28 protein-coding genes and 1 pseudogene are annotated in these 40,794 nt (G+C 71.8%); 17 read left to right on the forward strand and 12 right to left on the reverse strand.

The genetic code is table 11. The features are described 5' to 3' along the window. Positions 1 to 119: 119 nt before the first annotated feature. Entirely contained in the window at positions 120 to 995 is an 876-nt protein-coding gene (locus ADL15_RS47180; RefSeq protein ID WP_067706823.1) for a putative RNA methyltransferase, read from the reverse strand. A 67-nt stretch (positions 996 to 1,062) separates the two neighbouring features. Here ADL15_RS47180 and ADL15_RS47185 point away from each other — a divergent pair, with 67 nt between their 5' ends. From ADL15_RS47185 to ADL15_RS47205, 5 genes are all read left to right on the forward strand, one after another. Further along, the gene (locus ADL15_RS47185) at positions 1,063 to 2,184 is read left to right on the forward strand and encodes an adenosine deaminase (RefSeq protein ID WP_067706825.1); all 1,122 of its coding nucleotides are present in this window, start codon (positions 1,063 to 1,065) and stop codon (positions 2,182 to 2,184) included. Between the two features lie 470 nt (positions 2,185 to 2,654). Continuing rightward, positions 2,655 to 6,254, forward strand: coding sequence for a sensor histidine kinase (locus ADL15_RS47190; RefSeq protein ID WP_067706881.1), 3,600 nt, complete (start codon positions 2,655 to 2,657; stop codon positions 6,252 to 6,254). Continuing rightward, complete coding sequence (locus ADL15_RS47195) at positions 6,251 to 6,655, forward strand: roadblock/LC7 domain-containing protein (protein WP_067706828.1); 405 nt, start codon at positions 6,251 to 6,253, stop codon at positions 6,653 to 6,655. The genes ADL15_RS47190 and ADL15_RS47195 overlap by 4 nt, the downstream gene beginning before the upstream one ends. Before the next feature lie 89 nt (positions 6,656 to 6,744). Further along, positions 6,745 to 7,122 carry a DUF742 domain-containing protein gene (locus ADL15_RS47200; RefSeq protein WP_067706884.1) on the forward strand — a complete coding sequence of 126 codons (378 nt, stop codon included), beginning with the start codon at positions 6,745 to 6,747 and terminating at the stop codon, positions 7,120 to 7,122. A 1-nt stretch (position 7,123) separates the two neighbouring features. Continuing rightward, complete coding sequence (locus tag ADL15_RS47205; RefSeq protein ID WP_067706830.1) at positions 7,124 to 7,711, forward strand: GTP-binding protein; 588 nt, start codon at positions 7,124 to 7,126, stop codon at positions 7,709 to 7,711. Positions 7,712 to 7,787: 76 nt separating this feature from the next. Here the strand turns inward: ADL15_RS47205 and ADL15_RS53735 are convergent, their stop codons facing one another. The 6 genes from ADL15_RS53735 to deoC form a co-directional block, all read right to left on the reverse strand. Then, entirely contained in the window at positions 7,788 to 7,952 is a 165-nt protein-coding gene (locus tag ADL15_RS53735) for a hypothetical protein (RefSeq protein ID WP_157442048.1), read from the reverse strand. Positions 7,953 to 8,224: 272 nt separating this feature from the next. Then, positions 8,225 to 10,543, reverse strand: a complete 2,319-nt coding sequence (locus ADL15_RS47210; RefSeq protein WP_198171317.1) for a transposase — start codon at positions 10,541 to 10,543, stop codon at positions 8,225 to 8,227. Between the two features lie 64 nt (positions 10,544 to 10,607). Next, positions 10,608 to 11,498, reverse strand: a complete 891-nt coding sequence (locus tag ADL15_RS47215) for a DNA primase (protein ID WP_232345037.1) — start codon at positions 11,496 to 11,498, stop codon at positions 10,608 to 10,610. A gap of 163 nt (positions 11,499 to 11,661) precedes the next feature. Then, on the reverse strand, positions 11,662 to 12,507 hold the full coding sequence (locus ADL15_RS47220) for an aldehyde dehydrogenase family protein (protein ID WP_067706836.1): 846 nt from the start codon (positions 12,505 to 12,507) through the stop codon (positions 11,662 to 11,664). Continuing rightward, positions 12,500 to 13,924, reverse strand: a complete 1,425-nt coding sequence (locus ADL15_RS47225) for an aldehyde dehydrogenase family protein (RefSeq protein ID WP_067706839.1) — start codon at positions 13,922 to 13,924, stop codon at positions 12,500 to 12,502. The genes ADL15_RS47220 and ADL15_RS47225 overlap by 8 nt, the downstream gene beginning before the upstream one ends. Before the next feature lie 7 nt (positions 13,925 to 13,931). Next, positions 13,932 to 14,861: a deoxyribose-phosphate aldolase gene (gene deoC / locus ADL15_RS47230; protein WP_067706842.1), complete on the reverse strand. Its 930-nt coding sequence runs from the start codon at positions 14,859 to 14,861 to the stop codon at positions 13,932 to 13,934. A 60-nt stretch (positions 14,862 to 14,921) separates the two neighbouring features. On the opposite strand from deoC, the gene upp reads away from it, so the two are divergent. Next, complete coding sequence (gene upp, locus ADL15_RS47235) at positions 14,922 to 15,554, forward strand: uracil phosphoribosyltransferase (protein ID WP_067706845.1); 633 nt, start codon at positions 14,922 to 14,924, stop codon at positions 15,552 to 15,554. 58 nt (positions 15,555 to 15,612) lie between these two features. Here upp and ADL15_RS47240 read toward each other — a convergent pair whose 3' ends face one another. After that, positions 15,613 to 16,098 (reverse strand): NUDIX hydrolase, encoded by a 486-nt coding sequence (locus ADL15_RS47240; RefSeq protein WP_067706847.1) that lies wholly within the window; start codon positions 16,096 to 16,098, stop codon positions 15,613 to 15,615. A 141-nt stretch (positions 16,099 to 16,239) separates the two neighbouring features. Here ADL15_RS47240 and ADL15_RS47245 point away from each other — a divergent pair, with 141 nt between their 5' ends. The 3 genes and pseudogenes from ADL15_RS47245 to ADL15_RS47255 all read left to right on the forward strand — a co-directional run bounded on the left by ADL15_RS47245 (position 16,240) and on the right by ADL15_RS47255 (position 19,969). Next, a complete protein-coding gene (locus ADL15_RS47245; RefSeq protein ID WP_067706850.1) occupies positions 16,240 to 17,325 on the forward strand; it encodes a DegT/DnrJ/EryC1/StrS family aminotransferase in 1,086 nt (361 codons plus the stop codon). Continuing rightward, positions 17,322 to 18,302, forward strand: a pseudogene (locus tag ADL15_RS47250) (Gfo/Idh/MocA family protein); the annotation flags it as partial. The gene ADL15_RS47245 and the pseudogene ADL15_RS47250, both read left to right, overlap by 4 nt. Before the next feature lie 71 nt (positions 18,303 to 18,373). Continuing rightward, on the forward strand, positions 18,374 to 19,969 hold the full coding sequence (locus ADL15_RS47255) for a glycosyltransferase family 2 protein (RefSeq protein WP_067706852.1): 1,596 nt from the start codon (positions 18,374 to 18,376) through the stop codon (positions 19,967 to 19,969). Here the strand turns inward: ADL15_RS47255 and ADL15_RS47260 are convergent. Together ADL15_RS47260 and ADL15_RS47265 are read right to left on the reverse strand one after the other, a co-directional pair. Then, positions 19,956 to 22,106 (reverse strand): glycosyltransferase family protein, encoded by a 2,151-nt coding sequence (locus ADL15_RS47260; RefSeq protein WP_067706854.1) that lies wholly within the window; start codon positions 22,104 to 22,106, stop codon positions 19,956 to 19,958. The two genes, ADL15_RS47255 and ADL15_RS47260, sit on opposite strands and share 14 nt — an antisense overlap. After that, positions 22,103 to 23,482, reverse strand: coding sequence for a glycosyltransferase family protein (locus tag ADL15_RS47265; RefSeq protein WP_198171318.1), 1,380 nt, complete (start codon positions 23,480 to 23,482; stop codon positions 22,103 to 22,105). Before ADL15_RS47265 ends, ADL15_RS47260 begins: the two co-directional genes overlap by 4 nt. A gap of 197 nt (positions 23,483 to 23,679) precedes the next feature. On the opposite strand from ADL15_RS47265, the gene ADL15_RS47270 reads away from it, so the two are divergent. The 7 genes from ADL15_RS47270 to ADL15_RS47300 all read left to right on the forward strand — a co-directional run bounded on the left by ADL15_RS47270 (position 23,680) and on the right by ADL15_RS47300 (position 34,919). Continuing rightward, positions 23,680 to 25,167 (forward strand): glycosyltransferase family 4 protein, encoded by a 1,488-nt coding sequence (locus tag ADL15_RS47270; RefSeq protein WP_083972597.1) that lies wholly within the window; start codon positions 23,680 to 23,682, stop codon positions 25,165 to 25,167. Further along, complete coding sequence (locus tag ADL15_RS47275; RefSeq protein ID WP_067706859.1) at positions 25,164 to 26,447, forward strand: nucleotide sugar dehydrogenase; 1,284 nt, start codon at positions 25,164 to 25,166, stop codon at positions 26,445 to 26,447. Before ADL15_RS47270 ends, ADL15_RS47275 begins: the two co-directional genes overlap by 4 nt. Positions 26,448 to 26,734: 287 nt before the next feature. Then, positions 26,735 to 28,471, forward strand: coding sequence for a stealth conserved region 3 domain-containing protein (locus tag ADL15_RS47280; protein ID WP_232345035.1), 1,737 nt, complete (start codon positions 26,735 to 26,737; stop codon positions 28,469 to 28,471). A 70-nt stretch (positions 28,472 to 28,541) separates the two neighbouring features. Then, positions 28,542 to 30,779, forward strand: coding sequence for a bifunctional glycosyltransferase/CDP-glycerol:glycerophosphate glycerophosphotransferase (locus ADL15_RS47285; RefSeq protein WP_067706864.1), 2,238 nt, complete (start codon positions 28,542 to 28,544; stop codon positions 30,777 to 30,779). After that, entirely contained in the window at positions 30,776 to 31,879 is a 1,104-nt protein-coding gene (gene wecB / locus ADL15_RS47290; RefSeq protein WP_067706866.1) for a non-hydrolyzing UDP-N-acetylglucosamine 2-epimerase, read from the forward strand. Before ADL15_RS47285 ends, wecB begins: the two co-directional genes overlap by 4 nt. Then, the gene (locus ADL15_RS56745; protein ID WP_067706869.1) at positions 31,876 to 33,966 is read left to right on the forward strand and encodes a bifunctional glycosyltransferase/CDP-glycerol:glycerophosphate glycerophosphotransferase; all 2,091 of its coding nucleotides are present in this window, start codon (positions 31,876 to 31,878) and stop codon (positions 33,964 to 33,966) included. The genes wecB and ADL15_RS56745 overlap by 4 nt, the downstream gene beginning before the upstream one ends. Before the next feature lie 269 nt (positions 33,967 to 34,235). Further along, positions 34,236 to 34,919, forward strand: coding sequence for a GOLPH3/VPS74 family protein (locus ADL15_RS47300; RefSeq protein ID WP_067706871.1), 684 nt, complete (start codon positions 34,236 to 34,238; stop codon positions 34,917 to 34,919). Positions 34,920 to 34,961: 42 nt separating this feature from the next. Here the strand turns inward: ADL15_RS47300 and ADL15_RS47305 are convergent, their stop codons facing one another. Together ADL15_RS47305 and ADL15_RS47310 are read right to left on the reverse strand one after the other, a co-directional pair. Beyond that, entirely contained in the window at positions 34,962 to 36,614 is a 1,653-nt protein-coding gene (locus ADL15_RS47305) for a phospho-sugar mutase (protein WP_067706874.1), read from the reverse strand. A 23-nt stretch (positions 36,615 to 36,637) separates the two neighbouring features. Further along, on the reverse strand, positions 36,638 to 38,557 hold the full coding sequence (locus ADL15_RS47310) for a serine/threonine-protein kinase (protein WP_067706877.1): 1,920 nt from the start codon (positions 38,555 to 38,557) through the stop codon (positions 36,638 to 36,640). A gap of 474 nt (positions 38,558 to 39,031) precedes the next feature. On the opposite strand from ADL15_RS47310, the gene ADL15_RS47315 reads away from it, so the two are divergent. Beyond that, on the forward strand, positions 39,032 to 40,291 hold the full coding sequence (locus tag ADL15_RS47315) for an amidohydrolase (RefSeq protein WP_067706879.1): 1,260 nt from the start codon (positions 39,032 to 39,034) through the stop codon (positions 40,289 to 40,291). The last annotated feature ends 503 nt before the right edge of the window (positions 40,292 to 40,794 follow it).

The following is a 40,794-nucleotide window of genomic DNA, read 5'->3' on the forward strand; positions in this document are numbered from 1 at the left end:
ACAGCCTGACAACCCACCAAACACCGACCGGGGCCCCGCCCCGGCCAGCGATACCACCTGCACACAAACCCGCACACCAGGTCGTATTTTCCGGTCAGGACCAGCCGGGACCCCTCGCGTCAGCGCGGGCGGTAGGTGGTGAGGTCGACGGCGGCGGTGACGGTGACGGCGTCGGCAGGCAGGTCGGCCGGGGCGACGTGGCGGGCGCTCGGGGTCATGCCGATCAGGGTGCGGGCCTCGGTGGCGGTCAGCGTCAGCATCCGGCGGTGGGTGGTGGAGCCGGCCGGGGTGAAGTGCTCGTCGAGGGACTCGCTGACCCGGCCGGCCTTGTCCGGGTCGACCTGGAGCAGGCCGTAGGCGGTGATCAGCTCGGTGAGGTGGTCGGCGGCCGGGGTGACCACCAGCAGCCGGCCGTCCGGGCGCAGGACGCGGCGGAACTCCTGGCCGTTGCGAGGGGCGAAGACGTTGATGATCACGGATGCCGCGGCGTCCGCGACCGGGAGCGGGCGCCACAGGTCGGTCAGCACGGCGGCGGCACGCGGATGGGACCGGGCCGCGCGGCGCAGGGCCGGCTTCGACACGTCCAGGCCGAGGCCGACGGCGGCGGGGGCGGCGTCCAGCACCCGCGCGAGGTAGTCGCCGGTCCCGGTTCCGGCATCGAGGACCATTTCTCGTACGACAGAAGGCGCGGCCTCGACCGGCACCTCCGCGAGCGGAGCGGCTGCGGTGAGTGGCGGGTTTGCGGTGAGCGACGCGGCTTCCGCAAGCGCGGTGGCGATGAACGTGTAGTGCCCGGCAGCCAGGAACGCGGACCGATCGGCGATCATCTCGGCACTGTCGCCGGTGTGCGGGAGCCGTCCGGCGCTCAGATCGGCGTAACCCTGCTTGGCCATGTCGAAGCTGTGACCGGCGGGGCAGCGCAGCGCCCGCTCGTGCCGGGTGAGTGGCTGTCGACACACCGGGCACCTCAGGTACGGCAATGCGCCATCGATCATAAGGAGTTTTTTTCTTCCTTTTTCGGGTGGCGGGCGGGGAGTTCGGATGGCCCTTTAGGCTCTGCTGATGGCTGGCATCATGCATTCGGACATCGTCAAAGCTCCCAAGGTTCTGCTCCACGACCACCTGGACGGGGGTCTACGGCCGGCCACGATCGTCGAGCTGGCCGCCGGGGTCGGCCACGAGCTGCCCGAGCAGGACCCGGCCCGGCTGGGCGACTGGTTCGTCGCGGCCGCCGACTCCGGCTCGCTGGAACGGTACCTGGAGACGTTCGCGCACACGGTCGCGGTGATGCAGACCGAGGAGGGCCTGCACCGGGTCGCCCGGGAGTGCGCGCTCGACCTGGCCGCCGACGGCGTGGTGTACGCCGAGATCCGGTATGCCCCGGAGCAGCACCTGGAGCGTGGTCTGACCCTGGACCAGGTGGTCGAGACCGTGCACGCCGGTTTCCGCGACGGGTGCGCCGAGGCGGCCGCGAACGGCAGCCCGATCCGGATCGGCACCCTGCTGACCGCGATGCGGCACGCCGCCCGGTCCCAGGAGATCGCCGAGCTGTCCGTGCGGTACCGGGACTCCGGGGTGGTCGGCTTCGACATCGCCGGCGCCGAGGCGGGCTTCCCGCCCACCCGGCACCTGGACGCCTTCGAGTACCTGCAGCGGGAGAACTTCCACTTCACCATCCACGCGGGCGAGGCGTTCGGCCTGCCGTCGATCTGGGAGGCCATCCAGTGGTGCGGCGCCGACCGGCTCGGCCACGGCGTGCGCCTGATCGACGACATCACCGCGCCGGCGCCCGGCCCGAGCTCGGTCACCGCGACCGGTGGCACCGAGGCGGCGCCGCCGGTGCTGGGCCGGCTGGCCGCCTACGTCCGGGACAAGCGGATCCCGCTGGAGCTGTGCCCGTCGTCGAACGTGCAGACCGGCGCGGCCGCCTCGATCGCCGAGCACCCGATCAAGCTGCTGCACGACCTGCGCTTCCGGGTCACCGTCAACACCGACAACCGGCTGATGAGCGGCACCTCGATGAGCCGGGAGATGACCCTGCTGACCGAGTCGTTCGGCTGGGGCTGGGCGGAGCTGCAGTGGCTGACCATCAACGCGATGAAGTCGGCTTTCATCCCGTATGACGAGCGATTGGTGCTCATCAACGAGGTCATCAAGCCGGCGTATGCCAAGTTGCTGGGCTGAGCCCGACCGGAAAGTAGCGCCAAATCCGGCTTTTCGCCCTTTTCCTGGAAAGGGGCGAACGTACGTCAGACGAAATTACCTGTCCGGATCTGGCGCTCCACCGTTCGGCTAGACTGCCGCCTACAAACTCGGCATAATCCGGCATCTCGCCTTGCCGATCGCGCGAGACCGAGCCATCGTCAGTCCTGTCGCGATCGACTACGATCTGATCCGTCGGCCTGCGCCCACCCCCCAACGCCGCGCCGACGGTCGAGTGACCTTGAGATACATGCTCCTCTACAGGTAGTGATTTCTGACCGGCGATGTTCAACGGCGACGTTGCAACATCGCGTCACACAACCGGTCCGTGTCCGCCTGGTCTTTCTCTTTGACACTCGTCGTGATGGAATCTCGGGGGCCCGACCCGGCGAGTCGGCCGTGCGCGGAGTCCGGCGAGCCGAATGCCGGGCCCGAATCAGGAGGACGGTGACGTGAGCAAGCGCCCAAGTGAGGCGGACGGCGTCATGTCGCGTCTGCGGCGACCCACGGGTCGACTGCGAGACCTACCCATCTGGTCCAAGCTTGGTCTCATCATGCTGGTCCCAACCGTTGCGACGATCATCGTCGGCGTCAACGGCCTGGTCGACCACATCGATGAGGCTGACAATGCGGAGAACGCACGGACCCTGGCTGCACTCTCTCAGGCCGCCGGCGGTCTCGTCGACGAGCTCCAGTCCGAGCGGTCGTACGCGATGCAGATCGCGGTCGCCAAGGACAAGGACCTCAACAAGAAGTTCCACAACGGCGCAGAGGTCCCCGCGGTCGTCAAGGCCGCGGTCGACAAGTACAACGCCGAGCACTCCAAGGTCGAGGCCGCGAACCAGCCGTACGCGCAGCAGCGTGCCGCCCTGGACGAGGTTCCCGGGCGGGTCGACATCCTGCTCTCCCGGCTGGACTACAACCTGGCCGACCTCGCGGCGTACCGCAGCAAGGTCACCAAGGGTCTGGAGAGCACCAAGAGCGTCGAGACCAACTACAACAAGTTGATCGACGACCTGCTCTCGGTGCGTGACGTCGCGGCGCAGCAGGCCAGCGACACCGGTCTGAGCGACCACCTGCGGGCGGTCGCCGAAGTGGCGCGGGCCAAGGAGAACATCTCCACGGAACGCTTCATCGGCCACCAGGTCATCGGCGCGCAGGAGTTCAACAACACCCTGCGGCAGGCGATGCTCTCCGCGAGCCTGGGCTTCACACAGGCGACCACGACGCTCGAGGCGGTCGCGACCGACGGTGAGTTCGAGTTCTTCAAGAACACCACCGAGGCCAACGACGCTCAGCGTGAGGCCACCAACCTGACCGGTCCGCTGCTCGCCAACGTGGGCACCCAGATCGAGAACAAGAACCTCACCACGGCGGCGTGGGAGAAGGCGATGTCCGACTACAACAACACCTTCCGTCAGGTCGAGGTGCAGTTGGACAAGGACATCGTCGCTCAGGCCACCGACCTGCGGAACACGACGAACCGCCGGGTGTTCGTGGAGACCAGCATCCTGCTCGGGATGCTGCTGCTCGCGATCCTGTTCGCCTGGTTGGTCGCCCGCTCGATGGCCCGCTCGCTGCGTGAGCTGCGTCAGGGTGCGCTCGCCGTCGCCCAGTTCGGCCTGCCGCACGCGGTGAGCCGGCTGCGTGACCCGTCGCTCTCCGCGTCGCTCACCCCGGCACAGGTCGCCGACCAGATCGCCGAACCCCTTCCGGTACGCAGCCGGGACGAGTTCGGGCAGGTGACCGAGGCGTTCAACGCGGTCCACCTGGAAGCGGTGCGTACCGCGGCCGAGCAGGCCGCGCTGCGGGCCTCGGTCGCGACGATGTTCGTCAACCTGGCCCGTCGTTCCCAGATCCTGGTCGACCGGCTCATCGGTCACCTGGACCGCCTGGAGCGCGGCGAGGAGGACCCGGACCGTCTGGCCGAGCTGTTCCAGCTCGACCACCTGGCCACCCGAATGCGGCGTAACGACGAGAACCTCCTGGTCCTCGCGGGCGCCGACTCCACCCGTGTGCAGCGCGAGCCGGCTGCTCTGATCGACGTGCTGCGCGCCGCGCAGTCCGAGGTCGAGCACTACACCCGGATCGAGTTCGGCGTCATCGACCGGGACATCGAGGTGTCGGCGCACGCCGTCAACGACATGGTCCACCTGGTCGCCGAGCTCTTCGACAACGCGACCGCCTTCTCCCCGCCGAACTCGAGCGTTCTGGTCGAGGCTCGCCGGGCCGGTGAGAACGCGATTCTCACGGTGGAGGACCACGGCATCGGCATCAGCCGCGAGCAGCTTCGCGACCTGAACGAGCGCCTGGCCAACCCGCCGACGGTGGACGTCGCCGTCTCCCGGATGATGGGCCTGGTCGTGGTCGCCCGGCTGGCGAACCGGCACGGTGTCCGGGTCGAGCTCCGCCCGGCCGACCGCGAACGCGGCACGCTCGCCGAGGTGGGTCTACCCAACTCCGTCCTGGCCATCGGTGGTGCCGGTCGTGTGCCGACCGGTTACGACGCCCGGCCGGGTGGATACGACGCACCGCCGGCCGCGATGCCGTCCTTCGGTGAGCCGCTCGCTCTGGAGAGCGGCCGCGGCGGATACCCGGGCAACCGGCCGTACGACCCGGCGCTCAACGGCACCAACGGTTCCGTTCCGGCCTGGTCCGACCTGACCGGCGCGGCTCCGTCGAACGGTTTCGGCGGCGGCCAGTCCAACGGTTTCGGTGGCGGCAGTCAGTCCAACGGCTTCGGTGGTGGCGGTCAGTCCAATGGCTTCGGCGGCGGGACGAACGGGTTCAGCAACGGTTCCACGACCAACGGCTTCCACGGCCCGCGGAGCAACGAGCCGCTGCCGCCGCTCCCGTCCGGCCCGATCAGCTCCGGCCCGCAGGGCTTCGCTGGTCTGGACGAGCTGGCTCAGCGCCGCAACGGCAACGACTACCAGCGCCCCGACGGGGACATGAACAGCTACGGCGCGACGATTCCGCGTCAGCTCCCGGCCAACCCCGAGAGCCAGAGCCGCAGCTCGTTCATGCCGCCGGTGTCCGCTCCGCCGGCGCCGCCGGTCTCCGCTCCGCCGGTTCCGTCCGCTCCGCCGTACTCGGCGCCGCCGGTGTCGTCCGCTCCGCCGTACTCGGCGCCGCCGGCCGCTCCGACCAGCCCGAACTCGTACGCGTCGGCGCCGCCGGCCTGGCCGCCGGTCGCCGGCGACCGGGAGAACGCCACCCCGCACGTGCCGGAGAACCTCGCCGCGGCGCTCGACATGACCGCCGAGATCCCGAGGTACCGTCCGGACAACGCGGAGTCGAACCCCGAGGTGGCCCGTCCGGTCAACCCGTCCATGGCGGCGTTGCCCGCGTCGGCCCCGCCGGCGTACGACACCTACGACCCGTCGGTCGCCCCGGTGAGTGGTCCGGCCGAGGTGCACGCCACCGCGACCGCACAGATCGCGGCGGCGCAGGCTCCGGCCCGCGAGAGTGCGATGCCGTTCGCCGACGAGACCATGGAGCTGCCGATCTTCCGGGAGCTCGAGTCGGCCTGGTTCACCACGATCCCGGCCTCGAAGCCGTCCGTCGCCGGCAGCGGTGACGAAGCGGTGGTCTCGCAGCGGATCCCGACCGGCGAGCCGGTCCGGACCGCTGGGGTGCCGCAGCAGGCGGTCTCTCCGGAGGCTCGGGAGCTGGACGCGGCCACGGTCGGCGCGAACAGCTCGGCGGCCAACGCCGGTTCCTACGGCGGCGGCGCCGCTGCGGGCAACAGCCCGTGGCAGACCGCGGCCGACGAGGGCTGGCAGGCGGCCGCCAAGGCGTCCGAAGTCTCCATCGACACGACCACCACGGCGGGCCTTCCCAAGCGCACGCCGATGGCGCAACTCGTCCCCGGCGGTGTTGACCGGGGTGGTAACTCCGTCCAGCGCCGTACGCCCGAGGGGGTCCGCGGCCTGCTGTCCGCGTACCACCGGGGTGTCGCGCGCGGTCGCACCAAGGAACAATCGACCAACCCGGAGGAGACTCCGGGAGGGCAGCAGCCCTCGCAGGCTGGCAAGGAGCATGAGGCATGACATCTACGCAGGATCTCGGTTGGCTCCTCGCCAACTTTGCTGACCGCGTTCCCGGGGTCGCACACGCGATCGCGGTCTCCGCCGACGGCCTGCTCCTGGCGTCGTCGCGGGATCTTCCCCGGGACCGCGCCGACCAGCTGGCGGCGATCGCCTCCGGCCTGGTCAGCCTGACCCAGGGTGCCGCACGGTGCTTCGAGGGTGGTGCCGTCCTGCAGACGGTGGTGGAGATGGACAATGGGTTCCTGTTCCTGATGTCGATCTCCGACGGTTCCTCGTTCGCGGTGCTCGCGGCGCGTAGCTGCGACGTCGGTCAGGTGGGCTACGAGATGGCCCTGCTGGTCGACCGCGTCGGTGAGGCACTGACCCCGGCACCGCGATCCGCGGCCGGGGTGCTGGGCTGAAGGCGCAGTGAGCCGGCCCATCCGGCTACTGTCCAAAAACTTGAAAACCAATACACTTCGAGAGGCCGAGGGAGGGGTTGACGGTGACGATGCCCGAACGCGATGAGCCGACCGGTTCGCTGGTCAGGCCGTACGCCGTGACCCGTGGTCGAACCCGGCCGAAGCTTGAGATAGCGCTGGAAGCGCTGGTCGAGACAACCGTGCGCGGCCGTTCAGGAATTCGCGGCAGCCAGGGTGGAAGCGAGCATCAGTACATCGCGGCGATGTGCGACGGGGGACGAGTGCAGTCACTCGCCGAGATCGCCGCCCGCATGCAACTGCCGCTAGGTGTGGCACGAGTGATCGTCGCAGACATGGCCACTGACGGCCTGGTTGCGGTGTACGAGCCCACCTCGCTTGAAGACGAGACCGACGCGGTAGGCACGGAACTGCTGGAAAGGGTGCTGAGTGGACTTCGCAGGCTCTGACATGTCGCAACGTCCCGCTGCGGGACGCGTGACATCGGCGAAGATTGTCATCGCCGGTGGTTTCGGCGTCGGTAAGACGACGCTGGTGGGGTCGGTCTCGGAGATCACCCCGCTTACCACCGAGGCGATCATGACTTCTGCCGGTGTGGGTGTCGATGACAACCGGCAGGTACCGGGGAAGATGACCACCACGGTGGCCATGGACTTCGGCCGGATCAGCATCGACCGGGACCTGATCCTCTATCTGTTCGGAACGCCTGGCCAGACGCGGTTCTGGTTCATGTGGGACGAGCTGGTCCGGGGCGCGATCGGTGCGGTTGTCATGGTGGATACGCGTCGGCTCGCCGACTGCTTCGCCGCTATCGACTTCTTCGAGCACCGTCGCCTGCCGTACCTGGTGGCGATCAACTGCTTCGATGGCATGCAGTATCACAACCCGCAGGACGTTCGGGACGCTCTGGCGATCTCGAGCGACGTGCCGGTGGTGAGCTGTGACGCCCGCAACCGCGAGTCGACGAAGAACGTCCTCATCTCGCTTGTCGAGTATGTGCTGACGATGCGTCGCACGCGTGCGGTAGCGCCCGCCTGACGAACGGTGAAAGCCCCGCTCCGCGAGTCGGAGCGGGGCTTTCGCGCGCTCTGCGGCAGGCAATCCGCGCAGCGGATCAACAACCCTGCGTGACGGGGCGTCCGAGTAGGGCGGGCAGGGCGGCCAGGTCGTCGACCCGGTGCTCGGGCAGGCACTCTGCGGCCGGCACGCCGATCCGGGCGGTGACCGTCGAACACAAGCGCTGGTCCGGCTTGCGGTGTCCCTCGCTCCAGGAGAACACCGGGGCGTCGATCCGGGACGCGTACGGCGTGGTGGCCCCGGCCTCGCAGAGCTCGCTCGAGCAGTCGCTGAGAAGCCCCAGGACGTATCCGTGGCCCCGGAGCTGATCAAGTTACCCGAAGAGCCTCCGGGCGGGGCCTACGGAGCCGTTCAGCGCCCGCGCGGTGGGTGGTGACCGCTGCCGTGAGCATGCCGCAAGCATCAAGCACCTGCGGTGCGAAAGCGTGAGGGGCCGCGACCCATCGGGTCGCGGCCCCTCACCACAGCTGGAACTCAGCGGCCGTTCGTGTTCCCGGCCCCGTTGCGGTATTCGTCGGCCGGCTGACCGTCGCGGGTGAAGTCCCACCCGCCGGCCGCCTCGCGACCCGGGCGACCGCCCATCGCGAACCCGCCGATCTCCTGACCGCGCCGCCAGCCCCGGAAATACCCGGTGGTGTGCGCCGCGATCGAGGCCGCGTCCCGGACGATCCGCAGCGGCCGCTCCTCGCGCAGCGGTGAGCCCGGCACCAGGTTGGCCTGCGGCACCCGCTTCGGCAGGCCGGCCGAGGTCTCCGCGGCGACGGCCGGGGTGGCCGCCTTCTCCGCGGCACGCCAGCCGCTGTCGTTCGGGTTGGCCCAGTCCCGGATGCCCTCGCCGGTCTCGGTGGTCGGGCCGGTGAACCAGGCGGACCTGGCCGCCGCGAAGATCAGCAGGTCACCGTCGCTGCCGTCGGCCGCGACCGGGGGTGCGGCGCTGCGGTCCAGCGCGGTCACCCGCGGCGGCAGGCTGTCGGCGCCGCGACCGCCACCGTCGACCACGCGCAGCGACGGCGGCTCACCGAGCTGGTCGAGGCCGGGCAGCTTCGCCCGTCCGCCGTTGAGCTGCGGTTCCACCAGGCGCAGTGCCGGCGGCTCCTTCGGCATGTCCTGCCACGGCGGCCTGATCCGGCCGTCCGGGCCGGGCAGCCCGGCCGAGGCGGCGGGCCGCTCCGGCAGGGTGGCCTCGTCGCCGCCGGAGTTCAGCAGCGGCCAGTTGGCCCGCGATCCCGGTTCCGGCGTCTCCTGGGCGGGACGCTGGGCCGGCATCGGCATCGGCAGGCTGAAATCGGTCGGTCCGGTGGGCGTGCCGTTCGTCGCCGCGGGCGGCGGCGGGGTGGCACGGGCCGGTCGGGCCGGGATGACCGTGCGTTGCCGCTCGGCCCTTGCCCGGTTGAGCTCGGCGTTGGCGAGCGTGGGCCGGAACGGCTCGCCCGCGTCCGCCGGGCTGCCCAACCCGCCGGCCGGCGAGATCGGGATCCGGCCACCGGGGGAGATCGGATTCCGGGCGGCCGGGGAGATCGGGCTGCGGGCAGCGGGCGAGATCGGGCTCCGGGCGGCCGGCGACGCCGGTGCGGACGGAATCCGGCTGCCCGGCAACGGCCGGGTGCCCGGGGTGATCGGGGTCATCCCCGGCGGGGGCGGCGGCACGGACACCGGCCGGTTGCCCGGCGAGGTGGTCCGCATCGGCAGCCCGTTGGCCGCGGCCGGCGCCACCGGCGGCGGCATGATCGGGTCCGGGGCGGCCGGGGGAGCGTTCATCGGTCGCGGGGTGGCCGGTCCGTTGCCCGCCACCGAGGGTTCGGGGCGGTTCCGGCGGCCGAACCGCGACGCCAGGTCGGTGCTGGGCGTGCTCGGCAGGGCAGCCGGTTCGACGGCCCGGCGGGAGGAGCGGCGCCCGACGTTCGACTCGGTGGCCGGGCTGGAGGCCCGGGCGGTGAGCGTGCCGACCAGGGCGGCGCACGCCGCGTCGCAGGTGCGGATCGCGGCGATGGCCTGGCGGACCGTCTCGGCGGCGGCCGGCGCCAGTGACTTGTTGATCCCGCCCCGGCGCGGGGACTCGCTGATCGCCACCTGCAGTGCGGTGACGGCGGAGATCACCTGGTCCTCGGTGCCGGCTCCGGTGCGAGCGAGGGTGTGTGCGACGTCCTGCGCGGCCTGCGCCGGGTCGCCGCCGCGGCCGGTCAGCCGGCCCGGCTCGGGAACCGCCTCGAGCACGGCCATGGCGAGCGGGTGCGCCGGATCCGGGTACGCCCGCAGGGCGGCCGGGTACAGCTCGCGGAGCACCTCGCGGAGCGCGACCGAGGCCGCGTTCCGCCCGACCAGCATGGCCACGTGCGCGGCCAGGATCGGCTTGTAGCTGACCAGCTCACGCGGCGCGGGCAGGGTGACCGCGGCGATCGCGCCGGCCTGGAGGGCACGGGCCAGCCCGACCGCGCGGCGTGCCGCGGCCGGGGCGGCCATCTCCTCCGGGGAGTCGTCGTCCGAGAAGCGCTCGGCGAAATCGTCCGCGTCGTCGTCATCGATCACGACGAGCGGCCGGCCGGCGGCGGTGAGCAGCGAGGTGACGACGTGGTCGTCACTGTCCGCGGCGACCGCCGCGTCGCTGAATCCGGTCGTGCGTTCCACGAGCAGCGTTCCCAGCAGGGCGTACCCGCTCGGGTCGTCGCTGATCTCGTGGACGCCGAGCAACCGGCCTGCGTCATCCACCACGGCGATGGTCAGGGGCGCGGCCGAAGCCGTACGCACCCCGTCATCAGCCGACGCCAGACCGCAGTACACGCGCACGAGCGCCACGGCGTCGTCCTCCTCCCCGGGACTGCTTCTCTGTGGCCAAGGACTGATTTTCCCTGGTAATCGGTCAGTCACGCCAGTCCACAGCGGCGGAGATCTTGCTGATCACCGAGCGCCAGCCGAGACTTGCCTGCTGTGCACCGATCTTCTTCAGCCGCCGACGGCCGAAGAAACCACCCATACCACCGTTTTCCGCGGCACGGAGGGAATCGTCGAGGTCATCGAGCGGGGAACCGGGCGACAGTGCCAGGATCACCGGCTTCAGCCGGAGTGCGTACCCGAGGTCCCGGGCCACCTCTCCGGCGGCGATGAGCAGCGGCAGATCCCACGTGTCGTGACCGCCGCGCAGGTTCTCCACCACGAGGTCGAGCTCGTAGCGTTCCTCCGGCAGCGGGTCGATGTCGCTCGACTCTACCCGCTCCGCCAGGTCACCCCAGGTGTCCAATTGTGCGAGATCGTGCGGAGCACCCGAACGAATGAAGGACACCAGCGCTTCGGCGTTCTTGAAGGCGAGCAACCGGCCCTTGTGGCTGAGGAACATGGGCACTACTTCGTCGTCCGGCTGGGCGTTCGCGTCCTCCGGCTCGTCCTCGAAGTCGGCCGGATCGGGTTCGCCGTCGGCCGGCTTCTCGCCGTCGGCCTTGCCGGTGGACTTGTCGACGGCCTTGTCATCGGCCTTGTCATCGGCCTTGTCGTCCTCGGCGAGCAGCGCCTGGAACTCCTCGTCGACGATGACTTCTTCCTCGTCGTCGTCCTGGACGACGGCGGCCCGCTTGCGCGCCTCGAACGGGTCGTCCTCGTCGACCTCGATCTCGGTCGGGGTCAGCTCGGCGACTGTCCGGTATGCCCGGAGGGTCAGCCCCACGCCGCCCGGGAGTGCGATCTCCACCGGCTCGACACGGACCTGCTCCCAGAGCTCACGCCCGTTGAGTCCTTCCGTCGAGGACTGCTCGGCCACCGGCGCGGACGCCTCGGGCTCGTCGGACTGGCTGGTCACGGTTGACCTCCGGGTTGATCTGAGGTGGGACGGACGGGTGACTACGGGCACATACCCTAGTCCGCAACGCTGTGTGACAGCGGCCCCGTCCCCTCCACTTCCTCCGCGCGTCGGTGATAAACCCTCAATAACCCTTCGGGTGCCAGACGGTCTTCGTCTCCAGCAGCGCCGTCATCGGCTTCAGCCCCGGGTCGGCGGACAGGTCGATCCCACCGGCCGGCGGGCGGATCACCCGCTTCAGCGTGCCGGCCGCGGCGCGTTCCAGCTCGGCCGCCAGCTCGGCGTGCTCCACCCCGGTCAGGTCCAGGGCGTTCACGTCGGCGTGCGCGGCCAGCCAGGGCGCGGTCTCGGCGTACCGGCCGGTGAGGATGTTCACCACGCCGCCCGGCACGTCCGAGGTGGCCAGCACCTCGGCCAGGGTGATCGCGATCTGCGGGTCGGCGGCCAGCACCACCGTGGTGTTGCCGGTGACCACCGCCGGGGCGATCACGCTGACCAGGCCGAGCAGGCCGGCCGGGGCGACCACCGCGACCACGCCGGTCGGCTCGGGCGCGGAGATGTTGAAGAACGGCCCGGCGACCGGGTTGGCCCCGCCGGCCACCTGGGCGATCTTGTCGGACCAGCCCGCGTACCAGACCCAGCGGTCGACCGCGGCGTCCAGCTCGCCGGCCGGGACGCCGAGCGCGGTGAACTCGGCGCGCCGGGCCTCCACCATCTCGGCCACCCGGTACAGCACCTGGCCACGGTTGTACGCGGTGGCGCCGGCCCAGCCGGACTGCGCCGCCCGGGCCGCGACCACCGCGTCCCGGGCGTCCTTGCGCGAGGCGAGGGCCACGTTGTCGCCGTCCACCAGGTAGGTCCGTCCTGATTCGCTGCGCGGGAACTTGCCGCCGATGTAGAGCTTGTAGGTCTTCCGTACGGTAAGCCGCGCGTTCTCCGCGACGGCGACCGCCTTCGATGACTTAGGCAAGGTACGCCTCCAGGCCGTGCCGGCCGCCCTCGCGGCCGTAGCCGGACTCCTTGTAACCGCCGAACGGCGACGCCGGGTCGAATTTGTTGAACGTGTTGGCCCAGACCACCCCGGCCCGGAGCTTGTCGGCCACGGCCAGGATCCGCGAGCCCTTCTCCGACCAGATCCCGGCGGACAGCCCGTACGGGGTGTTGTTCGCCTTCTCCACGGCCTCGGCCGGGGTGCGGAAGGTGAGCACCGAGAGCACCGGCCCGAAGATCTCCTCGCGGGCGATCCGGTGGGCCTGGGTGACGCCGGTGAAGATGGTCGGCGCGAACCAGAAACCCCGCTCCGGCAACTGGCAGGCCGGCGACCAGCGCTCGGCGCCCTCGGCCGCGCCGATCTCGGAGAGCTCGGTGATCCGGGCCAGCTGCGCGGCCGAGTTGATCGCCCCGATGTCGGTGTTCTTGTCCAGCGGGTCGCCGACCCGCAGCGTGCCCATCCGGCGCTTGAGCGAGGCGAGCAGCTCCTCGGCGATGTTCTCCTGGACCAGCAGGCGCGACCCGGCGCAGCAGACGTGCCCCTGGTTGAAGAAGATCCCGTTGACGATGCCCTCGACCGCCTGGTCGAGCGGCGCGTCGTCGAAGACGATGTTCGCGGCCTTGCCGCCCAGCTCCAGGGTGAGCCGCTTGCCGGTGCCGGCCACCGTCCGGGCGATCTCCCGGCCCACCTCGGTGGAGCCGGTGAACGCGACCTTGTCGACGTCCGGGTGGGCGACCAGGTAGGCGCCGGTGTCGCCGGCCCCGGTGACGATGTTGACCACGCCCGGCGGCAGCTCGGCCTGCCGGCAGACGTCCGCGAAGAACAGCGCGGACAGCGGGGTGGTCTCGGCCGGCTTGAGCACCACGGTGTTGCCGGTGGCCAGCGCGGGCGCGACCTTCCAGGCCAGCATCAGCAGCGGGAAGTTCCACGGGATGACCTGGGCGGCCACGCCGATCGGCTTCGGGTCCGGGCCGAACCCGGCGTACGGCAGCTTGTCGGCCCAGCCCGCGTAGTAGAAGAAGTGCGCGGCGACCAGTGGCAGGTCGACGTCCCGCGACTCCTTGATCGGCTTGCCGTTGTCCAGCGACTCCAGCACGGCCAGCTCGCGGGAGCGCTCCTGGATGATCCGGGCGATCCGGAACAGGTACTTGGCGCGCTCCGCGCCGGGCAGCGCGGACCAGGCGCCGTAGGCGTGCCGGGCGGCGGCGACCGCGCGGTCCACGTCCTCCGGGCCGGCCGTGGCGACCTCGGCGAGGACCTCCTCGGTGGCCGGGTTGACGGTCTTGAAGGTGGCGCCGTCCTTGGCGGCCTCGAAGGCGCCGTCGATGAAGAGCCCGTAGGAGGAGTCCAGCTCGACGACCGAGCGGGACTCGGGTGCGGGTGCGTACTCGAACATGGGTCCCTCAGTCCAGGGTGAAGTAGTCGGGACCGGAGTAGTGGCCGGTGGTGAGCTTGGTGCGCTGCATCAGCAGGTCGTTGAGCAGCGAGGAGGCACCGAACCGGAACCAGGCCGGGTCCAGCCAGTCGTCGCCGGCCGTCTCGTTGATCAGCACCAGGTACTTGATGGCGTCCTTGGTGTTCTTGATCCCGCCGGCCGGTTTCACGCCGATCTGCCGCCCGTGCCGCTCCCGGAAGTCGCGTACCGCCTCCAGCATCACCAGCGTGATTGGCAGCGTCGCGTTCACCGCGACCTTGCCGGTGGACGTCTTGATGAAGTCGGCGCCGGCCAGCATCGCCAGCCAGGAGGCGCGGCGGACGTTGTCGTACGTCGCGAGCTCGCCGGTCTCCAGGATCACCTTGAGATGGGCACTCCCGCACGCCTGTTTGACCGCGACGATCTCCTCGAAGACCCGGGTGTAGTCGCCGGCCAGGAACGCGCCGCGGCTGATCACCATGTCGATCTCGTCGGCCCCGGCCTCCACCGCCGCCCGGGTGTCGGCCAGCCGCACCTCGAGCGGCGCCTGGCCGGACGGGAACGCGGTGGCGACGCTGGCCAGGTGCACGCCGGAGCCGGCCAGCGCGGCGTGGGCCACGCCGGCCATCGCCGGATAGACGCAGATCGCGGCGACCGAGGGACAGCTCGGATCGCCGGGATCGGGATGCCGGCCCTTGGCGCACAGTGCGCGCACCTTGCCGGGTGTGTCGGCGCCTTCCAGGGTGGTCAGATCGACCATCCGGATCGCCAGATCGATGGCCTTGGCCTTGCTTCCGGCCTTTACCGATCGGGTGCCGAGCGCGGCAGCTCTCGCCTCGACACCCACCTTGTCGACCCCGGGGAGGCCGTGCAAGAACGAGCGGAGGTCGGACAGCCCGATGGGCGCTGTCACAGTCATGAAAACGATTCTATGCGACCCCAGGACAGTTGATCTTGAATGAACGGTAGGTTGAGCCCCGTGGACGTCCTAGTCGTAGATCACCCGCTGGCGCAGACCCGGCTCACCGCGATGCGCCGGACCGAGACCGAGTCCGGTGTCTTCCGCGCCTCCCTGCACGAGCTCACCACGATGGTGGTCTATGAGGCGGCCCGGCTCTTCGCGGTCGAGAAGTTCCCGATCCAGACCCCCGTCGCGCAGACCGAGGGCACCCGGCTGGCCAACCCGCCGCTGATCGTGCCGGTGCTGCGGGCCGGGCTGGGCATGGCCGACGCCGCGCTCGGCCTGCTGCCCGAGTCGTCGATGGGCTTCGTCGGGCTGGCCCGCGACGAGGTGACCCACGAGCCCCGGGCGTACATGGAGTCGCTCCCGGCCGACCTGGCCGGTCAGCCGGTGCTGGTCCTCGACCCGATGCTGGCCACCGGCGGCTCGCTGATCCACTGCTGCGAGCTGCTCGCCGACCGCGGCTGCACCGACATCATCATCTGCTGCGTGCTGGCCGCCCCGGAGGGCGTGCAGCGGCTGAAGGACTCCGGCCTGCCGGTGCGCCTGATCACCGCGTCGATCGACGAGGGGCTCAACGAGAAGGCGTACATCGTCCCGGGTCTCGGCGACGCCGGCGACCGCCAGTTCGGCGGCATGCGCCGCTTCTGACCACGGTCCTCCGCGAGGCGCGCCCGGCGCAGGCCGGGCGCACCCCACAGAATCAACGTCAGCTGGTGTACGACCAGGACTGCGCCTTGCCGTCCCGGAACGGCATCACCCCGTGGAACACCGTGGGGGAGTCGGCGAAGACCAGCGGCAGGAAGTGCCGGTCCGACTCCCACATCGGCAGTGTCCCGCCGAGCAGATCGGCCCGCTCCACCCAGTGCAGCGACCCCTCGTCGTTGCCGGTCTTCGGTGTCCCCGTCCAGGTGGGGATCCGGAAGATGAATCCGAACCAGTTCTCCCCGCCGCGGCCGAATCCCGGCCAGGAGATGGTTCCGGCGAAATCGAGCGGCCCGCACTCCAGTCCGGACTCCTCGGCGATCTCCCGGCGCATCCCGGACGACACGTCCTCGTCCGGTTCGAGTTTTCCGCCGAGCCCGTTGTAGTAGCCGAAGTGAATGTCATCCGGCCGGGTGTCCCGGCGGATCATCAATACCCGCGCGGAATCGGGTGACATGACATATCCGAGCGTGGCGAGTACGGCCCGCATGCGCGTCTCCTGTCGACGTCGAAATGGACGCCGCGCAGGGTAATCGGAAAGTCCCGTTTCGTGGGGTAATGTGAGCCGCGCCACCCGAAGGTAACGGTAGGTGGTCGCCCCATCACTGACGCTTTCTGTAGAGGAATGGCTATGGCAGCCACCATCCCCCCGGCCCATCCGGTGATCGGCGCGGACGAGATCGCCGCCGCGGTCCGGGTGCTCAGCAGCGGCCTGGTCGTGCAGGGCCCGGAAGTCGCCGCGTTCGAGGACGAGTTCTCCGCCCTGGTGGCCGGCCGGCACTGTGTCGCGGTCAACTCGGGCACCTCCGCGCTGCAGCTGACCCTGCTGGCGCTCGGCCTGAAGCCCGGCGACGAGGTGATCGTGCCGTCGTTCTCGTTCGCCGCGACCGCCAACGCGGTCCGGCTGGCCGGTGGCACGCCGGTCTTCGCCGACATCGAGCCCGGCTCGTTCTGCCTCGACCCGGACGCGGTGGCCGCGGCGATCACGCCGCGCACGGTCGCGGTCATGCCGGTGCACCTGTACGGCCACCCGGCCGCGATGGACCGGCTCATGCCGCTGGCCACCCGGCACGGCCTGGCCGTGGTGGAGGACGCCGCCCAGGCGCACGCCGCCGCGCTGCACGGCACCCCGGTCGGCGCGTTCGGCGTGGCCGGCTGCTTCAGCTTCTACCCGACGAAGAACATGCACGCCCTCGAAGGCGGGATGATCACCACGGCCGACCCGGAGTTCGCCCGGCAGCTGCGCCTGCTGCGCAACCAGGGGATGGAGCAGCGCTACCAGAACGAGATCGTCGGCGCGAACATGCGGCTCACCGACGTGGCCGCGGCGATCGGGCGGGTGCAGCTGGCCAAGCTCGGCGGGTGGACCGGGCAGCGCCGGGCGAACGCGGCCCACTTCGACGCGCACCTGACCGGGGTGCGGCTGCCGCCGGTCGCCGACGGCGCGCGGCACGTCTACCACCAGTACACCGTGCGGGTGGAGGGGAACCGGGAGGCGTTCCAGGCGGCGCTGACCGACCAGGGGGTGGGCAACGCGGTGTACTACCCGACGCCGATCCACCGGCTGCGCCCGTTCGCGCAGGACCGCGGCGTCCACCTGCCGGAGACCGACCGGGCCGCCGCCGAGGTGGTGTCGCTGCCGGTCTACCCGACGCTGACCGCCGCCGAGCTGGACCGGATCGTCGAGGCGGTACAGGCGGCCGTGGTGCCGGCATGAGCGCGCTGCGCGCCGGCCTGATCGGGTACGGCGCGATGGGCCGCAACCACGCCCGGGTGCTGCACGCGCTGGACGGCGTCGAGCTGGCCGGCGTGCTCGACCCGGCGCCCGGCCTGGTCGGCCCGTACGGCGTACCGGTCGTCACCGGCCTGGACGAGCTGCTCGCCCTCGGCGTCGACTACGCGGTGCTGGCCTCGCCGACCGGCCTGCACGAGGAGATCGGCCTGCGGCTCGCCGAGGCCGGTGTGCACACGATGATCGAGAAGCCGCTGGCCCCGTCGGTCGCCGCGGCGCAGAACCTGGTCGACGCGTTCGCCCGGCGCGGCCTGATCGGCGCGGTCGGGCACATCGAGCGGTACAACCCGGCCCTGCAGAGCCTGCGGGCCCGGCTGGAGGCCGGCGAGCTGGGCGAGATCTACCAGGTGGTGACCCGGCGGCAGGGCCCGTTCCCGGGCCGGATCGCCGACGTCGGCGTGGTGATGGACCTGGCCACCCACGACATCGACCTGACCGCCTGGGTGACCGGCCGGCAGTACCTGCGGGTGGCGGCGCACACCACGGCCCGCAGCGGCCGCCCGCACGAGGACATGGTCTCCGCGGTGGCCGGGCTGGAGGGCGGGCTGATGGCGAACCACGTGGTGAACTGGCTCAGCCCGTTCAAGGAGCGGTCCACCGTGATCACCGGCGAGCGGGGCAGTTTCGTCGCCGACACGCTGCACGCCGATCTGACGTTCTACGCCAACGGCGCGATCGGCACCGAATGGGAGGCGCTCCGCAATTTCCGGGGCGTCGCCGAGGGCGACATGATCCGGTACGCCATTCCGAAACGCGAGCCGTTGCTGGTCGAGCACGAACGATTCCGGGACGCGGTGAACGGCGGCGTGAATGACACGGTCACGCTGATCCAGGCATTGCGCACCGTCGAGGTGGCCGACGCGGTGCTGCGATCGGCCCGCGAAGGCGGCACCGTGGACGTACCCGAGGCATTTGTCACCGCGCCCCGGAATCTTCCGGAAGCGCACAGCGGTCGTGCGCAGTCGCCTCGGGAATGGTTCTCGGACCGTTCGTCCCGGACGTTCGTCCCCTAGCCGTGGACGAGCGGGTCCCGGACGTGACGGTCATCGTCGCGGTCTACAACACGATGCCGTATCTCACCGACTGCCTGGCGTCGGTCTTCGCGCAGACCATCGGGGCGGACCGGCTGCAGGTGATCGCGATCGACGACGGCTCCACCGACGGCGGCGGCGCCGAGCTGGACGCCTGGGCGGCCCGGTTCCCGGCCACCCTGACCGTGCTGCGCCAGCCGAACTCGGGCGGCCCGGCCGGACCGAGCAACCGCGGGCTGGAGCACGCCACCGGGCGGTACGTGTTCTTCCTCGGCGCCGACGACCGGTTCGGCCCGGAGGCGCTGGCACGCCTGGTCGCCGCGGCCGACGAGACGCAGGCCGACGTGGTGCTCGGCCGGATGGTCGGCGGCGGCGGCCGGCGGGTCGACCAGTCGGTGTTCGCCGGCGGCGACCGCGACGACCTCACCCTGGCCGGCTCGCCGCTGGCCTGGGCGCTCTCCAACACCAAGCTGTTCCGCCGCGCGCTGCTCGAGGAGCACCGGATCCGGTTCCCGGAGGAGATGACCTCCTGCTCGGACCAGCCGTTCACGATCCGGGCGGTGCTCGCCGCCCGGCGGGTCGCGGTCCGCACCGGGTACGACTTCTACCACGCGATCCGCCGCACCGACTCCAGCAACATCACCTTCCGGACGCCGGTGACCCGGCTGCTGCACGACACCGAGCGGCTGATGGCGCTGGCCGCCGGCCTGGTCACCGACCCGCAGGCCCGGCACAACGTGCTGGTCCGGCACTTCTCCTGGGAGGTCGGCAAGCTGCTCGGCGAGCGGTTCCTGGCCGCCGCGCCGGACGAGCGGCTGGCCGTCCAGCAGGGTGTCGGGCGGCTGGCCGGGGCGTACCTCACCGAGGCGGTCCGGCGGGCGCTGCCGGTCCGGCACCGGGCGGCGATCGGGGTGGCCGAGCGCGGCACCCCGGACGACCTGCTCGCGCTGGCCCGGCACTACGCCGAGCACCGGCTGAGCCCGGCGGTGGCCGACCGGGACCGTTACTACGTGGCCTTCCCCGGCTTCCGGGCCGCGGGCCGTGACTTCCCGGACGCGTGGTTCGACGTCACCGCCGAGGCCGTCAAAATCGATCAGCAGGACGGCCCGGCGTCGGTCCGGTGGGGCCGGGACGCGGCCGGGCGGGCCGCGCTGCTGCTGAGCTGGCCCACCCGGATCCCGTCGCAGCAGGGCGAGACCGCGCCGGTGGTCCGGGTCCGGCGCGGGCCGAGCGTGCCGGTCGCGCTGGACCGGGCGGCGGCGGCCGCCGCGATCCCGGTCGACGACCTGGTGCGCGGCGAGTCGCACCGCCGGTTCCGGGACATCACGTTCGCCCGCCGCGCCGGCGGCCACTCGGCGCGCTACCCGGTGACCGCGGCGGACGTGTCCGGTGCCGGCCGGCGGCTGCACCGGATCGGCGCGAGCCTCTACCTGGTCAACGCGGCCCGCGGCGCGGACGGCCAGGTCGGCGTCGAGGTCCGGCCGATCACGGTGCGCCGGATCGCCGCGCGGCTGCGCCGGACGCTCAGCGGCCGCTGACCGGGTCCGGGTCGCCCAGGATCAGCTCGTCGTACTGCCCGGCGGTCACCGACCAGTCCCAGGCGGCGAGCGCGTGCGCGGCGGCGGCCGCCCCGGCCGCCCGCCAGATCGGCTCGGTCGCGGTCTCCGCCAGGATCCGCCGGACCGCCGCGTCCGGGTCGTCCACCACCCAGCCGGCCGGGAAGATGCTGCCCGCGCCGGCCCGCTGACCGGCGAAGAACGGCCAGTTCCGGACGACCGGCACGGCACCGCTGGCGGCGCCCTCGACCAGGCCGAGGTGGAAGCTCTCCCGGACCGAGCTGCTCAGGATGACGCCGACGCCGGCCAGCGCGCCCGGCACGTCGTCGGTCTGCCCGGCCCGGTGCAGCGCCCCGCGGCCCTCCAGGTCGGCGACGTCGGCGGCGTACCGCTGGTGGTAGGCGGCCGCGACCGGGTTCGGCCCGGCGTCCAGCTCCTTGCCGATCAGCACCAGGTGGTACCGCTCGTCGTGCCGGCGCAGCTCGCGCAGCACCCGGAAGGCCCAGCGCGGGTCCTTGGCGATCGCGCTCACCCCGACCAGGCCGAGCGCGAACCGGGCGTCCGGCGGTTTCGGCAGCCGGTAGCGGTCCAGCCGGACCGCGTTGGTGACCACCGGGGTGCGCGGCGCGCCGGGCTGCCGCAGCCGGGGGACCACCGCGGTGGCGAACTCGCGCAGCGGCTCGGAGACGAACACCAGGTCGTCGATCCGGGACAGGTCCAGCAGGTGCGGGAAGACGGTGAACGCCTCGTAGCTGTGCAGCCGGACGATCACCCGGGCGGTGCCGGGGTCGAGGGTGGCCAGCATCGCGGCGTGGCCCAGGCACCAGTCCACCACGACCGTGTCGGCCCAGGCCAGGTCCGCGGCGAACACGTCGCGCAGCGCGTCGCCGTAGTCCGAGGCGCCGCCGAGCTGGTGCCGGATCAGCCGGCCGGTCTGCTTGGTGAGCAGCGCGGCGCCGTCGTCCGCGGTGAGCTCCAGGTGCCGGACCTCGACGTCCGGGCGGGCCCGGTAGCGGGCCATGATCTCGGTGAGGAAGTAGACGTTGGTGTGTGTCAGGAAGAGCAGCCGCCGGGGCCGTCCGGGCGGCGGGGCCGCCGCCGGGACGCGGCGCCCGCGCGGCGCCGCCAGGGCCCGTCCGGTCGCGCTGGTGTGCAGGCCGGCGAGATATCCGTACGGATCCCGCGCGCTCGGCGACCCCAGCGAGTCGAAGTGCACCGCCCGGTTGAACAGCAGCGGGATCACCTTGGCGAAGCGCCGGGTGGTCTCGGCCAGGTCGTCCCGGGCCAGCGCCGCGTCGGCCAGGGCGAGCTGTGCCGCGGCCGCCTCGCGCAGGAACACCGGGATCCGCCCGGCGGCGAACTCGGCGTGTGCCGCGGCCTCCAGGTGGTCGGCGCCGGCCCCGGTGTCCCGGGTGTGCCGCGCGGCGACCGCCCGGACCGCGCCCGCCTCGGCCGGCAGGCTCAGCTCCAGCAGCCGCCCGGCGACCCGTTCGGCCCAGCGGATCCGGCGCTCGTCACCCAGCAGCGGGGCGCCGAGCAGCAGCCGCCAGGCGCGGCGTCCGCGGGGATCGCGCAGCACCCGCCGGCCGGAGCCCTTGCGGGCCACCCGCTCCAGCAGCCGCCCGGCCCGCTCGCCGAGCGCCTCGGCGGCCACCGCCGGCGACGGGCCGGCCCGCAGCACCCGCCGCAGCCGGTGCCGGCCCGGTGCGGCGGCCCGCTCGGCGACCGCCCGCAGCGCCGGGGTCAGCCCGTTCACCGCGTGCGCGGCCCGGTTGCGCCGGGCGAACTGCCACACCGTGTGCACCGCGTGCGGGTCCAGCGCGACCAGCACGTCGGCCGTGCGGGCCAGCGCGCCCAGGGCCGGGTCGTGCCGGGCGCGCAGCCAGAGCTTGCGGCCCTTCACCGCGCCGGCGTGCTCCCGCTTGTCCGGTCCGGGCAGCTTCGCGGCGGTCCGGACGCCGTGCACCGCGGCCGTGCCGTCCGCCAGGGTGACCTTCCCGGCCGCCGCGCCGGTCGCCAGGGTGACCCGGGCGCCGGCCGCCGCCAGCTGGCGCAGCGCGTCGGCGAGCACACCCGGCCGGCCGGGGACGCCGGTGCTGACGATCAGGACCCGGGTCACGTGACGGCGCCGGTGACGCGCCGGATCGCCGGGTCGAGCTGGGCGGCCCGGGCGAACCGGGTGGCACCCGCCCGGGTCGCGGCGCGCTGCTCCGGGGTGGCGGTCACGGCCAGCCGCGCGGCGGTCCGGAACGACGTGGCCAGCCGGTCGGCGTCCGCGCCGACCGCGCCGGTCCACAGCGGGCTGCCGGCCAGCACGTCCGAGGCGTCGTGCTCGACCTCGTGCGCGGAGACCACCGGCAGGCCGCTGGCGTACGCCTCGTAGACCTTCCCGGAGGTCATGTACCGCCCGCCGGTGACGATGAAGACCAGCGCGTCCCAGCCGCCGTAGACCGCGGCCACCCCGGCCTTCGGCACCGGCCCGCCGAAGCGCACACCGTCGCCCGCGGCGGCCCGCAGCATCTCCGCGTACGCGTTGTCCTCCCGCGCCGCGCCGGCCCCGATGTGCCCGCGCAGCTCGAAGGTGGCGTTGCCGAGCAGCGGGTCGGCGGCCCGCGCCGTACGCCACCCGGCCAGCACCGCGGCCAGCAACGGCACCGGGAACGTGATCGTGCCCAGGTAGCCGAACCGGAGCCCGGCCACCGGGTCCGGGGTGCGCGCGCCGGCCGGCACGCTGTCGTCGTCGTAGCCGTTGCGGACCACGTGCACCCGGCCGGCGATCGCCGGGTGGCGCTCCCGGTAGTGCCGCGCGATCGGGTCGTTCACCGTCCACACCTCCAGCGCCGCGCCGAGCACCCGGCTCTCCCAGCGGCCGGCGATCGAGCCGGGCGGGAACGCCTCCACGCCGTTGACCACGTCGATCGACCAGCCGTCCCGGAAGTCCACCACGTACGGCACCCGGTGCTTCTCCCAGAGCGCCCAGGTCGGCGCGAGGGTCACGTACGGCGCGCACGTGGTGACCAGCAAATCGGCCGGGTCCGACGAGTGCAGCCGGAGCACCGCCTCGGTCAGCGCCGGCGCCCAGCCGCCGAACGACGGCTCGGGGAACGTGGTCAGGTGCTCGTGCCGGGCCCGGGTCGCCCAGGCGGCCGGGTCCAGCGACCGGGCCCGGGAGAAATGCCGGACCTCGGTGTCCAGCTCGGCGCGCTCCAACGGCACCTCGACGATCCGGATCGCCGGGTGCACGCCGGCCGACAGGCTGTGGTCGAGGCCGAACTCGCGTTCCCAGGACTCCCGGCGGATGGTCAGCACGGTGACGTCCCAGCCCTGTGCGTACAGCCGGTTGGCGGTCTCGCGCATCCGGTACGCCGAGCTCTTCGCGGCCGGCGGGAAGCCGATCGCCAGGTAGACGGCGTGCGGGCGGCCCCGGTCCGGGCGGCGCCGGGGACCGGTCACCCGGGACCAGCGCCGGCCGATCGAGCGGTGCGGACGTGTCATGTCGTATTTGGCCCTCAGGAGTGTCAGCCGCGGCCTGTTGCCCGGAGAGTGCCCAATTGGGCGGTTACCTTGGCAACGCAGCATACGTTTTGCGGGCCTCCCGCAGCCCCGTTTCGGGATCACCCCGGCGGAGGTTTTTCCAGGAAGAGGGCGTCATGGTTTCGGACGAGGCCGCGCCGGCCGGGCGGCGGATCGTGATGCTTGTCGACAACGGCGTCAACGGCGACTCGCGGGTGCAGAAGCAGGCCCGGTCGGCGGCCGAGGCCGGTTTCGACGTGACGCTGCTGGGCCGTTCGCCGGACGGCAAGGAGCACACCTGGACGCTCGGCCCGGCCCGGGTCCAGCTGCTCCCGATGCCCACGCCGCTGCACAAACGGCCGCACGAGTTCCGCCGGCACTGGGTGGTGGCGCCGCTGGCGTACCCGCCGACCGGGGTGGGCGCCCAGCGCCACCAGGCGATCAAGGCGTGGAAGGCCGACCTCCAGGTCCGCCGGGCGATGGGCGCGCAGGGCGTGGACGCCGCGCTGCTGCGCGCCGAGTCGCTGGCCGCCCGGGCCACCGGCCGGTGGGTGTCGCTGCGCCGGGCACAGGGCGTCCGGTCGCGGGCCGCGCGCAAGCGCCTGGACACCCCGGTGGACCGGTTCTACACCTGGTTCTGGCAGGCCAGCCTCGGTGACCGGTCGTGGCGGCGGATCGAGCCGGGGCTGTGGGACTGGGAGCTGGCGTACGGCAAGGTGATCGACCGGCTGGAGCCGGAGCTGATCCACGCCAACGACTTCCGGATGCTCGGTGTCGGCGCCCGCGCCAAGATCCGGGCGCAGTCCCGGGGCCGGAGCGTCAAGCTGGTCTGGGACGCGCACGAGTTCCTGCCCGGGGTGCGCCCGTGGACCGACCACGCCCGCTGGCGGCTCGGCCACATGGCACACGAGCGGGAGTACGCGCCGTACGCCGACGCGGTCACCACGGTCTCCGACGACCTGGCCGGCCTGCTCCAGCAGGCGCACCGGCTGCCGGAGCGACCGCGGGTGATGCTGAACGCGCCGGCCGTCGACCCCGAGCACGGCACCGGGGACGGCCCGGTGCCGGGCGCGGACCTGCGCGCGACGTGCGAGATCGGCCCGGAGACCCCGCTGGTGGTCTACAGCGGCGCGGCCGCACCGCAGCGCGGGCTGGACGTCATGGTCGACGCGCTGCCGCGGCAGCCCGGCGTGCACGTCGCGCTGGTCACCAACAACCACCACGGCGCGTACATGACCGGGCTGATGGCCAGGGCCGAGCAGCTCGGCGTCCGGGACCGGGTGCACCTGCTCGCCTACGTGCCGCACTGGCAGGTGGTGCCGATGCTGTCCGGCGCGGACGCCGGGGTGATCCCGATCCACCACTGGCCGAACCACGAGATCGCGCTGATCACCAAGTTCTTCGAGTACTCGCACGCCCGGCTGCCGCTGGTGGTCAGCGACGTCCGGACGATGGCCGCGACGGTGCGCGAGACCGGTCAGGGCGAGGTGTTCACCGCCGAGGACCTGGACGACTACGTCCGGGCGGTGACCCGGGTGCTGGCCGACCCGGCGCGCTACCGGGCCGCCTACGACAAACCCGGCCGGCTCGACACCTGGACCTGGGACGCCCAGGCCGAGGTGCTCGTCGACGTGTACCGGGGCCTGCTGGAGAGGAACGCGAAGTGAAGATCTGTGTCGTCGGCCTGGGGAAGATCGGGCTGCCGCTCGCCGTCCAGTTCGCCGCGAAGGGACACACCGTGCTCGGCGCGGACGTCGCCGAGCCGACCGTGCGGACCGTGAACGAGGGCCAGGTGCCGTTCCCCGGCGAGGCCGACCTGGACGTCAAGCTGAAGGAGGCGGTCAGCGCCGGGCTGCTCACCGCGACCACCGGCACCGCGGCCGCGGTGGCCGCGTCCGAGGTGGTCGTGGTGGTGGTGCCGCTGTTCGTGGACGGCGACGGCGTGCCGGACTTCGGCTGGATGGAGTCGGCGACCCGGGACATCGCCCGCGGGCTGCGCCCCGGCACGCTGGTCAGCTACGAGACCACGCTGCCGGTCGGCACCACCCGGGACCGCTGGGCGCCGCTGCTGCGGGACGGTTCCGGGCTGGTCGCCGGCGAGGACTTCGACCTGGTCTTCAGCCCGGAACGGGTGCTCACCGGCCGGGTCTTCGCCGACCTGCGCAAATATCCGAAGCTGGTGGGCGGGGTGACCGCCGCCTCGGCCGCCCGGGGGGTCGCCTTCTACCAGGCGGTGCTGGACTTCGACGAGCGCGCCGACCTGGCCCGGCCCAACGGGGTGTGGGACCTGGGCAGCGCCGAGGCCGCCGAGCTGGCGAAGCTGGCCGAGACCACGTACCGGGACGTCAACATCGGGCTGGCCAACCAGTTCGCCCGGTACGCCGACACGCTCGGCATCGACGTGGACGTGGTGATCGACGCCTGCAACACCCAGCCGTACAGCCACATCCACCGGCCGGGCATCGCGGTCGGCGGGCACTGCATCCCGGTCTACCCGCGGCTCTACCTGTGGAACGACCCGGACGCCACGGTGGTCCGCTCGGCCCGGGAGGCGAACGCGGCGATGCCGGCGTACGCGGTCGACCTGCTCGCCGCGGCGCTCGGTGACCTGACCGGGCGGGTGGTGCTGGTGCTCGGCGCGGCGTACCGGGGCGGGGTGAAGGAGACCGCGTTCTCCGGGGTCTTCCCGGTGGTGGCCGAGCTGCGCCGGCGCGGTGCCGTGCCGTACGTGAGTGATCCGATGTTCAGCGACGCCGAGCTGACCGCACTGGGTCTGCCGGCCTGGGCCGGCGGCCCGGCCGACGCGGCGATCGTGCAGGCCGACCACGCCGAGTACCGCGGGCTCACCCCGGAGGCGCTGCCCGGCGTCCGGGTGCTGGTGGACGGGCGGCGGGTCACCGACCCGGCGCGGCTGCCCGGCATCCGCCGCCTGGTGATCGGCGGCTGACCGCCGCTATATCAGATCAAGCTCCACCGCAGCACAAAAATTGAATGAAGCTCCCCCGAAGGGGTCCTGCAACGCGGTTGCCTGTGGATGAGATGATCCCGGTGTGACCGGTGCGGGGATCCTTGTACCACCCGGTCTCGACGTCATGCCCGCGACGCGCTGAAAGCTCGCGGGAAACCGTAGACCCGCTGGTCTGTCGCCCCTCGTCCGTCCCGGTCGAGGCGTGGCCGTCCGTGACCGGGACCCCGCCGTGGTCGGGGGAGAGGACGACAGAGGTGCTGCGCCCCATGGTTGTCGCGCGGAAGGTTGTTCCGCAGCCGGTGCGCCGCTGGCTGGCCCGGGCACTTCCGGAGGCCGCACGTAACAAGATCTCACCACCCGCGCCGGCCCTGCCCCGCCCGATCGACCTGGCCCGGGTGGATCCGGCGGCGACCCCGCTCTCGGTCCGCGCGGCGAACCTCGATCGGGTGGCCGACGCGCTGGACGCCGCCGGCGTGCCCTGGTTCCGGGTGCCCGCCAACCGGTTCGAGCGGACCGTGGTGGCCGTCGCCGAGTCGTTCCGGCCGCAGGCCGAGCGGGTGCTCGCCGGGCTGGCCGGCTCCGGCGCGGAGCTGCGCCCGGTGCTGCCGGAGCGCCGCTGGACGGTGACCGCGATGCTGCCGGGCGCCGCGATGCCGCCGCCGCGCCCGGGCAAGGGCGCGAAGGGGCCGACCGGCCGCGCGGTCAACGCGCCGGACCGGCCGGTCAAGCCGAAAGCGAAGATCGAGAGCGTCGAGGGCCCGGACGAGGAGCTGGCGCCGGAACCGGTGGCGACCGCGGTCTACTGGCCGGTCACCGACCCGGCGCGGACGCTGCTGCTGGGCCGCCAGCACGCCTGCGAGGTCGAGTTCTGGGCGGAGCTGCCGGACCGCCTGGTCAGCCCGCGGTACAACCGGTCCACCGAGGTGGTGCCGGCCGGCGACCCGGTCGTCGAGGCGGACGAGAGCGTCTTCAGCGACTTCCGGGAGGCCGCCGGCGAGCCGGGCCGGCGGTATCCGACCCGGCAGGCGTTCCTGACGCCGCCGATCGACCACGTCGACTTCCCGATCGACGTCGTCTACACCTGGGTCGACGGCGGTGACCCGGCCTGGCTGGCCCGCAAGAACGCGGTGATGGCCGACAACGGCTGGGCCGGCGGCAACGACCAGGCGGCCAACCTGGCCCGCTTCATCTCCCGCGACGAGCTGCGCTTCTCGCTGCGCTCGCTGCACATGTACGCGCCCTGGGTCCGGCGGATCTTCCTGGTCACCGACGACCAGGTGCCGGCGTGGCTGAACACCGAGCACCCCAAGGTCACCGTGCTCAGCCATAAGGAGATCTTCGGGACCGCGGGCCGGCTGCCGACGTTCAACTCGATGGCGATCGAGACCCGGCTGCACCACATCGAGGGGCTCTCCGAGCACTTCATCTACATGAACGACGACGTGTTCCTGGGCCAGCCGCTGCAGCCCGGGTTCTTCTTCACGGCGAGCGGGCAGACCCGGTTCTTCCTGTCCACGTACCGGGTGGACGGCGGGGAGCCGCTGCCGGACGAGCCGCCGGTGATGGCGGCCGGCAAGAACAACCGGGCGATCATCGAGCGGGAGTTCGGCCGGCGCACCGCGTACAAGATGAAGCACACGCCGCACGCCGCGCGCCGCAGCGTGCTCGCCGAGATCGAGGAGCGGTACCCGGAGGCGCTCGCCGCCACCGCCGCGCACCAGTTCCGGCACCCGGACGACGTCGCGGTGCTCTCCTCGCTGCAGCAGCACTGGTCGTACCTGACCGGGCGCGCGGTGATCGGCGAGATCAAGTTCATGTACCGCGATCTCGCGCAGCCGCACACCGACGAGCACTTCGACATGACGCTGAAGAAGCGGCCATATCAGGTGTTCTGCCTCAACGACACGGTGGAGAGCGAAGTCTCACCCGAGGAGCAGGCAAAACTGCTGGCGCGCTTCCTGAGCGCGTATTATCCGTTCCGGTCTCCGTTCGAGCTGCCGTGACGGTGCGCATCTTCCCGTGAGGCAAGACCCATCAACCCCCACCCTGTCGCATCGGGTACAAGGAGTTTCGTTGTTCAAGGTTTCGATCATCCTGGCGTGCTACAACGTCGATGCCTTCATCGAGGACGCGTTCGAGTCCATCGTGCGGCAGTCCGCGTTCGCTCAGTTCGAGGTGATCCCGGTCAACGACGGCTCCCCGGACCGGACCTGGGAGATCATCCAGGAGTACCAGAAGCGGTACCCGGACAATTTCTTCCCGATCAGCTTCGACCAGGGCTCGGGCGGGCCGGGCCGGCCGCGCAACGCCGGGCTGGAGCGCGCCACCGGCGAGTACGTCATCTTCATGGATCCGGACGACCGGATCTACAAGGACGGCTACAGCACGCTTCTCAAGGCCATGGAGAAGCACCAGAGCGACGTCGTGATCGCCACCCGGTACGGCGTCAAGGAGAAGGCCGACGGCAAGAACCCGGTCTGGGTCGACTGGATGGCCGACCCGCCGTACGTCAACCAGAACTCCTACGAGGTGAAGCTGGACCTGCTCTCGCAGCGCCCGGTCATCCTCAAGACGATCTACCGGCGTGACCTGATCGACCGGTACGGGCTGCGCTTCCTGGAGAGCGTCAGCAGCAGCGAGGACGAGATCTTCGACAAGAAGTACCTGCTGCTCTCCGAGAAGATCACCAAGATCAACGACGTGGTGTACCTGTACACCGTCGCGCGCACCGGCAGCATCACCAGCAAGATCCGGATCAAGGTCTACGAGGACCTGGTCCCGATCTTCAAGGGTCTCGACGACTCGCTCTCGGTGTACTTCAACGACGCCATCGTGTCCTACCGCGTCGCCGCCCTGCTGCGCACGTTCTACCTGCCCAAGCTGCTGCTGCTCGACCCGGGCCTGACCGACCGGGCGCTGGAGCTGTGCCGGGACGCCTGCGAGGCGTTCGGCTTCGACCGGCTGCTGCAGACCGCGAACGCCACCGACAAGCGGATCATCGAGCTGCTCCGCGACCGGTCCTACAGCCAGCTGATGCTCTTCTTCATGAACCACCGCACCGGCGCGGCCAACCGCCGCAACCGGGTGCAGGCGAAGAAGCTCAAGGAGATGGAGCGCCGCCCGGTCAAGCTGGCCCTCAAGGCCTCCAGCCTGGTCGGCCTGAGCCGCAAGGCGGTCAAGGAGAAGGGCGGTCTCGGCAAGCTCTGGACCACCCGGATCCGGAAGAACCTGGCCGGCGCCCCGAACGGCTACTGGATCTTCATGGACCGCCGGGAGAAGGCCTCGGACAACGGCGAGGCGCTCTACCGCTACGTCCGGGACAACCGGATCCACGACAAGATCGCCTTCATCATCCGGCGGGACAGCCCGGACTACGCCCGGCTGGTCGCCGACGGCTTCAACGTGGTCGCGTACAACTCGCTCGAGCACTGGCGGCTGCACTACAACAGCGAGTACTTCTTCGCCTCGCACGTCGACGACGTGATCATCAAGCCGTGGGCCTCGTTCGGCGCGACCGACGGCAAGCCCCGCTACAAGCTGGTCTTCCTGCAGCACGGGATCATCCGGTCGGACCTGTCCGGCTGGCTCGGCGCGAAGACGTACCAGCTGTTCTGCGCGTCGGCGAAGCGCGAGTACGACGGCCTGATCAACAACGTCCGCTACAACGTCGGCCCGGACCAGGTGAAGCTGACCGGGCTGGCCCGGCACGACCTGCTGGAGGCCAAGGACGGCGACTACGTCCTGGTCAGCCCGACCTGGCGGTCGTTCCTGTCGGACGCCACCGAGGCGGAGTTCCGGGACTCGGAGTTCTTCCGCAGCTGGCACCGGCTGATCCACGACTCGCGGGTCAGCGAGGCGATGACCGGGGCCGGGGTGCGCCTGAAGCTGGTGCTGCACTCCAGCATCAGCCAGTTCGCGCACTGCTTCGACGAGGACGAGCACGTCGAGGTGGTCCGCTACAGCGACGTGACCAGCTTCGCCGAGCTGCTGTCGTCGGCGCGGACGCTGGTCACCGACTACTCGACGATCTCCTTCGACGTGCTCTACCTGCGCCGCCCGGTGATCTACTACACCTTCCCCGAGCTGCAGAAGCACAGCACCAACGCGGGCGCCGACCTGAGCCTCTACGGCGAGCTGGGCACCCGGGTCGAGGAGCACGAGGCCGCGGTCGCCGCGCTGGTCGCGGCCGCCGGTGACGGCTTCCGGTCCGCCGAGGACAAGGTCCGCGCCGCGGACGACTTCTTCGCGTACGGCGACCGGCAGAACCGCAAGCGCATCATCGACGCCGTGCTGGAGGGATCCGCCAAGTGAGCAAGCTGATGTTCGTCTTCGGGACGCGACCGGAGTTCATCAAGCTCTACCCGGTGATCATGGAGGCTCGCCGGCGCGAGCACGACGTGATCGTCGTCAACACCGGCCAGCACCGCGAGATGCTCGACCAGCTGCTCGACGAGATGGGCATCACCGCCGACTTCAGCCTGAAGATCATGACTCAGCAGCAGACGCTGGCCGACATCCTGGCCCGCACGCTGAGCCCGCTCGACCAGGTGGTCGCCCAGGTCCGCCCGGACCACCTGTTCGTGCACGGCGACACCTCGACCACGCTGGCCGGCAGCCTGATCGCGTTGTACCGCAACGTGCCGCTCTCCCACGTGGAGGCGGGGCTGCGCACGTTCAACAAGCACTCCCCGTTCCCGGAGGAGATGAACCGGCAGCTCACCGGCGTGCTGACCGACTACCACTTCACGCCGACCGAGGTGACCCGGGGCAACCTGGAGCGCGAGGGCAAGGACCCGTCGCGGATCTTCGTGGTCGGCAACAGCGCGATCGACATGCTGCGCTACACCGTCCGCGACGACTTCCAGCACCCGGTGCTGGACGAGGTCGGCGACCGCAAGCTGGTGCTGATCACGGTGCACCGCCGGGAGAACATCTCCGAGCTGGGCCAGATGTTCTCGGCCCTCAACGACGTCGCGGAGCGGTACGCCGCCACCCACCGGCTGGTCTACCCGATCCACATGAACCCGGTCGTGCGCGAGGCGGCGGAGAAGTACCTCACCTCGCCGGCCATCCGGGTGATCGAACCGCTCGGCACCACCGACTTCCACAACATCCTGAGCCGCTCGTACATCGTGATGACCGACAGCGGCGGCATCCAGGAGGAGGCGCCCAGCCTCGGCAAGCCGGTGCTGGTGCTGCGGGACACCACCGAGCGCCCGGAGGGTGTCGAGGCCGGCACGCTGCGCCTGGTCGGCACGGGCCGGGAGGCGATCGTCCGCGAGGCGGTGCGCCTGCTCGACGACCCGGCCGAATACCAGCGGATGGCCACGATCGCCAACCCGTACGGTGACGGCACGACCTCGCAGCAGATCATGGACGTGATGGACAAGGTGGTAGCGGACGCCGGATGAGCGGTCTGCTCACCGTCGTGACGCCGGTGTGGCGGGTCCAGGGATACCTCACGGAATGCCTGGACTCGGTGCTGTGCCACCAGCACGACGCCGCGGTGCAGCTGGTGGCGGTCGACGACGCGTCACCGGACCACTGCGGCGCCCTGCTCGACGAGCGGGCGGCCGCCGACCCACGGGTCGTCGTGGTGCGCCTGGACCGCACCCGGGGCCCGGGCGAGGCCCGCAACGCCGGGCTGGAGCGGGCCACCGGTGACTACGTGTGGTTCGTCGACGGCGACGACTGGATCGTGCCCGGCGCGCTCGCGGTGATCGAGGCGCGGCTGCGCTCCGAGAAGCCCGACGTGCTGGTCACCGGGGTGGCCCGGGAGCGCTGGAACCGCCAGGTGAGCCGGTGGACCACGCCGGACCGCGTCGCTCTCGGCCCGGCCGCGCTGACCGCGCCGCCGCCCCCGCTGGGCGGACTGATCGTACGACGGCAGCTCCTGCACGACGCCGGCCTGCGGTTCCGTCCCGGCGCGTACGAGGACCTCGTCTTCGCCTACGAGGTCCTGCTCACCGCGACCACGGTGGCCACCGTCGAGCCGGCCTGCTACGTGGCCCGCCCGGACCGGCCCGGCGCCCTGCGCGCCACCGGCACGGCCACGATGACCGGTGCCGTCGCCCAGTTCGGCCACCTGCTCGGCCGGCCGGAGGTCGCCGCGACCGGGCCCGAGGTGCGCCGCCGGGTGACCGCCCGGGCCGCCGACGCGCTGCTCGGCGTGCTGCATCGGGTGCCGGCCGGGTCCCGCCGGGGCATGTTCGCCGGGATCGCCGCCCTGCTGCGCGAGCACGGCCCGGACCGCCCGGAGGGCCTGCGGCTACGGCTGGTGGCCGGCAACGCGTTCACCGCCTACCGCGCGCTGCGCGCCGTGCGCCGGGTGCCGCGCCGGGTCGCCCGCCCGGTCCGCCGGTGGCGCCGGAACCTGCGCAAGGCCGCGCTGCGCGGCTACTACCAGTGGCAGCTGCGCCGGCCGATCGACGAGAACCTCGCGGTCTACGCGGCGTACTGGTACCGCGGGTACGCCTGCAACCCGGCCGCCGTCTACGAGACCGCCGCCGAGTTCGCACCCCGGGTCAGGGGCGTCTGGGTGGTCCGCGCCGGTGGCCGGGACGTGCCGGCCGGTGTGCCGACCGTCCGGCCGGGCAGCCGCGCCTACTTCCGCGCCCTGGCCCGCGCGAAATACCTGATCAACAACGCCACCTTCCCGCCGTACGTGGTGAAACGGCCGGCGCAGGTCCACGTGCAGACCCACCACGGCACCCCGCTCAAGACGATGGGCCTGGACCAGCCCCGGTTCCCGGCCTCGCTGGCCGGCTTCGACGCCGAGCGGATGCGCCGCAACCTGGCCAAGTGGGACTTCAGCATCACCGCGAACCGGCACACCACGCTGCTCTGGGACCGGCAGTTCCCGATCGGCGGCGAGACCCTGGAGACCGGCTACCCGCGCAACGACCGGCTGGCCCGGGCCACTCCCGCGGACACCGCCGCGGCCCGCGCGGAGTTCGGCGTCGCCGCGCACGAACGGGTGGTGCTCTACGCGCCCACCCACCGCGAGTGGCACCCGGTCTTCACCCCGGTGCTGGACGTGGACGCGCTGGCCGAGGCGCTCGGCCCGGACACCCGGGTGCTGCTGCGCGGGCACTACTTCTACGACTCGCTGGGCTTCCCGCCGTCGCACCCACGGGTGATCGACGTGTCCCGGCATCCGTCGATCGAGCGACTCTGCCTGGCCTCGGACGTGTTGATCACCGACTTCTCGTCGGTGATGTTCGACTACGCGGTGCTGGACCGGCCGCTGGTGATCTTCGCACCGGACTGGGACGTCTACCGGGCGGTCCGCGGAGTCTCGTTCGACCTCGCGGCCGAGCACGCCGGCACGTTCGCCCGCACCTTCGAGGAGCTGGTCGAGGCGTTCCGCAGCGGCCAGGTCCAGGGCGCCGGGGCGGCCGGCATGCGGACCCGGTTCCGGGACCGGTTCTGCGCGCTGGAGGACGGCCATGCCGGCGAACGGGTGGTCCGCCGGGTGTTCCTCGGCGAGACCGGCTGAACCACGTCGCGGTTGGGGTTGCCCTCATCCGCGCGGCTCTTTGTCGGATGCCCGATCCGGTGAACTCTTCCGGCAACTCCGGTCCTCAACTCCGACAGGGCGCGCCGTCACGCCGACCGGCGCCGGATGCGGGTGATGACCTGGAAACGGTCACTTCGGATGATCGCGGTACTACCGATGGTTCCCGGACGCCACCCGGGCCCGGCGTGCCGCGGCCGGGCGGACGACCGGCTGCTGGCGGTCGAGCGCTGAGCCGTTATGTTTTCTTCATGACCTCCATTCCGCTCGCCGAGGAACTTCTCCTTCTCGCGTACGACGATCAGACCGGCAAAGCGACCGGCTCCCGGATCGGGCTGGATCTCGGCATGGCCGCAGCCGTGCTGATCGATCTGGCGCTGGTGGGCCGGGTCGCCTACGTCGACGGCTACCTGCAGGTCAAGGACACGACGCCGGTCGGTGACACGATCGCCGACGCGGTCCTGACCAAGCTGGCCGGCGACCCGCCGCACACACCCGCCCAGTGGCTGCAGCGCCTGCGCCACCGGCTGCGCACCCGGGTCCTGGAGGACCTGTGCGCCCGGGGGGTGGTGAAGGACGTGGACGAGACCCAGCTCGAGTTCATCCACGTGCACCGCTACCCGACCGCCGACCAGTCCTACGAGGTGGAGATCCGCAACCGCCTGACCGAGGCGCTCACCACCGACAAGGTGCCGGACGAGCGCACCGCGGCGCTGTGCACCCTGCTCAGCGCGGCCCGGATGGAACCGGCGCTGAAGCTCCCCGCCGACCAGGCCGAGCACGCCCACCGCCGTCTCGAGGCGATCTCCGCCGGGGCCGGCTTCGCCGGTGGGGCGAACATGGAGGACTCGATCGTGCGCCCCAGCGTCGCGCTGGTGGTCATCACCCTGGGCAAGGCCATCTCGGCCGCGCTCGGCGCTCCCAAAGTCGCGTGATCACGTCCCGGGTGTCCGGCCGGACACCCGGGAAACGAGGAATCACACGCCGAGCACCGCCGCGATCTCCGCGCGCAGGGTGGCCAGCCCGGCGGAGGCCCGGCTCCGGGCCGCCGCCACGTCACCGCCGGCGACCGGTTCCACCACTTCGAGGTACGCCTTGAGCTTCGGCTCGGTGCCCGACGGGCGGATCACCACCCGGGTGCTCGGAGTCCGGAACGTCAGCACGTCGTTCTCCGGGAGCCGATCGGTGACCTCGGTGACCGGCGCGCCGCGCAGCGTGGCCGCCGGGTTGCTCCGGGCCCGCCCCATCGCCGCCCCGATCTCGGCGAGGTCGTCCACCCGTACCGAGAGCTGGTCGGTGGCGTGCACGCCGAACTCGACCGCCAGCTCGTCCAGCCGGTCGGCCAGGGTGCGCCCCTCGGTCTTCAGCCCGGCGGCGAGCTCCGCGACGGTCAGCGCGGCGGTGATGCCGTCCTTGTCGCGCACCATGGCCGGGGCGACGCAGTAGCCGAGCGCCTCCTCGTACCCGAACGCCAGGTCCTCGGCGGCCCGGACGATCCACTTGAACCCGGTCAGGGTCTCCGCGTACGGCACCCCGCGCGCCGCGCACAGCCGGCCCAGCAGCGACGACGACACGATCGTGGTGGCGTACGTCCCGGGCGTGCCGCGCCGGATCAGGTGGTCGGCGAGCAGCACCCCCAGCTCGTCACCGCGCAGCGGCCGCCAGGCCCCGTCCGGCCCGGGGACGGCCACCGCGCAGCGGTCCGCGTCCGGGTCGTTGGCGATCGCCAGGTCCGCCCCGGTCCGGCCGGCGAGCGCGACCAGGTGGTCCATCGCGCCCGGCTCCTCCGGGTTGGGGAACGCCACGGTCGGGAACTCCGGGTCCGGCTCGGCCTGGTCGGCGACCACGGCCGGCGCGGCGAACCCGGCGGCCGCGAACGCCGCGACCAGGGTGCCGCCGCCGACCCCGTGCAGCGGCGTGTACGCCACCGTGAGGTCACGTGGCCCGGCCACGTCCAGCACGGCGGCGGCGCGGTCCACGTACCCCGCAAGGATCTTGTCGTCGAGGACCGTGCCCGCGTCGCCCAGCGGAACCCCGGCGGCGCTCGCGACCCCGCGGATGGCGGCCTCGATGCCGGCGTCGGCCGGCGGCACGATCTGCGCGCCGTCCCCGGCCGGACCGCCGAGCCGCGCGCCCAGGTAGACCTTGTAGCCGTTGTCCTGCGGCGGGTTGTGGCTCGCGGTGACCATCACACCGGCCACCGCGTCCAGCGCCCGCACCGCGTACGCCAGCACCGGGGTGGGCAGCACCGCGGGCAGCAGCAGCGCCTCCCGCCCGGCGCCGGTCGCGACCCGGGCGGTCTGCTCGGCGAACTCCCGCGAGCCGTGCCGGGCGTCGTACCCGATCACCAGCGGCCCGGTGCCGCCCTGCTCGGCTAGCCAGCCCACCAGGCCGGCCGCCGCCCGGGTGACCACCGCGAGGTTCATCCCGTTCGGGCCGGCGCGCAGCCGGCCGCGCAGCCCCGCGGTGCCGAAGGTCAGCGGCCCGGCGAACCGGTCGGCCAGCTCCCCGGCGGTGGCCGGTAGCCGGTCGATCAGCTCGCGTAGCTCGGCCCGGGCCGCCGGATCCGGATCGTCCGCGAGCCAGGCCTCCGCCGCCGCCCTCACATCAATATCAACTTCTGGTGCCATTACGGATTGATAGCACAGAGCCGTCACAGGTTGAGCTGGAAGCTCTCCGTCATCGCCTCGAAATACGGCTTGCTCTGATCGAACTCGGCCGCCGGAGTGCTCAGGAAGAACGAATACATCGTGCCGTTGACCTGGGTCATCCGCCAGATGCCGTGGCGCATCGCGTCACCGGTGCCGCAGGTGTACTCGAACTGCGCGGCCGCGTGCCCGGCCACCTGGAGGTCCTCGGTGATCCCGAGCGACTTGAACGGCTTGGGGCAGTTGGCCGACTTCTTCAGCCCGTTCGGCGCGATCTCGGTGACGAACCGGGTCGGTGACGCCTTGCCGGCCTCGGCCAGCACCCGCACCTTGCGCAGCGCGTCGTCCGGGTCGATGTAGTCCACGTACGTCTTGCCCGCGGTCCGCTTCCAGCCGGCCGGCACCTTCACCGAGATGGCCTTGTTGCCCTTGTAGTCCTGGGTGTCCCCGGCGACGACCGGTGCCGGCGCGTTGGACTGCGGCGCGGCCACCGGGGTGGTCGGCGCCGCCGGGTCGTCACCGCCGGTCAGCGAGAAGATCAGGATGATCGCCAGCAGCGCGGCCACCCCGCCCCCGCCGACCGCCAGCTGCTTGTTGCGCGGCCAGCCCTGGAACGTCTGCACGGCCTTGCCGGTGGTGTCCTTGACCGCCTGGGTGGCGTTCTGCACCGCCATCCGGCGCTTGGCGGCCGGACTGGTGACCACGGTGCCCTGCCGGACCCCACCGGGCAGCCAGGCGTCCTGCGGCGGGATCACGGTGGTCGCGCCGGTCGGCTGGGGGATCTTGTGCGCGGGCAGCATGCCGGTCGGGTACCCGGCGCCCTCCGGCTCCGGGGCGCGACGGCGCCCGCCGGACGAGTTCTGCTGCTCCAGCTTGGTCAGGTGGTCGGTGAGCGACTCGCCGGAGGAGAGCATCGCCCGGCCGCCGATCTGGCCGCTGGGCTGCGGCGGGATCTGCTGCGTCGCGGCGGCCTGCGGCGGCGGCGAGACCGGCCGGGTCTGCGGGACGACCGAATACGGGTCGGTCATCATGTGCGGCGGGTTCTTGCTGGCCAGCGGGCCGGCCAGCTGCTGGCGCAGCAGGGTGCGCGCGGTCTGCACGTCCATCCGCTGCGCCGGGTTCTTCTCCAGCAGGCCCATCAGCACCGGGGTGAGCGAGCCGGCCCGCATCACCGGCGCGGGCGGGTCCTCGACCACGGCGTGCATGGTCTCGATCGGGTCGCCCTTGTCGAACGGCGGGCGGCCCTCGATCGCGGTGTAGAGCGTGACGCCGAGCGAGAACAGGTCGCTGGGCGGCCCGAACTCGTGGCCCATGGCCCGCTCGGGCGAGATGAAGTGCGGCGAGCCGAGCACCATGCCCGGCGTGGTCAGCTGCACGTCGGTGGGCATCCGGGCGACACCGAAGTCGGTGAGCACGCAGCGGCCGTCACCGCAGATCAGCACGTTGGCCGGCTTGACGTCGCGGTGCAGCACGCCGTGCGCGTGCGCGACCTCCAGGGCGCCGAGCAGCGCGATGCCGATCTTGGCGACCACCCGGGCCGAGACCGGCCCGTCCTCGATCACCATGTCGGCCAGGCTGCGGGCGTCCAGCAGCTCCATCACGATCCAGGGACGGCCGTTCTCGTGCACGACGTCGTAGACCTGGACCACGGCGGGGTGCTGCAGCGCGGCGGCCGCCCGGGCCTCGCGCATGGTCCGTTCGTACATCGAGTCGCGGTCGCTGGGCGCCAGGCCGGGCGGGAGGATGACCTCCTTGATCGCCACGTCGCGGCGCAGCAGCGTGTCAGCCGCGCGCCAGACCGTGCCCATGCCACCGTGACCCACCGCGGCACGCAGCGTGTACCGGCCGCCGATCAGGGTGCCGGGAGCCGCGCGCCCGTTGACGGAGGACGCGTCGCCGCTGCTCCACGTCGGAATCTGAGTCACTGAGGGTGCCACCGAGGGGGTCTAGGGGGCTGGTCTGACCCCGCTATCTTGCCCGCTCGCCTGCCGCAACGAAAGTCGCGGTTTCAGTGTTCACCACGAAACGACAGTGGGTAGCCAAGGTATGGCCGAGGGTGGACGTCCTCGGACGCTCCGTGTCAAATCCCGCATCACGGCCGCCGGGACGAATTACCGTTGATGGCGGGGACGTTGCGTCGCCGTGCAACCGTGGGTTCTTTGATCCGCTTCGTGCCCCGCAACGTACTCGTAGTGTGTCGCGTCACCTCCGCGATTCGTTACCCGTTGATGGAGTCAGCGGGCCGGGACGATCTCCCGCGCGCCTGCCCGAACCGTCCACAGCGCCGCACCACCGGGGCCGGCATGTTTACCCGACCGTTACACAGCGTGACCAAATTCGGACTAAGCTGTCGCGCGTCGCCCAACCCGACGAATCTCGAGAGTGATCTGGAACCCGACGTGACTACTGCTCTGACAGCGCCGCAAGGCGCCGATACGGCGTGGCCGGAGACTCAGCCCGGTGACGACGACCCGCTGGCCGGCCGGCTGGACAGATGGCTCGCGGCCCGGGGCGCCGAACTCGTAGCCATGCGTCGGCACATCCACGCCCACCCGGAGCCGTCACACTCCGAGTTCGAGACCGCCGGACTGATCTTCCGCAAGCTGACCGAGGCCGGCCTCGAACCCCGCCTGATGCCCCGCGGCAACGGCGTGATCTGCGACATCGGCGAAGGTCCCCGGGTGATCGCGTTCCGCGCCGACATGGACGCGCTGCCGCTGCAGGACCTCAAGGACGTGCCGTACCGCAGCACCGTGGAGAAGCTCACCCACGCGTGCGGGCACGACGTGCACACCACCGTCCTGCTCGGCCTCGGCCTGCTGCTGGCCCAGCTGAACGAGCAGGGCGAACTGCCCGGCCGGGTGCGGCTGCTGTTCCAGCCGGCCGAGGAGGCGATCCCGTCCGGCGCGCCCGAGGTGATCGCCGCCGGCGGCCTCAAGGACGTCGCCGCGATCTACGCCCTGCACTGCAACCCGCAGCTGCCGGCCGGCCTGGTCGGGGTCCGCTCCGGCCCGTTCACCGCGGCCGCGGACACCGTCAAGGTCGTCCTCTCCGGCCCGGGCGGCCACACCGCGCGCCCGCACCTGACCGCCGACCTGGTGCACGCGCTGGGCCGGGTGATCGTCGACGTCCCGGCCCTGCTGGACCGCCGGATCGACCCGCGGGCCGGCGTCTCGCTGGTCTGGGGCTCGGTGCACGCCGGCCAGGCGTTCAACGCCATCCCCGGCTCCGGCGAGGTCAGCGGCACGGTCCGGATCCTGAACCGGGACGCCTGGCGCGAAGCCCCCGAGATGATCACCAAGCTGATCCGCGACGTGGTCGTCGCGACCGGCGCCGAGGTCGACGTCCAGTACCGCCGCGGCGTCCCCCCGGTGATCAACGACCGGATGGCCACCGCGATCGTGGCCGGTGCGGCCGGCGCCGCCCTCGGCGCCGACCGGGTGGTCGAGGCCGAGATCAGCATGGGCGGCGAGGACTTCTCGTTCTACCTGGAACACGTGCCCGGCTCGATGTTCCGCCTCGGCACCGGCGTGCCCGGCTCCGACATCCGGCACGACCTGCACCAGGGCGACTTCGACGTCGACGAGAGCTGCATCGGATATGCCATCCGGGTGATGACGCACACCGCGCTGGCGGCGCTGTCCACCGGCTCGTTCTGAGGCTGCGTTCTCAAGATCTTTTTGTCGTGCGTCCGCCGGGGTGCAGACCGTCGCTCCCGCCGGGACCCCGGCGGGCTTCGCAGGCCGCTGGCGCGTCCTGACCGCGAAGCCCTCCGGGGCGACGCCCGCGGGTGGTCACGGAAAACCCCTGGCCGGACCCATTGCTGCCCGACCAACTCCGTCCACAGTCCAGCTCCGTCCACACCCCACCCCCACCCCCGCCCCCAAACCCACCACACTGTTCAAGGGGGAGCCCCCTGGGAGGGTGGGCTCTGCGTGGGGTCGCTGCGGGCGCTGACGACCCACGGCGCCGGCTCGTTCTGTCCAGCTGGTGCTGGGGGCCGTTATGCCGGGCTCTTAACGGCCTTCAGGGCCAGCTCTTGGTGCCCGGCTGGTGCTGGCGGCCGTCATACGGGGCTCTTAGGGCCTGTCAGGAATCAACTCGCTGGTTTGATCTCGAGTCCGGCTTTTTGGATGTATGCGGTTAGTTCGGTGAGAGTTTT

It is taken from the genome of Actinoplanes awajinensis subsp. mycoplanecinus, from assembly GCF_001509495.1.
GTDB classification, from domain to species: Bacteria; Actinomycetota; Actinomycetes; order Mycobacteriales; family Micromonosporaceae; genus Actinoplanes; species Actinoplanes palleronii.

What these genes read in the sequence shown, in the direction of transcription:
- ADL15_RS47180 (WP_067706823.1), bottom strand. Translation starts at nt 995, where the DNA reads ATGATCGATGGCGCATTGCCGTACCTGAGGTGCCCGGTGTGTCGACAG.
- ADL15_RS47185 (WP_067706825.1), top strand. Translation starts at nt 1,063, where the DNA reads ATGGCTGGCATCATGCATTCGGACATCGTCAAAGCTCCCAAGGTTCTG.
- ADL15_RS47195 (WP_067706828.1), top strand. Translation starts at nt 6,251, where the DNA reads ATGACATCTACGCAGGATCTCGGTTGGCTCCTCGCCAACTTTGCTGAC.
- ADL15_RS47200 (WP_067706884.1), top strand. Translation starts at nt 6,745, where the DNA reads ATGCCCGAACGCGATGAGCCGACCGGTTCGCTGGTCAGGCCGTACGCC.
- ADL15_RS47205 (WP_067706830.1), top strand. Translation starts at nt 7,124, where the DNA reads ATGTCGCAACGTCCCGCTGCGGGACGCGTGACATCGGCGAAGATTGTC.
- ADL15_RS47225 (WP_067706839.1), bottom strand. Translation starts at nt 13,924, where the DNA reads ATGTTCGAGTACGCACCCGCACCCGAGTCCCGCTCGGTCGTCGAGCTG.
- deoC (WP_067706842.1), bottom strand. Translation starts at nt 14,861, where the DNA reads ATGACTGTGACAGCGCCCATCGGGCTGTCCGACCTCCGCTCGTTCTTG.
- ADL15_RS47240 (WP_067706847.1), bottom strand. Translation starts at nt 16,098, where the DNA reads ATGCGGGCCGTACTCGCCACGCTCGGATATGTCATGTCACCCGATTCC.
- ADL15_RS47245 (WP_067706850.1), top strand. Translation starts at nt 16,240, where the DNA reads ATGGCAGCCACCATCCCCCCGGCCCATCCGGTGATCGGCGCGGACGAG.
- ADL15_RS47255 (WP_067706852.1), top strand. Translation starts at nt 18,374, where the DNA reads ATGGTTCTCGGACCGTTCGTCCCGGACGTTCGTCCCCTAGCCGTGGAC.
- ADL15_RS47265 (WP_198171318.1), bottom strand. Translation starts at nt 23,482, where the DNA reads ATGACACGTCCGCACCGCTCGATCGGCCGGCGCTGGTCCCGGGTGACC.
- ADL15_RS47270 (WP_083972597.1), top strand. Translation starts at nt 23,680, where the DNA reads ATGCTTGTCGACAACGGCGTCAACGGCGACTCGCGGGTGCAGAAGCAG.
- ADL15_RS47280 (WP_232345035.1), top strand. Translation starts at nt 26,735, where the DNA reads ATGGTTGTCGCGCGGAAGGTTGTTCCGCAGCCGGTGCGCCGCTGGCTG.
- ADL15_RS56745 (WP_067706869.1), top strand. Translation starts at nt 31,876, where the DNA reads ATGAGCGGTCTGCTCACCGTCGTGACGCCGGTGTGGCGGGTCCAGGGA.
- ADL15_RS47300 (WP_067706871.1), top strand. Translation starts at nt 34,236, where the DNA reads ATGACCTCCATTCCGCTCGCCGAGGAACTTCTCCTTCTCGCGTACGAC.
- ADL15_RS47305 (WP_067706874.1), bottom strand. Translation starts at nt 36,614, where the DNA reads ATGGCACCAGAAGTTGATATTGATGTGAGGGCGGCGGCGGAGGCCTGG.